Raw genomic sequence first — 57,671 nt, forward strand, 5'->3', positions numbered from 1 at the left:
AAAATTATTTAATACTTTTTGTGTCATTAATAAATATGATGGTACACTCTAATTCATTCATGAATTAATTGAATCTAACGTAATAGAGTTTGATCTTAAGCATTACATAACAAATATAATCATCTTATTTTCTTCTCTCCATTATACGAAAGGACTATTACAATGGCTTGTATTCCTCTTTATCCACCTAAGGGATTAGACACATTAAATGAGCACATCCGGCAAGCGCGTGCTCGTAGAGAAGTACAGGAAATGGCAACGCCCTTAACCTATTTATGGTTTTATCAACGAGTACGAAACAGAGGCCCGTGGGATTACAAACAAAGAAGCAGATCGTGGGCTGACTTTGGTAATTTTCATTACGGTGCTGTGGGTTACGCCGCTTGTATACCCGAAAAAATATTACATATCGCTGGCGGCGCAGCTCAGGAAATAGCCGGCACATCAGATACCGAGCGCTGGGGACATTTCTATTCTAATCATCTCCCGTATGGAGATGACCCAATAGATCAATTCTGGATACAGCAAGGCATAGACTATGTTAAACAGCACCACCTTTAAGGCGCTACACTGGGTCATCAGTATAACCATGGCGGCCATGATTTTTGGTTATTTTTATCTTCAATACGAGCAACGCATAACAGTTCGAGACAAGCTCTACGAGGCTCGTCAGCTCACTCCCAGAACGTGGTTATATATTACCGAATATGCGGGGGCCAATATGACTACGAGTAACGTCTACCGCTATTTCTTATCAGGTAAGTTAAACGGCGACCCCCTGGTCATGCTGGAAAAACAAGGCATAGCCCCGACACTTACGGCCAATACCCCCAACGCAAAAGTGGACGGAATAGGCAATAACGTTTCTTTTACGGTGTATGGCACCATCTACAATTTTACAACATCCGCTTTTTTCTATGATGCCGGTGGAATCGCGGTTGCGCCCTCGGTGGATCTCACCGCACGGGGAGAAGGATGGGATAGGGGGAAATTTAGCCGATAAAAAACCCGCCGAAGCGGGTTTATAGCCTTTGCAGGCCCGGCTAAGCGGCGCGCCGCCGGGCAAAAGGCGCATTACTGCAGCAGCGAAATATCCGCTACGCGCAGGAACAGTTCGCGCAGTTTTTCGAGCATGGTCAGGCGGTTAATACGCAGTTCCTGATCTTCTACGTTCACCATCACTTTCTCGAAGAAAGCGTCAATCGCTTCACGCAGTTCAGACAACTCGACCAGCGCTTCCTGGTAGCGACCTTCGGCGAAGAACGGTTCCAGTTTGTCACGCAGCACCACAACCTGCATCGCCAGAGCGATCTCTTCCGGCTCTTTCAGCGTGGCGGCGTTAACACGCTCGTTCAGCGTCTCGTCGGATTTCGCCAGGATGTTAGAGACTCGCTTGTTGGCCGCAGCCAGCGCAGCCGCCGCGTCCAGCGTACGGAAGTGAGAAACCGCCTTCATGCGCGCATCGAAATCTGCCGGACGGGTTGGACGACGCGCCAGCACCGCCTGAATGGTGTCAACGGTGTAGCCTTCATCCTGATACCAGGCGCGGAAACGCCCCAGCATGAAGTCGATAACGTCATCCACAACCTTCGCGTTTGTCAGCTTGTCACCGTACAGGCGCACCGCTTCTTCGGTCAGGGTCTGCAGATCCAGGTTCAGGTTCTTCTCAACGATGATACGCAGCACGCCAAGTGCGGCACGACGCAGCGCAAACGGGTCTTTATCGCCTTTCGGATGCTGACCGATACCGAAGATGCCCGCCAGGGTATCCATTTTATCGGCGATCGCGACGGCGCAGGCCACCGGATTGGACGGCAGATCGTCACCCGCAAAGCGCGGCTGGTACTGCTCGTTCAGGGCGACAGCCACGTCTTCCGCTTCACCGTCATGGCGCGCGTAGTGCATGCCCATCACGCCCTGGGTGTCGGTGAATTCGAACACCATGTTGGTCATCAGGTCGCACTTGGACAGCAGGCCCGCGCGGGTAGCGTGGTTGACGTCTGCACCGATTTCACGGGCGATCCAACCGGACAGCTCTGCAATACGGTCGGTCTTGTCACGCAGCGTACCCAACTGCTGCTGGAACAGCACGGTCTGCAGGCGCGGCAGGTTGTCTTCCAGACGCTTTTTACGGTCGGTATTGAAGAAGAACTCAGCATCTGCCAGACGCGGACGCACCACTTTCTCGTTACCGGAGATAATCTGGGACGGATCTTTCGATTCGATGTTCGCCACGAAAATGAAGTTTGGCAGCAGTTTGCCGTCGTTGGCGTAAACCGGGAAGTACTTCTGGTCACCCTTCATGGTGTACACCAGCGCTTCAGCCGGAACGGCGAGGAATTTCTCTTCGAACTTCGCGGTCAGCACAACCGGCCATTCGACCAGAGAGGTCACCTCTTCCAGCAGGCTTTCGCTCAGGTCTGCGTTGCCGCCAATCTGGCGTGCCGCTTCTTCGGCATCCGCTTTGATTTTGGCTTTACGCTGCTCGTAGTCGGCAATGACCTTACCGCGCTCCAGCAGGATCTGCGGGTACTGGTCGGCATTGTCGATAGTGAATTCCGGCTCGCCCATAAAGCGGTGGCCACGGATCACGCGATCGGACGCGACGCCGAGAATGGTAGCAGGAATAACGGTATCACCGAGCAGCAGGGTCACGGTGTGAACCGGACGCACGAAGTGCACGTCGGACGCGCCCCAGCGCATCAGTTTTGGAATAGGCAGCTTAGCCAGCGAGGTTGCAATCATGTTTGGCAGCAGCGCTTCTGCGCTTTCGCCTTTGACATGAGCGCGATACAGCAGCCACTCGCCTTTGTCAGTGGTCAGACGCTCGGCCTGATCAACGGTGATACCGCAGCCGCGCGCCCAGCCTTCAGCCGCTTTGCTCGGTTTGCCTTCCGCGTCGAACGCCTGAGCAATCGCCGGGCCACGTTTTTCCACTTCACGATCCGGCTGTGACGCCGCCAGATTTGCCACTTTCAGCGCCAGACGACGCGGTGCAGCAAACCACTCAATTTTACCGTGTGCCAGGCCAGCGTTATCCAGCTCGGCCGTTACGTTCGCAGCGAAAGATTCAGCCAGGCTGCGCAGGGCTTTTGGTGGCAGCTCTTCGGTGCCGATTTCCACCAGGAAAGTTTTCTCAGACATGGCCGCCTCTTATTTGTTTCGGTTGCACATCGGGAAGCCAAGGGCTTCACGGGACGCGTAGTAAGCTTCTGCAACGGCTTTGGTCAGGGTGCGAATACGCAGGATATAGCGCTGACGTTCAGTCACGGAGATGGCTTTGCGGGCGTCCAGCAGGTTGAAGCTGTGGGCGGCCTTCAGAATACGCTCGTAGGCGGGCAGCGGCAGCGGAGTCTCCAGCGCCAGCAACTGCTGCGCCTCTTTCTCGTATTGCTCGAAGCAGGTGAACAGGAAGTCCACGTCCGCGTATTCGAAGTTGTAAGTGGATTGCTCCACTTCGTTCTGATGGAACACGTCGCCGTAGGTTGTTTTCCCCAGCGGGCCGTCGCTCCAGACCAGGTCGTAAACGCTGTCTACGCCCTGAATGTACATCGCCAGACGTTCCAGACCGTAGGTGATTTCACCGGTGATCGGTTTACATTCCAGACCACCCACCTGCTGGAAGTAAGTGAACTGCGTCACTTCCATACCGTTCAGCCACACTTCCCAGCCCAGACCCCAGGCACCCAGCGTTGGGTTTTCCCAGTTATCTTCCACGAAACGAATATCGTGAATGGTCGGATCCATGCCCAGCTCTTTCAGCGACCCAAGGTACAGTTCCTGAATGTTTTCCGGGGATGGCTTAATCACCACCTGGAACTGATAGTAGTGCTGCAGACGGTTCGGGTTTTCGCCGTAACGGCCATCGGTCGGACGACGGGAAGGCTGAACATAGGCAGTAGCCATTGGCTCTGGCCCCAATGCGCGTAAGCTGGTCATTGGGTGTGAAGTGCCGGCGCCGACTTCCATGTCCAAAGGTTGAACAATGGTGCAGCCCTGACGAGCCCAGTAATCCTGTAAGGTCAGGATCAGGCCCTGGAAGGTCTTGGTATCAAACTTTTGCATAGTATTTCGTGCTGGATACGTGTGGTTTCAAAAGGAAGGGATCAGTATACCCGCTGGCTGCAAGATATACAGTACGAAACGGGGTTGTTTAGGGAAAATTGGGAAATAAGCCGCCCCGCTAAAATCCATGAACGGCCTGATTGCTGATTATACGCGCACTCTAGCGCATCGAGAGGTGTAAAAACTGGCCGTCCGCGTCAAATGAACAGACAAAGCCCTCTTTACGCGCGGTATGCCCCCGCATCTCATAGCTTCCCTGAAAATGCTCAAAGCCGGTGACGGCAATATTTTGCGCCTCAGCGTTATAGCGATGGGCCGCCCGATCTTTACAGAGTTGCTCCATGCCCAGCGTGCGTTCCGGGCTAATTTTCCCCTGCTGTGCTTTTTGCACCGGGGCTTCCTGCGACGTACTGCATCCTGCGAGCATCAACAGCAGAAAGAGAGACACTACACGCTTCATCATCATTTTTATTACCGGCCTCGTCTGGGGCTGTTATTTTTAGTATCAACGCTTTTATAGATTATGTGTCAGCATTCTGCGAACCTCTCGTCTCGACGACAAGTTTAATGAATAAAACTCAGATTTTTCCAAGGGAAAGCATTAAGACAATGATGGTCACACTTTCTTTATCCGGACAACAGAGGGCCTGATGCAGTCAAAAATTAACTGGATTGATAACCTGCGGGGCATAGCGTGCCTGATGGTGGTGATGATCCACACGACCACCTGGTATGTCACCAACGCGCACAGTATCAGTCAGGTTAACTGGGATATCGCGAATATTCTTAACTCCGCCTCCCGCGTCAGCGTGCCGTTATTCTTTATGATCTCCGGCTTTCTCTTTTTTGGCGAGCGTAGCGCGCAGCCACGGCACTTTATCCGCATCGCCTCGTGTCTGCTGTTTTACAGCGCCGTCGCGCTGCTCTACATCACGCTGTTTACGTCAATCAACGCCGGGCTGTCGCTGAAAAATCTGCTGCAAAAACCGGTGTTCTATCATCTGTGGTTCTTCTTCGCCATTATCGTTATCTACCTGGTCTCTCCGCTGATCCAGGTAAAACATATTGGCGGCAAAATGCTGCTGGCTTTAATGGTTGTGATTGGCATCGTGGCAAACCCGAATACCGTCTCGCAGAAAGTCGCTGGTTTTGAGTGGCTGCCCGTCGATCTTTATATCAACGGCGACACGTTTTACTACGTGCTGTACGGCATGCTGGGGCGCGCCATCGGCATGATGGATACCGGCAAACGGGGGCTAAACCTGCTTTGCGGGGCGGCGTTTATCCTCAGCGTGGGGATAATTTCACGAGGCACGCTGCACGAACTGCAGTGGCGCGGCAACTTTGCCGATACCTGGTACCTGTACTGTGGCCCGATGGTCTTTATCTGTGCGGTTTCCCTGCTCACGCTTGTGAAAAATACCCTGAACAGCCGCCCGCTTCCGGTGCTGGGCTTTATCTCACGCCACTCGCTGGGGATTTACGGTTTTCATGCGCTGGTGATCCACGCGCTTCGTACGCGCGGCGTTGAGCTGAAAAGCTGGCCACTGCTGGACATTATCTGGATTTTTTCCGCCACGCTGGCAGCGAGCCTGCTGCTGTCCATGCTGTTGCAGAAAATCGATACGCGCAGGTTTGTGAGCTAACCCGATACAGGTGGAGTGTAGGCCGGGTGAGCGTCAGCGCCACCCGGCACCTGTTTAAGACATCAGCGGTAAAAGCTGCTGATAAATTTTGCGGAACACGTCGCGCCGCTCGCCGTAGCGAGCATGGTTTTTCTCATCAGGAAAATGCTGCGCCTCAAGCGGCAACTGTGGCAGAAGTTGCGACAGAGACTTTTCAGGGTTCAGCGCAATCTGCGCCAGACGCGCCGCCCCCAGCGCAGGACCGACATCACCACCGGTACGATAATCCAGCTGGAACCCGCTAATATCAGCAAGCATCTGCCGCCAGTAGCTGCTGCGCGCCCCGCCGCCAATCAGAGTGATGCTCGACGGCGTAAGACCACAGTCATGCACCACGTCCATGCCATCCGCCAGCGCATAACCGACGCCTTCCAGCACCGCGCGTGCCAGCTCGGCCGGGCCGTGCTGATGCGTTAAACCAAAGAACACGCCTTTCGCTTCCGGGTTGTTATGCGGCGTACGCTCCCCGGAGAGATAGGGTAAAAACCACACCGCGCCAGCCTGATCATCCGCCTGCTGCGCGGCGGCAATCAGCGCCGGAACGTCCGCCATGCCGGTCAGTTTTGCGGCCCAGTCCAGACAGGAGGCGGCGCTCAGCATCACCGACATCAGATGCCATTTACCCGGTAGCGCATGGCAAAAGCTGTGAACCGCATTCTCAGGGTTACTGCGATAGCCGTCGCTCACGGCAAAATAGACCCCGGAGGTGCCCAGCGAGAGCATCGCCTGCCCTGCCTCGGTCATTCCCACGCCAACCGCTCCCGCCGCGTTATCACCGCCACCGGCGACGACGGGCACGGCTGGCATTTTCCAGCGTTGCGCCACCGTCGGCGTTAAGGTTCCGGTCACCTCGCTGCCTTCGAAGAGCGCAGGCATATGGTCGCGCGTCAAATGGCAGGCATCGAGCATGGCTGCGCTCCAGTCGCGCTTCGCCACGTCGAGCCACATGGTGCCCGCTGCGTCAGACATGTCGCTGGCAAACTCGCCCGTCATGCGAAAGCGCAGGTAATCTTTTGGCAGTAAAACCTTCGCCACCTGGCGGAAAATCTCCGGTTCATGGCGTTGCACCCACAGCAGTTTGGGTGCCGTAAACCCTGGCATCATCAGGTTGCCGGTTATCTCGCGAGAGGCAGGCACGCGTTCTTCGAGGAGTGCGCACTCCTCTGCACAGCGGCCATCGTTCCAGAGAATGGCGGGCCGCAGCACGCGGTGCTGGCTGTCCAGCAGCGTTGCGCCGTGCATCTGCCCGGCAATTCCCAGCGCTTTCACCTCTTGCAGGCTGTGCTGTTCACTTAACGCCTGAATCGCGCAATCCGTCGCCTGCCACCACTGTTCCGGGTCCTGTTCCGACCACAGCGGATGCGGGCGCGAAACCTGCAATTTCTCGGTTTGCGAGGCCAGCACATCTCCCTGCTCGCTTAACAGGATGGCCTTCACGCCCGACGTACCCAGATCGATCCCAATGTACATATTGTGGGTTCCTTAACTGAACATGCCCGGTAGCGCAGCGCTGACCGGGCCTACAAAAACCGGAGGCCGGGCAAACAACACGCCGCCCGGCGAGACCTGTTATTTATCGAACAGATAGTGATTGACCAGATTTTCCAGCAGCTCCTGATGGCCACTCTGATGCTGCGGCGCCAGCTGATGCTGTTCAGCGTACTTCGCGATTTCGGCAAGCGATAACTGGCCTTTCAAAATTTGCTGACCCAGCTCACTGTTCCAGCCGCTGTAGCGCTTCGCCACACGTTTATCCAGTTCACCGTCTTCAATCATACGGGCGGCAACTTTCAGCGCCAGCGCCATGGTATCCATCGCGCCGATATGGCCGTAGAACAGATCGTATTTGTCGGTGCTTTGACGACGTACTTTGGCATCGAAGTTCAGGCCACCGGTAGTGAAGCCGCCCGCTTTGATGATTTCATACATCACCAGCGCGTTCTCCTCGACGCTGTTCGGGAACTGGTCGGTATCCCAGCCCAGCTGCGGGTCACCGCGGTTGGCATCCACGGAGCCGAAAATGCCGAGCGCGATAGCCGAGGCGATTTCATGGTGGAAGGCGTGGCCCGCCAGGGTTGCGTGGTTAGCCTCGATGTTCACTTTGATCTCTTTTTCCAGACCAAACTGCTTCAGGAAGCCATACACGGTTGCCACGTCGTAATCATACTGGTGCTTGGTGGGCTCCTGCGGCTTCGGCTCAATCAACAGCGTACCGCGGAAGCCGATTTTGTGCTTATGGTCGACCACCATCTGCATAAAGCGGCCAATCTGTTCACGTTCCTGACGCAGGTCGGTATTGAGCAAGGTTTCATAGCCTTCACGTCCGCCCCACAGCACATAGTTTTCGCCGCCTAACGTGTGCGTGGCATTCATCGCCGTCACCACCTGCGTGGCAGCCCAGCTAAACACTTCCGGGTCCGGGTTGGTTGCGGCGCCTGCGCCGTAACGCGGGTTGGTAAAGCAGTTCGCCGTGCCCCACAGCAGTTTTACGCCGCTTTGCTGCTGTTTTTCAGCCAGCACGTCCGTCATCTGCGCAAAGTTGTTCAGGTACTCTTTCAGCGATGCGCCTTCCGGCGACACGTCCACATCATGGAAGCAGTAGTAGGGCACGTTCAGCTTGTGGAAGAATTCAAAGGCAACGTCTGCCTTACGCTTCGCCAGTTCAATGGCTTCACCCGGCTGCTGCCACGGGCGGTCAAACGCGCCCACGCCGAACATGTCGGCACCGTTCCAGCAGAAGGTATGCCAGTAACAGGCGGCAAAGCGCAGATGATCTTCCATGCGCTTACCCAGCACCAGCTCATCCGGGTTGTAGTGACGAAATGCTAAAGGATTGGTCGTTTTCGTGCCTTCGTAACGAACGCGATCGAGTTGGTCGAAATAAGCTTGCATATTCAGCTCCATAATCAGGGTATGCGGCGTAAGAGTGCGACAGGAGTAATAGTGAATAGACATTTAACGTTGCTCAATTACGTTATTTCACACTGCTATTGAGAGAATGCACAACTGTGCGCTGGCTCGCAAAATAATGCGCTGGCAACGCTTTTTCTGCGCTTATTCCAGAATCAAATGTAATTAGTACGTTACGCATTTTAAAATCCGATCGCGGTCATAAATTCGGAAATAAACCAAATATCATAATGAGAAGATAAAAATCTGTAATTGCCAGCGGGCCTCTCCACGTTAAGAATTTGCTGCGTCTCAGCAGTGAATGTTTCTTTTATCTCAGCAACACATACCCCTACAAAAAGGCCTGATAATTATGAAGATAAAGAACCTGACCCTTACTCTCTGCACTACTCTCCTGCTAGCCAGCTTTGCCGGACACGCCAAAGAGGTCAAAATCGGCATGGCGATTGACGACCTGCGCCTGGAGCGCTGGCAAAAAGATCGCGATATTTTTGTTAAAAAAGCGGAATCACTGGGTGCCGAAGTGTTTGTGCAATCCGCTAACGGCAACGAAGAAACCCAGATGTCACAGATTGAAAATATGATTAACCGTGGCGTCGATGTGCTGGTCATTATCCCTTATAACGGCCAGGTACTCAGTAATGTGGTTAAAGAAGCAAAACAGGAAGGCATAAAAGTGCTGGCCTATGACCGCATGATTAATAATGCGGATATTGATTTTTATATTTCGTTTGATAATGAAAAAGTCGGCGAATTACAGGCAAAAAGTCTGGTCGACAAAGTGCCTCAGGGGAATTATTTCCTGATGGGCGGTTCACCGGTCGATAACAACGCCAAGCTGTTCCGTGAAGGGCAAATGAAAGTGCTTAAGCCGTATATCGACGAGGGCAAAATTCACGTCGTCGGCGATCAGTGGGCTGACGGCTGGCTGCCTGAAAACGCGCTGAAAATTATGGAAAATGCCTTAACCGCGAACAATAACAAAATTGATGCCGTTGTGGCGTCGAACGATGCCACCGCAGGCGGGGCGATTCAGGCGCTCAGCGCGCAGGGGCTTGCAGGGAAAGTGGCTATTTCGGGCCAGGATGCCGACCTCGCCGGGGTGAAGCGCATTATCGCAGGCACCCAAACCATGACGGTATACAAACCCATCACCGAACTGGCGAACACGGCGGCAGAAATTGCCGTTGAGCTGGGGAATGGCCAACAGCCTAAAGCCGATACCTCGCTCAACAACGGCCTGAAAGACGTTCCGGCTCGCCTGCTCACCCCTATTGAAGTCAATAAAGACAATATTGATGCCACCGTCATTAAAGACGGTTTCCACAAAAAGAGTGAACTGTAATCCAGCGCGGCCCCTGCTCTGCGGGGGCGCATCGACATGTCCTGTTTCTTTATCGGGTCAGCGGAGCAGTTATGTCTTATTTACTTGAAATGAAAAGCATCACCAAAGCGTTTGGCGTCGTGAAGGCCGTCGACAACGTGAGCCTCAGGCTCAACCCTGGCGAAGTGATGTCGCTGTGCGGCGAGAACGGGTCGGGTAAGTCCACGCTGATGAAAGTCCTGTGCGGGATCTATCCTCACGGCAGCTACGAAGGCGAAATTGTGTTTGCCGGCGAAACGCTCCAGGCCGCGCACATCCGCGATACCGAGCGCAAAGGGATTGCCATTATTCACCAGGAGCTGGCGCTGGTAAAGCATCTTACCGTGCTGGAGAACATCTTTCTCGGGGCTGAAATTTCCCGTCACGGCGTGCTGGATTACGACACCATGACGCTGCGCTGTGAAAAACTGCTGGCGCAGGTCAGCCTCGCCATTTCACCCGACACGCGCGTAGGCGATCTGGGTCTGGGCCAGCAGCAGCTGGTTGAGATCGCCAAGGCGCTGAACAAGCAGGTACGCCTGCTGATCCTTGATGAGCCTACCGCCTCACTCACCGAGCAGGAAACGGCGGTTCTGCTTAACATCATCCGCGACCTGCAAAATCACGGCATTGCCTGCATCTATATTTCGCACAAGCTTAATGAGGTGAAAGCCATCTCGGACACCATCTGCGTGATCCGCGACGGGCAGCACATCGGCACGCGCGACGCCGCCGGGATGAGTGAGGATGACATCATCACCATGATGGTTGGCCGCGAACTGACCGCGCTGTACCCGAACGAGCCACATACCGTGGGCGAGGAGATCCTGCGTGTCGAAAACCTCACCGCGTGGCACCCCGTTAACCGGCATATCAAGCGCGTCAACACCCTCTCCTTTTCGCTGCACCGTGGCGAAATCCTCGGTATTGCAGGGTTAGTGGGCGCAGGACGGACCGAAGCCGTTCAGTGTCTCTTCGGCGTCTGGCCGGGACGCTGGGAGGGCAACATCTTTATCGACGGTCAGCCAGTACACATCACCAACTGCCAGCAGGCGATTGCCCACGGCATCGCGATGGTGCCGGAAGATCGCAAAAAAGACGGCATTGTGCCGGTCATGGCCGTGGGTCAAAACGTTACGCTTGCCGCGCTCGGTCAGTTTTCCGGTGCACTGACGGCCCTGGACGACGCGGCGGAGCAGCAGTGCATTTTGCAGTCGCTCGCCAGGCTGAAGGTGAAAACCTCCTCTCCCGACCTGGCCATCGGGCGTCTCAGCGGCGGCAATCAGCAGAAGGCTATCCTGGCGCGCTGTCTGCTGCTCAACCCCCGGATTCTGATTCTGGACGAGCCGACGCGCGGGATTGATATCGGTGCGAAATATGAAATCTACAAGCTGATCAACCAGCTTGTGCAGCAAGGGATTGCCGTCATTGTCATCTCGTCTGAATTACCTGAAGTGCTGGGCCTGAGCGACCGCGTGCTGGTTATGCACGAAGGGAAACTCAAAGCCAACCTGATCAACCAGAACCTGACGCAGGAGCAGGTGATGGAAGCCGCTTTAAGGAGCGAACGTCATGTCGAAAAGCAATCCGTCTGATATCAAAGTCGCTGTTCCGACGCCCGGCGCGTTTTCCGGGCTTAAGGCGCTCAACCTGCAGGTTTTCGTGATGATCGCGGCGATTATCGCCATCATGCTGTTCTTTACCTGGATGACCGACGGCTCTTACCTGAGCGCGCGCAACGTTTCTAACCTGCTGCGCCAGACGGCCATCACGGGCATTCTGGCCGTGGGGATGGTGTTCGTGATTATCTCCGCAGAAATCGACCTGTCGGTCGGTTCGATGATGGGCCTGCTCGGCGGCGTAGCGGCCATTTTTGACGTCTGGCTCGGGTGGCCGCTGCCACTGACCGTAGCGGTCACGCTGGTGCTGGGCCTGCTGCTCGGGGCATGGAACGGATGGTGGGTCGCCTACCGCAAAGTCCCGTCGTTTATCGTTACCCTCGCGGGCATGCTCGCCTTTCGCGGCATTTTGATTGGCATTACCAACGGCACTACCGTCTCCCCTACCAGCGCCGCCATGTCGCAAATTGGGCAGAGTTACCTCTCCGATGGCATCGGCTTTACGATCGGCGTGGTCGGGCTGATGGCCTTTGTCGCGTGGCAGTGGCGCGGCCGTATGCGCCGTCAGGCGCTCGGGCTGGCAGCACCTGCGTCCACCGCCGTGGTGGGGCGTCAGGCGCTGACGGCGGCGATCGTGCTGGGGGCAATCTGGCTACTGAACGATTATCGCGGCGTGCCGACGCCGGTTTTACTGCTGGCCCTTCTGCTGCTGGGCGGCATGTTTATGGCGACGCGCACGGCGTTTGGCCGGCGTATTTATGCCATTGGCGGCAATCTTGAGGCGGCGCGTCTGTCGGGTATCAACGTAGAACGCACCAAACTCGCAGTCTTTGCCATCAACGGCCTGATGGTCGCGATTGCCGGGCTGATCCTCAGCTCCCGCCTCGGAGCCGGTTCGCCGTCAGCCGGGAACATCGCCGAGCTGGATGCCATCGCCGCCTGTGTGATTGGTGGAACCAGCCTCGCCGGGGGGATCGGTAGCGTCGCGGGTGCGGTGATGGGCGCATTTATTATGGCTTCGCTGGATAATGGAATGAGTATGATGGACGTTCCAACGTTTTGGCAGTATATCGTCAAGGGCGCCATTCTGTTGCTGGCGGTCTGGATGGACTCCGCCACCAAGCGGCGAGCCTGAGAACAGCATCGTTACTTATTTGGGAAAGCAGCCATGTTTGAGAAGCGTCACCGCATTACGTTGTTATTCAATGCCAATAAAGCTTACGACCGTCAGGTGGTCGAAGGGGTTGGTGAATATTTGCAGGCGTCGCAATCCGAATGGGATATTTTTATTGAAGAGGATTTCCGCACCCGGCTCGAGAACATCAAGGACTGGCTGGGCGATGGCGTTATCGCCGACTATGACGACCCGGTGATTGAGCAGTTGCTGACGGACGTCGATGTCCCCATCGTCGGCGTCGGCGGCTCGTATTATTCCCCCGACAGCTACCCGCCGGTGCACTACATCGCCACCGATAACCATGCCCTGGTTGAAGCCGCCTTTCTCCATTTAAAAGAGAAAGGCGTGCACCGTTTTGCCTTTTACGGGTTGCCCGCCTCAAGCGGCAAACGCTGGGCGGTGGAGCGTGAGCACGCATTCTGTCAGCTGGTCGCGCAGGAGAAATATCGCGGCGTAGTGTACCAGGGGCTGGAGACCGCACCGGAAAACTGGCAGCACGCGCAAAACCGCCTGGCAGACTGGCTGCAAACGCTGCCGCCGCAAACCGGGATTATTGCCGTCACGGACGCCCGCGCCCGCCACGTGCTTCAGGTCTGCGAGCATCTGCACATTCCGGTGCCTGAAAAGCTGTGCGTCATTGGTATTGATAACGAAGAGCTGACGCGCTACCTGTCGCGCGTGGCGCTATCCTCGGTCGCTCAGGGAACACGTCAAATGGGCTATCAGGCGGCGAAGCTACTGCACCGGCTGCTGGATAACGAATCGCTGCCGCTGCAACGGTTGCTGGTCCCGCCCGTGCGCGTGGTGGAGCGCCGTTCAACCGATTACCGCTCCTTAAGCGATCCGGCAGTTATTCAGGCGATGCACTACATCCGCAACCACGCCTGCAAGGGCATTAAGGTCGATCAGGTGCTGGATTCCGTCGGCATTTCGCGTTCGAACCTGGAGAAGCGGTTTAAAGAGGAGGTTGGCGAAACCATCCATGCGGTGATCCATGCGGAGAAACTGGAGAAAGCGCGCAGCCTGCTCATCTCAACGTCGCTGTCGATCAACGAAATCTCACAGATGTGCGGCTACCCGTCGCTTCAGTATTTTTACTCGGTGTTCAGGAAAGAGTATGACACCACCCCGAAAGAGTATCGGGAGCGGCACAGCGAGGTGCTTATCTAGAAAACAAAACGCCTTCCGATGGAAGGCGTTTTTTTACATTACATGTGCGAGGCGATTAAGCGCTGGTTATCCTGAAACATGGCGAACAGGTAGTTGTTATAACGCTGTCCCTGAGTCGAATACCCTTTCAGCTTGTGGATCATCGTGCTGGCCGTCACTTCCTGATCCGCTTGACGCAACTGGGCGCGTGACTTACGGAACGACGAGTAGGCCGGATGCGTATTCAGGTTCACCACGTAGGCGTTTACTGAATCTTTAACCGATGCAAACTGCGAATAACCTTTCACTTTGCCCGGCGCGTTAGTACAACGCCCTTTTGCGCATTTCATGCCAAAGAGGTTGTTATTGTTACGCGCCAGCTTCGAGGTTCCCCAGCCGCTTTCGGCTGCGGCCATGGTGGCGACCATGCTGCCTGGAATAATGTCCACACGCTCTAACAGCGAGTTCCACGGCACGCGACGCGTGTTACCGTTCCACTTCACCTTGTAGCGTTTCGCAATGTCTTTAAGACGCGTGCGCTCAGACGGCGACCAGCGGCTCTCGTACTGTTTCGAGATCAGCCAGTTACGATCTGCGGTAATCGCAGCATTTTGACTTTTGATGTAAGGCATTACCGTCCGGAGAAACGCTTTTTTTCGTGGTGTCCCGGAAGGGTATTTTCGCAAATCAGGAAGTGAACTACTCTTTGCACTATTGCGAGAATACTCTTGTTTACTGCTAACCTTACTGCTTGTCGTCTTTATTACGTGGGCTTTCTTACTCGTTGTATCCGTGTGCGTCTTCGCAAGCACCTCACCCGAAAATGCCATGGTGAGTAACATGAGTATCGCGGCCCCATATCGTCGAATGGGAGTCGATATCATTAGGTCTCCTGGTCGGATTTCATCATTCCAACACCTTATTTTTTTCTCGAATTTGAGAGCGGAATCTCAAATCATAGCAAAAATAGACTTCAAGAGCACGTATAGAAATAGTCCAAATCCGAAACCATGTCATCTGAAACGTGTTCACGAAATCATCAATTCTGAAAAAATGTGCGCGATATCGCAGATAACCGCCTAATTTTGCGCGGGATCACTCATCCTTTCGCATCCTCCTGGCAGAACGTGCGCGGGGAGGAGTTGTTCCCGTCTTCCCGATGGCACACTGGTTAAAAAAGCCGCGAAGGAATTTGGAATGAAACGCACCGCACTCGCTTTTCTGCTTTTACCGGCACTGGCGCAGGCAGACTGGTCATCACCGGGCTTTGCCGCGTTTAAGGCTGAAGGCACCGGCGTTTTTACCAGCCAGGCAACGCTGACGAAGGGTACCCGCCCACTGACGCTCAGTTTTGACAACGCGTGCTGGCAGCCGACCGATGCGATAAAACTCAACGAGATGCTGTCGCTCAAACCTTGCGAAGGCACGCCGCCGCAGTGGCGTTTGTTTCGCGACGGCAGCTACCAGATGCGGATTGATACCCGCTCAGGCACGCCGACGCTGATGTTGACGGTACAACGCGAGGCGGAAAAAACCGTCGCGAACGTTATCCGCCAGTGTCCAGCGTGGGACGGCAAACCGCTTACGCTTGACGTCAGCCACACCTTCCCGGAAGGCTCCGTGGTGCGTGATTTTTACAGCAAGCAGACGGCGACGGTGCAAAACGGCAAAATCACCCTCCAGCCCGCGGCGAACAGCAACGGCCTGCTGCTGCTTGAGCGCGCCGAAACCGATAAACCCGCGCCGTTTAGCTGGCAAAACGCCACTGTATATTTCGTGCTAACGGACCGCTTCGTCAATGGCGATCCTACCAATGACAACAGCTATGGCCGCCATAAAGACGGCATGCAGGAAATTGGAACCTTCCACGGAGGCGATCTCAAAGGGCTTGCCGGTAAACTCGACTATCTGCAGCAGCTCGGCGTCAATGCACTGTGGATTAGCTCACCGCTGGAGCAGATCCACGGTTGGGTGGGCGGTGGAACCAAAGGTGACTTCCCCCATTACGCCTATCACGGCTATTACACCCAGGACTGGACCACCCTCGATGCCAGCATGGGCAACGAAGATGATTTGCGCCATCTGATCGATGAAGCGCACAAGCGCGGCATCCGTATTCTGTTCGACATCGTGATGAACCACGCGGGCTACGCCACGCTGGCAGACATGCAGGCGTTTCAGTTTGGCGCGCTATACCTGCAAGGTGATGAGCTGAAGAAAACCCTGGGCGAGCGCTGGACGGACTGGAAACCAGGGGCCGGACAAAGCTGGCACAGCTTTAACGATTACATTAATTTCAGCGATAAAGCCGCGTGGGAAGCATGGTGGGGTAAAAAATGGATCCGCACCGACATCGGCGATTATGACAACCCTGGCTTTGACGATTTAACGATGTCGCTGGCCTTTTTACCGGATCTGAAAACGGAATCGACCGAGGCTTCCGGCCTGCCCAACTTTTATCAGCACAAGCCTGATACGAACGCGAAAGTCATCCCGGGCTTCACCCCGCGTGACTACCTGACGCACTGGCTTAGCCAGTGGGTGCGTGATTACGGCATTGACGGTTTTCGGGTCGATACCGCGAAGCACGTTGAGCTTGACGCGTGGCAACAGCTAAAAGACCAGGCAGGCCAGGCCCTGGCGGCGTGGAAAGCCGCTAACCCGGACAAAAAAGTCGATAACGCCCCGTTCTGGATGACGGGAGAGTCCTGGGGCCACGGCGTTATGCAGAGCGATTACTACCGCCACGGTTTCGATGCGATGATCAACTTTGATTATCAGGAGCAGGCGGCGAAGGCAGTGGACTGCCTGGCCGACATCGACCTGACCTGGCAGCAGATGGCGGAAAAACTGCAGAGCTTTAACGTCCTGAGCTATCTCTCGTCGCATGATACGCGGCTTTTCCGCGAAGGGGGCCAGCGTGCGGCAGAGCTGCTCCTGCTCGCGCCGGGGAGTGTGCAGATCTATTACGGCGATGAATCAGAGCGGCCATTTGGTCCAACCGGCTCCGACCCGCTGCAGGGAACGCGCTCGGACATGAACTGGCAGGACGTCACGGGTAAAAATGCCGCCACCGTCGCTCACTGGCAGATTTTAGGCCAGTTCCGCGCCCGCCATCCGGCAATAGGCGAAGGCGTTCAAAAAACGCTGTCGCTTAAGGAGGGTTACGGCTTTGTGCGCGAGCACAACGGCGATAAAGCGATGGTGGTGTGGGCAGGAAATTAAGCGCTACGTCCCCCTCACCCTAATCCTCGCCCCTTTGGGCAGAGGACCGGGGTGAGGGGAGAAAAAAGCATCAGAACAATACACTGAATAAATCAAAACCCACCATATAAAACATCAACACTGCCCTCTCCTCCCGATTTGCACCTGTCCGATGCTAGCGTTATGGTTACCCACTTTCATAATAAGCCAGACAGAACACCTGCTATGACGTTTTCACTTTTCGGCGACAAATTTACCCGCCATTCAGGCATTACCCGCCTGATGGAAGATCTCAATGACGGACTGCGCACCCCGGGTGCAATCATGCTTGGCGGCGGAAACCCGGCGCAGATCCCGGAGATGAATACCTACTTCCAGACGCTGCTGGCGCAGATGCTGGAAAGCGGCAAAGCTACCGACGCGCTGTGCAATTACGATGGCCCCCAGGGCAAAACCGAACTGCTGAAGCTCCTCGCCAACATGCTGCGTGACGAGCTCGGATGGGATATCGAACCGCAGAATATTGCACTGACAAACGGCAGCCAGAGCGCATTTTTCTACTTGTTTAACCTGTTCGCAGGACGTCGCGCCGACGGCACCACCAAAAAAGTGTTGTTCCCGCTGGCACCGGAGTACATCGGCTACGCCGATTCCGGCCTCGAAGAAGACCTGTTTGTCTCTGCACGCCCGAACATTGAGCTGCTGCCGGAAGGCCAGTTCAAATATCACGTCGATTTCGAGCACCTGCACATCGGTGAAGAGACGGGCATGATCTGCGTTTCGCGGCCAACCAACCCGACCGGCAACGTCATCACCGACGATGAGCTGATGAAGCTGGATGCGCTCGCCAATCAGCACAACATCCCGCTGGTAATCGATAACGCCTACGGCGTGCCGTTCCCGGGCATTATTTTCAGCGAAGCACGCCCGCTGTGGAACCCGAACATTGTTCTGTGCATGAGCCTCTCCAAGCTCGGCCTGCCGGGCAGCCGCTGCGGCATCATTATCGCCAATGAAAAAATCATCACCGCCATTACCAACATGAACGGCATTATCAGCCTCTCTCCCGGCGGTATAGGCCCGGCCATGATGTGCGAGATGATTAAAAATAACGACCTGCTGCGCCTGTCCAATGAGGTGATCAAGCCGTTCTATTACCAGCGCGTTCAGGAGACAATCGCGATCATTCGCCGCTATTTGCCGGAAGAACGCTGCCTGATCCACAAACCTGAAGGCGCCATTTTCCTGTGGCTGTGGTTTAAAGACCTGCCGATCACCACCGAACTGCTCTACCAGCGCCTGAAAAAACGCGGCGTGCTGATGGTGCCGGGCGATTACTTCTTCCCCGGGCTGGATAAGCCGTGGCCGCACACGCATCAATGCATGCGCATGAACTACGTGCCGGATCCGGAAAAAATCGAAGCGGGCGTGAAAATTCTCGCCGAAGAGATTGAGAACGCCTGGCGCGAAGGCGGCCAGTAACATCTTTCGCCAGATTTCGCTGCCGTTCAGTGCGAAATCTGGCGTTTTTGAAGCGGTTCAGCGCTCGGGTACGGTTCCCACCAGCCCGATTCGTCTGTTATGCCTCGCGTACCGTAAACCCAAGCTCTTTTGAGATAGCGTCTGCGGTTTCACGCAACGGGGTAAGCAAGTTCTTTTCGCCCACCTGCTTCATACGCGATGTCGATAGCGAAATGGAGATGGCATACGGCACGCGGCCATGAATATCAAAGACCGGCACGGCGATACAGGATACCCCCAGTTCATTCTCTTCTTTGTCCCGGGCCATGCTGTGCTCACGGATCTCTGCCAGTTCGCCGTACATCGCGTCCAGTTCGGTGATGGTATTACGCGTCAGCGGCTGGATCTGGTCCTGATGGCTTTCCCAGTAGCTTGCAACATAATCTTGGTGGCCAAATGCCATGTAAATCTTGCCCATTGCCGAGCAGTAGAGCGGCATATGCTGGCCGATATAGGCGCGGGTGCGCAGCATTCCGGTTGTCGGCTCAAGCTTATAAATCAGGATCGCATGGTCATCTTCACGGCTGGAGAAGTTCACCGTCTCGCCGGTCGCGATGTTCAGCGCCTCAAGATGCGGTGCCGCCACATGAATGATGTTCAGGGATGACAACGCCTTTTGCCCGACGGCAATAAATTTGGTGGTCAAACGATAGCTGCCCGCCGCAGGAGCTGGCGTGACATACCCGCAGGACTGCAACCCCTGCAGTAGCCGGTGAACCGTACTCTTATTCAGCCCGGCAAGCTCGGAGAGATGGGCAAGAGGACACCCGTTCGGATAGTTGCTGAGGATCTCAATCAGCATCAGGCCGCGAAACAAGCTCTGGCTACCTGCTGGCCTCTCTTTTTCTTGCGTCATTTCGCTCTCTTTCATGCTCATTGATTAGCTCCTTTCTTCTCGCGCTCCGATGGTAGCGCAAAGTGTGGCTCACTTCACGATCTCAACAGAAAAAACACAACCAGTTGATTTTAATCGATTTTGAAAATCATGAATGTCGTTGATCTGACAAAAATTGATCGCTATATTTGAAATCAGATTTCGCATAGTGAAATTTAGCGATAAAAAAGCACTCACACTTGCCCCTTAAAAGCACAGGAGAACAGGGATGAAAGTGACCTTTGATGAGTTGAAAGCGGCGTTCAATCGGGTACTGATCGCGCGCGGCATACAAGCAGACACTGCAGATGCCTGCGCGGAGATGTTCGCCCGCACCACGGAATCCGGCGTCTATTCCCACGGTGTGAACCGTTTCCCGCGTTTTATTCAGCAACTTGATGCTGGCGACATCATTCCTGACGCCCAGCCAAAACGGATCACCACGCTGGGCGCCATTGAACAGTGGGATGCGCAACGCGCCATCGGTAACCTGACGGCAAAGAAAATGATGGATCGTGCTACCGAGCTGGCGTCCGATCACGGGATAGGTCTGGTAGCACTGCGTAACGCAAACCACTGGATGCGCGGCGGCAGCTACGGCTGGCAGGCGGCGGAGAAGGGATATATCGGCATTTGCTGGACCAACTCGATTGCCGTCATGCCCGCCTGGGGATCAAAAGCGTGCTGTATCGGCACAAACCCACTGATCGTGGCGATCCCGTCTAACCCCATCACCATGGTGGACATGTCAATGTCGATGTTCTCTTACGGCATGCTGGAAGTGAATCGCCTGGCGGGGCGCGAGCTGCCGGTGGACGGTGGATTCGACGACGACGGCAACCTGACCCGTGAACCGGGCGTCATTGAGAAAAATCGCCGCATTCTGCCGATGGGTTACTGGAAAGGTTCTGGCCTCTCTATCGTGCTGGATATGATCGCCACCCTGCTTTCCAACGGCTCCTCCGTGGCGGAAGTCACCCAGGACAACAGCGATGAGTACGGCGTATCGCAAATCTTCATTGCCATCGAGGTAGATCGCCTGATCGACGGTCCAACCCGTGACGCCAAACTGCAGCGCATTATGGACTTCATCACCACCGCCGAACGCGCCGATGAAAACGTCGCCGTCCGTCTGCCCGGGCATGAGTTTACGCGTCTGCTGGAGGAGAACCGCCGGGACGGCATCACCATTGACGACAGCGTGTGGGCGAAAATCCAGTCTCTGTAAGGAGGGGCCATGATATTCGGACATATTTCACAGCCAAATCCGTGCCGCCTGCCGCAGGCAATTGAAAAAGCACTTAATTTCCTGCGCACTACCGATTTCGCCACGCTTGAGCCAGGTGTCGTCGAAATTGATGGACGCACTATTTTTGCCCAGGTGCTCGACCTGACGACCCGGGAACCGCATGAAAATCGCCCGGAAGTACATCGTCGTTATCTGGATATTCAATTTCTGGCATCGGGTGAAGAGAAAATAGGTATCGCCATTGATACCGGTAATAACAAAATCAGCGAATCACTGCTCGAACAGCGGGATATTATTTTTTATCACGACAGCGAGCATGAATCGTTTATCGAAATGATACCCGGCAGCTATGCCATATTTTTCCCGCAGGATGTGCACCGTCCTGCCTGTATTAAGAACACAAGTTCTGAAATTCGTAAGATTGTGGTGAAAGTAGAAGTCAGCGAATTACAGTAATTTACTGATAAATACAGGAACGCGAAATGACCAACACCGGTTTTATTATTGGTGCGTACCCCTGCGCACCCTCGTTTCACCAGAAAGGGGAACAACAAGAGCAAGCCTTCTGGCGGGAACTTGCCGACACGCCTTATATACGCGGTCTGGAACAACCGTGCCTTGAAAACCTTCATCCGTTTGGCGATGAATGGTTATTCCGGCACACCCCAGGCGACTGGCGCATGGTGGTGACAGCAGTGATGGAAACCATGCGTCGCCGCGCTACCAACGGCGCATTTGGCCTGGCGTCAGCCGACGAAGACCAGCGTAAAGCCTGCGTTGAATATTACCGCCATCTACATCAGAAAATTACCGCCGTGAACGGCCGTTTTCCGGGAAAAGTAACCGCGCTGGAAATGCAGGCGGCACCGCAGGCGGGCAACGACAATGTAGGGCAAGCCACCGAGGCGTTCTCCCGTTCCATCAAGGAGATCGCGGGCTGGGACTGGCCCTGCGATCTGATACTGGAACACTGCGATTCCATGACCGGCCCCGCGCCACGTAAGGGATTCTTACCTTTAGAGCAGGTGCTTGACGTGGTGAGCACAACGAATATCAGCGTCTGCATCAACTGGGCGCGTTCTGCTATCGAAGGTCGCAACACCACCCTTCCGCTTGAGCATGTCCAGGCGGCAGTCAGGGCAGGAAAACTGGGGGCGCTGATGTTTTCGGGTACGACCACCCGCGGGGAATATGGTGAATGGCAGGATCTGCATGCGCCGTTTTCACCGTTCTGCACCGACAGTTTACTCAGCACCGAACATGCAAAAACACTTTTTACTGCGGCGAACGCCGCATCCCTGAAATTCTCCGGTATTAAATTACTGGAAATAAATGCTAATGCTGATGTCAGCCATCGCATCGCAATATTGCGCGACGGCATTAGCGCTCTCCATAACGCAACACAATAAAAATAAAAACACTTATTCCGGTTACATTCACTGAGATATTAAATATGAATATTTCTAATCATGCTCTACACGCGAACATTCCGCGCCAGCGCTGGCTAAGAATCATTCCCCCTATTCTTATCGCCTGCATCATTTCCTATATGGACCGCGTAAATATTGCGTTTGCTATGCCCGGTGGTATGGACGAAGAACTCGGTATTTCCGCCACGATGGCGGGCCTGGCGGGCGGCATCTTCTTTATTGGCTACCTGTTTCTCCAGGTACCGGGCGGCAAGATTGCCGTTCACGGCAGTGGCAAGAAATTCATCGGCTGGTCGCTCGTGGCGTGGGCGGTTATTTCGGTGCTGACGGGCCTCGTCACGAACCAGTACCAGCTCCTGGTCCTGCGCTTCTTACTCGGCGTGGCGGAAGGCGGAATGCTGCCCGTGGTGCTTACGATGATCAGCAACTGGTTCCCGGATGCCGAGCGCGGTCGCGCGAATGCGATTGTGATTATGTTTGTGCCTATCGCCGGGATCATCACCGCACCGTTATCGGGCTGGATCATCACCGAGCTCGACTGGCGTTGGTTATTCATCATCGAAGGGCTGATGTCCGTAGTGGTGCTGATGCTGTGGGCCTTCACCGTTTACGACCGACCGCAGGAAGCTCGCTGGATCTCTGAAGCGGAGAAGCACTATCTGGTGCAAACGCTGGCCGCAGAGCAGCGCGCGATTGCCGGTAAAGAGGTAAAAAACGCGTCACTGAGCGCTGTGCTTTCCGACAAAACCATGTGGCAGCTGATCGCCCTGAACTTCTTCTATCAGACCGGTATTTACGGTTACACCCTCTGGCTGCCCACCATCCTGAAAGAGCTGACGCATACCAGCATCGGTCAGGTGGGGATGCTCGCCGTTCTGCCTTACGTCGGCGCGATTGCAGGCATGTTCCTGTTCTCATCACTCTCGGACCGCACCGGTAAACGCAAGCTGTTCGTCTCCCTGCCGCTGATTGGTTTTGCGCTCTGCATGTTCCTCTCGGTGACCTTAAAAGAAAACATCTGGCTGGCCTATGCCGCGTTGGTAGGTTGCGGATTCTTCCTGCAATCGGCCGCAGGGGTGTTCTGGACGATTCCGGCGCGTTTGTTCAGCGCCGAGATGGCGGGCGGCGCGCGCGGCGTGATTAACGCCCTGGGCAATCTCGGTGGGTTCTGCGGCCCGTATGCAGTCGGCGTGCTGATCACCCTCTACAGCAAAGATGCCGGCGTTTACTGCCTGGCGGTATCACTGGCACTGGCCGCACTGCTGGCCCTGCTATTACCGGCAAAATGCGATGCCGGAGCAGAGCCTCATCCCTCGGTGAACCCGCATAAGCATGTGGCCTGATGTCCTTCCCCTTCTCCCACCGGGAGAGGGGAAAAACCAAATCGTAGGCCGGGTAAGCGAAGCGCCACCCGGCAAGCAAGGGAAGCAAAGATGAGTGAAAAAGAACCCTTCTGGCTGGGTATCGATTGTGGCGGTACTTATCTGAAAGCCGGTTTGTACAACAGCCAGGGCAGAGAAGTTTATATCGAACGCCGTGCGGTTGCCACGCTCAGCCCACATGCCGGCTACGCCGAGCGGGATATGTACGCGCTTTGGCAGCACTGCCATGCAACCGTCGCCCGGTTGCTGAAAAATTCAGGCGTAGACGGCGAACAGATCAAAGGCGTTGGCATTTCTGCGCAGGGCAAGGGGCTGTTTCTTCTCGATAAACGGGATCAACCGCTCGGCAACGCGATGCTCTCCTCCGACCGCCGGGCCCTGGAGATTGTGCAGCGCTGGCAGCAGGACGGCATTCCCGAAAAACTCTATCCGCATACGCGCCAGACGCTGTGGACGGGGCATCCCGTGTCGCTTCTGCGCTGGGTCAAAGAAAACGAACCGCAGCGGTATCAACAGATTGGCTGCGTGATGATGGCGCATGACTATTTGCGCTGGTGCCTCACGGACGTAAAAGGCTGCGAAGAGAGCAATATCTCCGAATCCAACCTCTACAACATGCAGACAGGCCGGTACGACCCCCAGCTCACGCGCTGGCTGGGTATTGATGAAATCGACGGCGCGCTGCCGCCCATTGTCGGTTCAGCAGAAATTTGCGGGGAAATCACCGCTCAGGCAGCCGCACTGACCGGTCTCGCGGCGGGCACGCCCGTCGTTGGTGGACTGTTTGATGTGGTTTCCACCGCGATCTGCGCCGGGCTGCATGATGAACACACCCTGAATGCCGTAATGGGTACATGGGCCGTCACCAGCGGTATTGCCAACGGCATTCGCGACAACGAGCCATTTCCTTATGTCTATGGCCGCTATGTTCACCCGCAGCATTACATCGTCCACGAGGCCAGCCCGACGTCCTCCGGCAATCTCGAATGGCTGACAGCGCAATGGGGCGATATGTCATTTGATGAGATAAACCGCGCCGTCGCCAGCTTGCCGAAAGCCGGAAGTGAGGTGATCTTCCTGCCTTTTCTTTACGGCAGCAATGCCGGGCTGGAGATGACCAGCGGGTTCTACGGTATGCAGGCGCTGCACACTCGCGCGCACCTTCTCCAGGCCGTTTACGAAGGCGTGGTGTTCAGCCATATGACTCACCTTAACCGGTTGCTGGAGCGCTTTACCCAGGTGCGGGCATTGCGCGTCACGGGCGGCCCTGCTCATTCGGATGTGTGGATGCAAATGCTTGCGGACGTCAGTGGTCTGGCTATCGAACTGCCGCAGGTAGAGGAGACCGGCTGTTCCGGCGCGGCCCTGGCCGCACTCGTGGGAACGGGTGTCTATCCCGATTTTCACACCGCGCAGCGCGCCCTCACCCATGCCTGCAGGGTTATCGAACCCGATATGCACGCGCATGCGGCCTACCAGCGTAAATACCACCGCTACCAGTTACTGATATCAGCACTACAGGGCTATCACGCCCGCGTTAAGGAGTACGACTTATGAGCCGACCATTACTTCAGCTGGCGCTCGACCACACTTCACTGTCAGCTGCACAGCGCGACGTCGCGTTATTAGCGGACTGCGTTGATATCGTCGAAGCGGGCACCATTCTGTGTCTGACCGAAGGGCTGAATGCGGTGCGTGCCCTGCGTCAGCAATGCCCGGACAACATCATCGTCGCGGACTGGAAAGTGGCCGACGCCGGAGGAACGCTGGCGGAACAGGCGTTCGGCGCAGGCGCCAACTGGATGACCATCATCTGCGCCGCACCGCTGGCCACCGTCGAAAAAGGTCATGAGGTGGCTCAACGCTGCGGCGGCGAAATCCAGATGGAACTGTTTGGCAACTGGACGCTGGAAGATGCCCGCGCCTGGCACCGCGCTGGCGTTAAGCAGGCGATTTATCACCGCGGACGTGACGCACAGGCCAGTGGGCAACAGTGGGGCGAAGCGGATCTCGCCAGAATGAAGGCCCTCTCCGATATCGGTTTGCAGCTCTCGATTACCGGCGGCATTACCCCCGCCGACCTGCCGCTGTTTAAGTCAATCAACGTTAAGGCGTTTATCGCCGGGCGCGCCCTGGCAGGCGCAGAACATCCGCCGCAGGTGGCACAGGCATTCCACCAGCAAATCCGCGACATCTGGGGAGAGTAACCATGCGACAGCATCCGTTGGGTATTTACGAAAAAGCGCTGCCGAAAGATCTCTCCTGGCCGGAACGTTTAGTTCTGGCGAAAAGCTGCGGGTTTGATTTTGTTGAGATGTCGGTTGATGAGACGGACGAGAGACTATCGCGTCTGGAATGGAATACTACGCAGCGCGCCTCTCTGGTCGAAGCCATGCTGGAGACAGGCGTGTCGATCCCGTCGATGTGTTTGTCCGCCCATCGTCGCTTTCCATTTGGCAGCCGCGACGAAACCGTGCGTGAACGCGCCCGCGAGATCATGACCAAAGCCATCAGGCTGGCGCGCGATTTGGGCATTCGTACCATTCAACTGGCGGGTTACGACGTTTATTACGAAGAGCATGACGCAGGAACGCAGCAGCGCTTTGCCGAAGGACTGGCGTGGGCCGTTGAGCAGGCGGCGGCTGCGCAGGTGATGCTGGCGGTGGAGATCATGGACACCGCCTTTATGAACTCCATCAGCAAGTGGAAAAAGTGGGACGAGATGCTGGCATCCCCATGGTTCAGCGTCTATCCGGACGTCGGCAACCTGAGCGCGTGGGGCAACGACGTCACCGCCGAACTGACGCTGGGAATTGACCGTATCGCGGCTATCCACCTGAAAGACACCCTGCCCGTTACCGCACAAAGTCCCGGACAGTTCCGCGACGTACCGTTTGGCGAGGGCTGCGTCGATTTCGTGGGCGTATTTTCCACGCTGAAGAAGCTGAACTATCGCGGCGCGTTTCTGGTTGAAATGTGGACCGAAAAAGCAAAAGAACCGGTGCTGGAGATTATCCAGGCACGCCGCTGGATTGAAGCCCGTATGCAGGAAGGAGGCATGACATGTTAGAACAACTCAAAGCCGAAGTGCTGGCGGCCAATCTGGCGCTTCCCGTCCACCGGCTGGTGACATTTACCTGGGGCAACGTCAGCGCCGTTGATCGTGAAAGCGGTCTGATGGCGATTAAGCCTTCCGGCGTGGAATACGACGTGATGACCGCTGAAGATATGGTTATCGTGGATATCGCCACGGGCCAGGTGGTTGAGGGCAGCAAAAAACCCTCATCAGACACGCCAACCCACCTCGCGCTCTATCGCCGTTATCCGGAGATTGGCGGCATTGTCCATACCCACTCACGCCACGCCACAATCTGGTCGCAGGCAGGGTTAGATCTCCCGGCCTGGGGCACCACCCACGCGGACTACTTCTACGGCGCGATACCCTGCACCCGGCTGATGACCACGGCAGAAATTGAGGGTGAATATGAGTACCAGACGGGTGAAGTGATCATTAAAACCTTTGAAGAAAGAGACCTGAGCCCAATGCAGGTTCCGGCGGTGCTGGTGCACTCTCACGGCCCGTTTGCGTGGGGCAAAGATGCTGCCGATGCGGTACATAATGCCGTCGTACTGGAAGAGTGTGCCTACATGGGCCTGTTCTCGCGCCAGCTTGCACCGCAACTACCGGACATGCAGCAGGCGCTGCTCAACAAGCATTATCTGCGCAAGCACGGCGCGAATGCCTATTACGGCCAGTGATTACCCGGAATTAATATGTTCCTTACAGTACCGCCGTTTCCAGACGGCGGGCGTCAGCCCGGTATGTTTAGAGAATATCTGCCGGAAATAGCCAACGTCGTTAAATCCGCAGCGGGTGGCAACCTCGGTTATTGACGCTGCATCGCTTAATAACAGCTTTTCTGCTGCCCTGATGCGCTGGCGGTGAATGGCCTCGGTCAGGGTTAAATGAAAGGTTTTACGAAATACCCTACCGAGATAATCGGCATTACAGTGCAACGCTTTTGCCAGCTGCGAGGTGGAAAGCGGCAAATGAAATTGCGTGCGAATAAGCTGTTTGGCTTTCCACGCAATGGCCGTACTCGCTTCATCGCTTTTATCTTCGTAGCCCCGGGAAAGTGAGACCTGCTGTAAAATCAGCAGCACGATGATTTCCAGCGCCACGCTTCGCTGTAATTTTTCCTGTTCGCTCAGGAATTGTCGAAATAGCGCGGTGACATATTGCGGATCCCTGACAACGCAATATTGCTCTATTCCGAGCGGAACCGCCTGCGGCAGGGATTCATTAACGCGCTCAATATCAAAGTGCAGCCAGTAGAAGCGCAGATCCCCCGGAAAGTCTTCTGTCCCCACGTGTCGACGGCCCGGCCACAGCAGTAAACTCTCGCCCGCTTTTACCTCAAACACCCTGTCGTCTTCCTGAATCGTTAATGTCCCCTTTTCGACAAAGATAATTTCCCACGACGTTAATTTACGCGACGGATGGCGTCCCACGCCCCGGGAAATAAATAACCCTCCGTTTTGTACTTTAATCGGAAGCGCTATGGATAATTCAAGCATAGATATTCACCATTCCGCTTTTATCTCCGCATTAATTGCGTTTATTTATTGAATAATAACAAATAGTGCCAGCGCTGCTCGATCGAACTCACATTTTCATCATCAGGTCGGAATCGTCATCTTTTTATACTTTTCCCTTCCCTTGTTGGCATAGCCGTTCAATGCAGAATAAAAGAGGTACCTTGCAAAAAATAATAAAATTCGATTACCGAGGAGTGACCTGATGACTTCCACACCGATTACAAAGTCTGATGTTGCACAGCGGGCGAGAGATGACCGTTTATCCATTCGCGAAAAAATAGGCTATGGCCTCGGCGATGCGGGCGGAACGGTGATTACCTGCTTAATTATGAATTTTCTTACCTTTTTCTATACCGACGTTTTTGGCCTGACCCCCGCGCTGGTGGGGACACTGTTTATTGCGCTGCGCGTGTTTGACGCCATTTCCGATCCGGTGATGGGGGTTATTGCCGACCGCACGCAGAGCCGCTGGGGGCGTTTTCGTCCCTGGCAACTGTGGGTGGCGGTTCCCATCGGGATTATCGGCGTTCTGACCTTTACCGTTCCGGACGCCAGCATGGGGGTTAAAATCGCCTGGGCGTTCGGAACCTATCTGCTCCTGTCCGTAGGTTATACCGCCATCAACGTGCCCTATTGCGCGCTGATCAACACCATGACTACCCGCCACAACGAAGTGATCGCCTGCCAGTCATGGCGCTTTGTGCTGTGCGGCGTCGCGGGGTTTTTGGTCTCGGTTGGGCTGCCGTGGCTGGTCGCTGAGCTGGGGCAAGGTAACACCGCCCGTGGCTACCAGCTTGGGGTCGGCGTGCTGTGCGCCATCGCCGTGTTCATGTTCCTGTGCTGCTTCTTCTGGGTACGAGAGCGCGTGCCGCTGGCGCTGATGGGCAAATTCACGCTACGCGAGCATCTCGCAGGCCTGCGTAAAAACGATCAGCTACTGCTGATGCTGGTGATGTCATTTCTGCTGATAAACGTCTTTAACATTCGCGGCGGCGGATACATGTACTTCATCACCTACGTTTTGCAGGGAAGTACCGTTTATACCTCACTGTTTTTCACCATGGTGACCTTTGCGGCGATCCTGGGCGCGGTGATCGTCAATCCGCTGTCCCGACGTATTGATACCGTCAAACTCTACTATTACACCAACCTGGTGCTGGCCGCTGTTGCCCTGGGCATGTGGTTCCTGCCGGGCGGGCCGGCCCATCAAACGCTCTGGCTGGTCGTCATTCTCAGCAACGGCGTGATCCTGGGCTTTACCCTGCCACTGCACTTCTCCCTGATGGCCTTCGCCGATGACTACGGCGAGTGGAAAAACGGCGTGCGTTCATCAGGCATGAACTTCGCCTTCAATCTGTTTTTCATCAAGCTGGCGTGGGCGTCCAGCGCCGGGATCATCAGCCTGGTGTTCATCGCAGTCGCCTACCAGCCGGGCGCGGGTAACCAGACGACGGCCTCTTTGCAGGGCATTACCGCCATGGAGACGCTGCTCCCTGCTCTTTTCCACCTGCTGTTGGCGGTCTCTATCCGCTGGTGCAGGCTTAATAACCCGATGATGTCGCGCATTGCCACCGATCTGCGCCAGCGTCACGTCTCGTCCTGAGGAGAATGTCATGACCCTAATGGAAGCCAACCTGCATAACCTGAAAATTAACGATCCGTTTCTCGGCCAGTACCAGCGGCTGGTGCGCGACGTGGTGATCCCGTATCAGTGGAATGCGCTGAACGACCGCGTTGCGGATGCGGAGCCAAGCCACGCCATCACCAACTTCCGCATTGCGGCAGGTCTGGAGGACGGGGAGTTTTACGGTATGGTGTTTCAGGACAGCGACGTGGCGAAATGGCTTGAGGCCGTGGCGTGGTCGCTGTGTCAAAAACCCGATCCCGAACTGGAACAAACCGCAGATGAGGTGATCGAACTTGTCGCAGCGGCGCAGTGCGAGGACGGCTATCTGAACACCTACTTTACGGTCAAAGCCCCCGGCGAGCGCTGGACCAACCTCGCCGAATGCCACGAGCTTTACTGCGCCGGACACATGATTGAAGCGGGCGTGGCCTGGTTTCAGGGTACCGGAAAGCGCCGCCTGCTGGAGGTCGTCTGTAAGCTGGCGGACCATATCGACAGCGTCTTTGGGCCAGGGGAAAACCAGCTGCATGGTTATCCTGGCCATCCGGAAATTGAGCTGGCGCTGATGCGGCTCTATGACGTCACGCAAGAGCCGCGCTACATGGCGCTGGTGAATTACTTTATTGAGGCGCGCGGCACGACACCCCATTTCTATGATATCGAATACGAGAAACGCGGCAGAACCTCGCACTGGCATAACTACGGCCCGGCCTGGATGGTCAAAGACAAAGCCTACAGCCAGGCCCACCAGCCGCTTTCAGAACAGCAAACGGCTATCGGCCATGCGGTGCGTTTTGTGTACCTGATGGCGGGCATGGCGCATCTGGCTCGCCTGAGCAACGACGACGGTAAACGCCAGGATTGCCTGCGGCTGTGGAGAAATATGGCCCAGCGCCAGCTGTACATCACGGGCGGGATCGGCTCGCAAAGCAGCGGCGAGGCCTTCAGCAGCGATTACGATCTACCTAACGATACGGTGTATGCAGAAAGCTGCGCCTCTATCGGCCTGATGATGTTTGCCCGCCGGATGCTGGAGATGGAGGCAGACAGCCAGTATGCCGACGTGATGGAGCGGGCGTTATACAACACGGTGCTGGGCGGAATGGCGCTCGACGGTAAGCATTTTTTCTACGTGAACCCGCTTGAAGTGCATCCCAAAACGCTGGCGTTTAACCATATTTATGACCATGTCAAACCTGTCCGCCAGCGCTGGTTTGGCTGTGCCTGCTGCCCGCCGAACATCGCGCGCGTGCTGACGTCGCTGGGTCATTACATCTATACCCTTCATCCGGAAACGTTATTCATCAATCTGTATGTCGGGAACGACATCGCCGTCCCGGTTGGCGACCAGCAGCTGCGGCTGCGTATCAGCGGAAATTACCCGTGGCATGAGCAGGTTAACATTGAGATCGCCTCGCCCGTTCCGGTCACCCACACGCTGGCGCTCCGGCTGCCGGACTGGTGCGAAAACCCCGAAGTATTGCTGAACGGCGCAGCGGTGACGGGTGAGGTATCGCGTGGCTACCTCTACCTGCGCCGCAGCTGGCAGGAGGGCGATGTGTTAACGCTGACGCTGCCGATGCCGGTTCGTCGGGTGTACGGTAATCCCCAGGTTCGCCAGCAGGCGGGTAAAGTCGCGTTGCAGCGCGGTCCGCTGGTCTATTGTCTGGAGGAAGCAGACAACGGCGCCGGGCTGCACAACCTGTCCCTGCCCGCTGACAGCGAATTCCGTGTTTTTGAAGGAAAAGGCATGTTTGCCCATAAAATGGTGATTCAGGCAGAGGGCGTCGCGCGGTGCGCCGCGCAGGCCAATTCAGACGCGCTCTGGCAGTACGATCGCGCCCCGGTACATCGTGAGCCACGCACGCTGACCTTTATTCCGTGGTTTAGCTGGGCTAACCGGGGAGAAGGGGAAATGCGGATTTGGGTCGATGAAGGCTAAATCGCGCTAGCCTGTTGCCCTCTCCCACAAGAGAGGGCGTAAACCGTCACCCGGCTTTCGACATCAAAAACGCCAGGCCACGCCGGTCATCAGCGCGACGCTGTCGTCGCGGTCGATCATCGGGCTGTTCTTCACGTCGTCCGGTAAAACCGTGTATACCGCGCTGGCCGTGAGGAACAGGCTTTTTGTCAGCTGATATTTCGCCGCCAGGCCAACGTATGGCGTCCAGCTGTCATCCGCGGTGTAATCATCCAGCCCTGAGCGGCGAGACTCGCTGCCGGATACGCCATAGTAATAGTCGTTATAGCTTTTATCGCTGTAGAACACGCCGACGGAGGGGGTCAGGATCAGGCGTTCCATGCGAATCGGGTGGAAATACGAGATTTCAGCGATCGTGCCGCCGCTTTCATCCATCACGTCGCCGGAGAGCGCCAGTTTCAGGCTGCCCCAGCGCTCATGACGATAATATGCGCCGCCCATGAAAGCGGATGCCTTGCGCTCGTCCAGGCGTTTCATCTGGTGGTCGTCATTGTCGTCCGGATCAAAATGCAGGGGCATCCAGGAGGCTGTGAGGCTGAGTTCGTTTTTGTCGTCCTTCCACATAATCCACCCACCGGTGGTTTGACGCACATAGAAACGATCGCCTTCATAGCTGATTAACGGCACGGCGGTCGTATTTTGGTTATACCCTTTGTAAGGCGACTCATTAAATACCGCCCCCGCCCCGAGAGAAAAACCGCCAGCCATTGCGGAGAATGACGAAAATAACGCGGCAGCAATCAGTAAATTATATTTAACAGTCATTCCATGTAATCCATTTATACGCAGGTAAACGAGGCGCATAATAATGGTTACAAATTTACCAAAGCAACGCAGCTGATTATATAATAGTATATCGGCAATGATATAAATGGATACGCAAGATGCTTAACCTGCAGTTAAAGCCGCGAGATTTAAAAATAATTTCTATTATCGCCGCAACGCGCAGCATTGGGGATGCCGCCGCTCTGCTGGGGATGGCGCAGGCCAACGTCAGCAAATATCTCTCTGATTTTGAAAACCGCATTGGTTTAAAGGTGTTTGAGCGCACCACGCGCCAACTCGCGCTCACGCCGTTCGGCGAGGCGCTGTTGCCCTACATCAATGCGTCACTGGATAAGAACAACCAACTCGTTAATTTTATTGCTGATTATAAACATGAGAAGCGAGGAAAAGTGACGATATACGCCCCGACGGGCATTGTGACCTACCTGGCGCGCAACGTTATCCACCTTATTGAAGACATTGGCGACATCCGCCTCTCGTTGAAAACCTATAATCTTGAGCGCAGTGAATTCTCCGAGGGCGTCTCTTTTCCCGACGACTGCGATATTTTAATTACCTACGCCCCGCCAAAAGATGAAAGTTTAGTGGCAACGGTGTTGAGAAAGTATTCCGTTACGGCGTTTGCAACGGTCGATTACTTAAAAAAACATCCTATTAGCAGCCCGCAGGATTTAAAAGATCACTCCTGCATTCTCATCGATTCGATGATGGTTAATGACGCCAATATCTGGCCTTTCCGCGTCCCTGGCAGTAACGACGTCTGTGATTATAAAGTCACCGGCAATTATATTTGCGATAATACCCAAACCGCGCTGGAGCTGGCCCGTAATAATCTGGGCATTGTTTTTGCCCCGAAAGTGAGCCTGAAAAGCGAGTTAACGCAAGGGACGCTCGTCCCCTGCTTTCCACACCAGGACGAGTGGTGGCTCGATCTCACCGCCATCTTCAAAAAGCGCGAGTACCAGCCCTGGCGCGTCCAGTACGTCCTGGACGCCATTCTTGACTGCCTGCGCCAGCAGCTGGTTCAGGCCACCCCCGGGCGGCCTGAACAGGATGATTAGAACAGCCCTAACGGTTTATCGGAATAACTGACCAGCAGGCATTTCGTCTGCTGATAGTGTTCCAGCATCATCTTGTGGGTTTCCCGCCCAATGCCTGACTGCTTATAGCCCCCAAAGGCCGCATGCGCCGGATAGGCATGATAGCAGTTGGTCCACACGCGTCCCGCCTGAATGCCGCGCCCCATCTTATAGGCCAGATTACCGTTACGGCTCCATACGCCAGCCCCTAAGCCGTACTGGGTGTCGTTGGCGATTTCAAGCGCCTCCTCCATGGTTTTGAAGGTGGTCACGGCCAGCACCGGGCCGAAAATCTCCTCCTGGAAGACGCGCATGCTGTTCTTGCCAGACAGGATCGTTGGCTCAAGATAGTAGCCCTCCTGCAGATCGCCGCCCAGAAGCTTACGACGGCCACCGGTCAGCACATCGGCGCCCTCTTTTTTACCGATATCGATGTAGTTAAGGATGGTTTCCAGCTGCCCGTGGGAGACCTGCGCGCCCATCTGCGTCACGCTATCCAGCGGATTGCCGCTGCGAATCGACTCTACGCGCCGGATCGCCCGCTCCATAAAGCGCTCATAAATCGATTCCTGAACCAGCGCCCGGCTGGGGCAGGTACACACTTCGCCCTGGTTGAAGGCGAACAGCGCAAACCCTTCCAGCGCCTTATCGAAGAAGGCATCCTCTTCATCCATCACGTCGGCAAAGAAGATATTCGGCGACTTCCCGCCCAGCTCCAGCGTAACCGGGATGATGTTCTGGGTCGCATACTGCATGATCTGCTGGCCCACTTCCGTCGACCCGGTAAAGGCCACCTTGGCGATGCGTTTTGAGGTCGCCAGGTATTCGCCAATTTCGCCCCCTGCGCCGTTGACCACGTTGATGACGCCCGGTGGCAACAGATCGCCAATCACCTCCATCAGCAATAGCACGGAGAGCGGCGTTAAGCGTGCAGGTTTGAGCACCACGCAGTTGCCCGCCGCCAGCGCGGGGGCCATTTTCCAGCTCGCCATCAGCAGCGGGAAGTTCCACGGAATGATCTGCCCCACCACCCCTAGCGGCTCGTGGAAGTGATACGCCACGGTGTCGCTGTCGACCTCGCTGATGCCGCCCTCCTGGGCGCGGATGCAGGAGGCAAAATAGCGGAAGTGGTCGATCGCCAGCGGAATGTCTGCCGCCATGGTTTCGCGGATCGGCTTACCGTTATCCCAGGTTTCCGCTGTCGCCAGCAGCTCCAGGTTTTGCTCCATCCGGTCGGCGATTTTAAACAGGATGGCAGCCCGATCCTGCACAGAGGTCTGCCCCCACTTATCCTTGATTTTATGCGCCGCATCCAGCGCCAGATCGATATCACGCTTGCCGGAGCTGGCAATTTCACACAGCGGCTGCCCGGTGACGGGCGTCAGGTTGGAATAGTATTCGCCGTCGACGGGGGCCACCCAGTCGCCGCCGATAAAGTTGTCATAACGGGGTTTTAGCTTAAGAGGAAAACCATACTCGCCAGGCTGAATGCGCGATGAGGGAGGATTATTTGTCATGACCGTCTCCTTGCTGTTGGTGTACATCAAGGGTAGTTCCGGCTGGCTATTTTCTCGCCAGCCGGTGACGGGTTTACGAGCCGTATCACGGATTACCGTACTTTACGTTTCGTTTCTGCCGCTGAGCCATAATTAATAGCTTAAAGGCTCATGAGGAACGATGCGATGCAGCTATTTATTGGCTTTGACGTGGGCGGAACCCACATCAAACACGGCGTGATTGATGAAAACGGCAAGGAACTGACGTCTGAGGAGTACGACACCCCGGAGGATGAAGCATCCTTTAAACAGAAATGGAAAGCGGTGGTGGAAGCGTACCAGCAGGAGCATGACGTTGTCGGCATCGGGGTGAGCTTTCCAGGCCATATCAATCACCATACCGGCGAAGCGGCGAAAGCAGGCGCGCTTGAGTATCTTGACGGCAAAAACCTGTGTGCGCTTTTTGCAGAGCTGACCGACCTGCCCGTGACCATCGAAAACGACGCCAACTGCGCGGCGCTGGGCGAACGCTGGCAAGGGGCGGGGAAAGATTATGAGCATTTCGTCTGCATTACCATCGGCACGGGTATCGGCGGCGGGATCGTGATGGAAGGCGACCTTTATCGCGGCTCGCACTATCGGGCGGGTGAATTTGGCGTGCTTCCCGTCGGCAATAACGGCGAATGCATGCACGAGGTGGCATCTGCCAGCGGCCTGATGAAGGCCTGCAGCCGCGCGTTACGGCTCAGCGAAGACGAAATGCCCCACGGTGAAGAGCTGTTTAAACGTATGGACAGCGACGTTCATCTGCGTGAGGCCATTGAAGAGTGGGCGCATTTTTTGTCCCGCGGCGTCTACAGCGTGATCTCCATGTTTGATCCGCAGGCGGTGCTGATTGGCGGCGGCATCAGCGAGCAGGAGAAAGTCTATCTCCTGCTCGATAAGTATTTACAGCGTTTTGAGGAGTGGGAGGCGCTCAAGGTGCCGATCCTGCCGTGTAAACTGGGCAATCAGGCGGGCCGCCTGGGTGCCGTCTGGCTGGCAAAGCAGAACCGCGCTTAACGCGCCTCACCTTGTTCAGGGAACAGCTGCGCGTCGCGAAGCAGATGATCGTTGCCCCGACGACGCGTAAAGCCTGTCCGGTTGAAATATTCGAGGATCTGAATCGCCAGCTTGCGCCCCACGTTCAACTGGTCGCGGAAGTCCGCCGCACAGGTTGACCCCTGCACCCGATCGCGATCGCGGATCAGGTTTGCAAACGCCAGAATGCGATCGTTGCGGTAATAACGATCTTTCACGATCGCCACAATCAGCCCCTGCTGCGCCGCATGCCGTAAGACCTGACGCATGGTCTGCTCGTCGGTGTGGGTTTCTCGCGCAAGATCGCGCACCCACCACGGCTCATCGCCGAACAACGACGCCGCTTTTTGCCATATCGCCTCTTGCTCGGCGGTGAAGCCGGCTTTGTGTTCCGGCAGGTGCAGCCAGCCGTGGTGGCTTTTGATCGCGCCGCTTTCGCGCATTTTTTCAATCAGCAGCAGCACCAGCGCTTCATCTTCCATCGGCAGCGCCATGCGACGCAGGCGCTCGCGCCCCGGACCGGGTTCATCCTGATGCTGCTGGTGGTAGGTGGCGAGCGTGTTCAACACTTTACGCTGCCAGCGTGCTGCGACCGGGGCATTGAGCAGGCTGTTTCCGGCCTGGATAAAGCCCTCTTCCTGCGTCAGTTCCCCCAGGCCTTCACCGCTCAGCTGGCGCGCCCAGGCGAAATCACTCAGGTTTACCGCGCCGCGTTCGAGATGCGTCAGCAGCGCGGCTTTATCATCGTCGGCTTGCTCCAGCGCCGCCAGCCATTGCAGGTATTCCGGCTTACGCTTCCCGCGACGGGGCGGATCCAGCGTCACCACCCGCGCCCCGGCCAGCGTTTCCCGCGCCGAGATATCGCGCAGCACCAGGCGGTCGTTATCCGCGAGCCACAGCGGGGAATCAAGCACCAGCTCGGCGAGGTTGTTTTCCAGCAGCGACACCCGCCCGGTAATATGGCTGGCGGCGTGATGGATGTGCAACGGCTGCCACTGCGTCAGCGGCGTGAAGCTGTGCAGAGAGACAATGACCCGCTCAGACGGCTCCGGTGGCTCAGCGGATAGCAGCCAGTCGCCACGGTTAAGGCGGTCTTTTTCAGCATCGCCCGCAATGTTCAGCGCGATGCGCTGCCCGGCATGGGCGTGTTCCACCGGTTGATTCTGGGCATGCAGACCACGCACGCGCATCGGCTTATTCACGCCCGTCAGCCAGAGCGTATCGCCGACGTTCACTTCGCCGCTCAGCGCGGTGCCTGTGACCACCAGACCCGCCCCTTTGACGGTAAACGCCCGGTCGATGGCCAGGCGAAAGCGGTGATGGCTCGCGCGCTGGCGCGACGGCAGCTGCTGCAAATGGTCGCGCAGGGCATCAATCCCGCGCCCCTCGGTCGCCACGGTGACAAAAAGCGGCGCATCGGCAAAACCGTATTCGCGCAGCACGCCCTGCACCTGCTCCTTGACCTCGTCCCTGCGTGCGTCATCCACGCGGTCGGCTTTGGTGAGGGCAACGGTGAGCTGCGGATTGCCCGTGAGCTGTAGGATCGCCAGATGTTCGCGGGTTTGCGCCATCACGCCGTCATCGCAGGCCACCACCAGCAGCGCATGATCGATGCCGCCGACCCCGGCCAGCATGTTCGACAAAAACTTTTCGTGCCCCGGCACATCAATAAAGCCCAGCACGCGACCATCCGGCTGCGGCCAGTAGGCATAGCCCAGATCGATGGTCATGCCGCGTTTTTTCTCTTCCGGCAGGCGGTCAGCATTCACGCCGGTAATAGCCTGCAGCAGGGTGGTTTTTCCGTGGTCAACGTGACCGGCGGTGGCAATAATCATTTCAACAGTATCTCCAGAAACTGCTCTTCATCTTCAAGACAGCGTAGGTCTAACCACATGCGTCCGTCGTATATGCGCCCGATAACCGGCGCAGGCAGCGCACGCCAGCGGGCCGATAACGCCTCAAGCTGGCTGCCGCGTCCGTCGCGTGGTGTAAACGTCAGCGCGGCGCTCGGCAGTCTGTCTACCGGCAGCGAGCCGCTGCCAATCTGCGACTGGCAAGATTCAACGCGCACGTCAAACCCGGCATAGTACGGGGCAACCTGCGGCAGCAGTAGCTCGCCCTGCGCACGAATCGAGGCGGCATCCCGCGCCAGCAGACGCAGCGTTGGCAGCCGTTCGGCCAGCTTCTCCGGGTAGAGGTAGAGCCGCAGCGTCGCTTCAAGCGCCGCGAGGGTCATTTTGTCGGCACGCAGCGCGCGCTTGAGCGGATGCTGTTGCAGCTTCGCAATCAACTCACGTTTGCCGACGACGATCCCGGCCTGCGGCCCGCCCAGCAGCTTATCGCCGGAGAAGCTCACCAGACTTACGCCTGCCGCAATCGTCTCTTGCACCATCGGCTCTTTCGGCAGCCCGTACTGGCTTAAATCCACCAGCGAACCGCTGCCGAGATCGGCAATAACCGGCACGTTCAGTTCACGCCCGATAGCGGCCAGCTCGGCCTCATCGACCGTTTTAGTGAAACCTTCAATATGGTAATTGCTGGTGTGGACCTTCATCAGCAGCGCGGTATTTTCGTTGACCGCCGCGCGATAATCTTTTGCATGGGTGCGATTGGTGGTGCCCACTTCGTGCAGCGCACAGCCCGCCTGACGCATGACATCCGGGATGCGGAACGCACCGCCAATCTCCACCAGTTCGCCGCGCGAGACCACCACCTCTTTGCCGCTGGCCGTCGCTGCCAGCATCAGCAGCACAGCCGCCGCGTTGTTATTCACGATGCAGGCGTCTTCAGCACCGGTGAGCTGGCAGAGCAAATCCGCCAGCGCCCGATCGCGATGGCCCCGGCCAGCGCCATCCAGATCATACTCCAGCGTGACCGGCGAACGCATGGCCTGAGCAACCGCCGCGACCGCCTCTTCGGCCTGCTGCGCACGACCCAGGTTGGTATGCAGCACCGTTCCCGTCAGGTTAAAGACCGGACGCAGAGCACCCTGCGCGTTAGCCGTCAGCCGCCGTTCCGCCTCCTGCCCCCAGTCCGCGCACCAGTCCGGTAAGGCATTCTCTGCCTGAATATGTTCCCGCACCTCTTCCTGAAGCAGACGCAGCATATCGACCGTCGCGGTATGGCCGAAACGGTCGACGACGGTTAAGAAGTGGGGATCACGCAGAAGCCGATCGGTAGCAGGAATGTGGCTGTAGAGAGAACGATGAGTAGTCATGGATGCGCCCGGCGAATGGATATCATCCCCCCTCCCGACGGGAGAGGGAGTTAACATGGGAGGGATTGTAACGCCTCTGGCCGCTAAGTGTTATAACCCGCATCAAGCCTTTGGCGGTTCGGTACGGGCAAAGCTTTCGCGCTGGAAAAGGGTCTCAGCGAGCTTCACCAGCAGCGGACGGTCTACGCACCAGCCAGGCGAAACCCGGCGGAAGTTGAGGTAGCCAATGGCGCAGGCAATGGCAATGGTTCCCAGGTTGAGATCGTCATTCTGAATTTTCCCGTCCCGGATCAGCTGTTCACAATGGTCCAGGCTGCGGCTGATTTTTTCCCGCTGACGCAGCAGCTCCGTTTCCGACTGCTGGGCTGCCGGCCTTGCCTGCTCGCGCACGGAGGCAAGGGCCGCGTCCATAATGCCGTCCGCCAGGGCTTCTGTTTGCTTCATCGCCAGCGCCGCTTTCGGATCGGCTGGCAGCATCGCGGGCGCGATCCCCAGCAGTTCGATGTATTCCGCAATAATCGGGGAATCAAACCAGCATTCGCCCTCATCCGTCACCAGCGCCGGGACTTTTCCCAGCGGATTGTACTGCGCCACGCCGTTTTCGGCGTTGTAAGGCTGTTCATTTACGAATTCAAACGCAATCCCTTTCTCCAGCAGGAGAATTGAAATTTTACGCACGAAGGGACTGGTATAGCTGCCGACGAGTTTCATTGCCTGATCCTTGATGCCGCGAAAAACGTCAGTATGGAACAATCGATGGAAAAAGGCAGGTATGCGTATCGCATTCCTTCCTCCTTGCACAGCGTTACCCCGAATGACATCAGGACAAATCTGCATGCAAATATTTTGTGAATTCAATCACAATACCGAAACAAACACGCGGTGAGAAAATGTGATGCGAATCACAAAACGTCGGGTATTTTGCTTACTTTATGCCCGTTGTATTTTTTTTATGCACGCGTTATGTGATCGCGATCACTTCATTAAATGGCATACCCCCTACATTTACGTGATTGAGATCACACAAATTTTCGGTGTCTGGACAGTTGAACGATTCAATGCCAGATTTCACAGCATCAGAACAGGGCCCGGCTACCTCTGCCGCCGCACATTAACGATAAACCTCGGGCCGTAAGCCTAAGCGTAAACATAAGAAGGGGTGTTTTATGTCATCCGATTTCAAGATCAAAGTTCAAAGCTTTGGTCGTTTTCTCAGCAACATGGTGATGCCAAATATCGGCGCGTTTATCGCGTGGGGTATTATCACCGCATTGTTTATTCCGACAGGGTGGTTGCCTAACGAAACGCTGGCGAAACTTGTTGGCCCAATGATTACCTATCTGCTGCCGCTGCTCATCGGTTATACCGGTGGTCGTCTGGTCGGCGGAGATCGCGGTGGCGTAGTGGGTGCCATTACGACCATGGGCGTGATCGTCGGCGCGGATATGCCGATGTTCCTCGGCGCGATGATTGCCGGTCCTCTGGGCGGCTGGGCGATTAAGAAATTCGACGTCTGGGTGGATGGTAAGATCAAATCCGGCTTCGAAATGCTGGTGAACAACTTCTCTGCGGGCATCATCGGGATGATCCTCGCGATTCTGGCGTTCCTCGGCATTGGCCCTGCGGTTGAAGTTCTGTCTAAAATTCTGGCGGCAGGCGTTAACTTCATGGTGGCGCACGACATGCTGCCGCTGGCGTCTATCTTTGTTGAACCGGCGAAAATCCTGTTCCTCAACAACGCCATTAACCACGGTATCTTCTCCCCGCTGGGTATCCAGCAGTCGCATGACCTTGGCAAGTCCATCTTCTTCCTGATTGAAGCGAACCCGGGTCCGGGTATGGGCGTTCTGCTGGCGTACATGTTCTTTGGTCGCGGCAGTGCAAAACAGTCTGCGGGCGGCGCGGCAATCATCCACTTCCTGGGCGGTATCCACGAAATTTACTTCCCGTACGTGCTGATGAACCCACGTCTGATCCTGGCCGTTATCCTCGGCGGTATGACTGGCGTGTTCACGCTGAGCGTGCTGGGTGGTGGTCTGGTTTCTCCAGCCTCTCCAGGCTCTATCCTGGCGGTACTGGCGATGACCCCGAAAGGCGCTTACTTCGCTAACATCGCGGCTATCTGTGCGGCGATGGCGGTCTCCTTCGTGGTCTCGGCTATCCTGCTGAAAACCAGCAAGGTGAAAGAAGAAGACGATATCGAAGCGGCAACCCGTCGTATGCATGACATGAAAGCAGAATCCAAAGGCGCAACACCGCTGGCGGCTGGCGATGTCTCTAACGACCTGAGCCACGTACGTAAAATCATCGTTGCCTGCGACGCCGGTATGGGTTCCAGCGCAATGGGTGCAGGCGTACTGCGCAAGAAAGTGCAGGATGCGGGCCTGACCAATATCTCCGTCACCAACAGCGCGATCAACAGCCTGCCGCCGGACGTTGACCTGGTGATTACGCACCGCGATCTGACCGAGCGTGCGATGCGCCAGGTGCCTCAGGCACAGCACATTTCGCTGACCAACTTCCTCGACAGCGGCCTGTACGCCAGCCTGACCGAACGTCTGGTTGCTGCGCAGCGTCACGAAGATAATGAAGTGAAAGTGCGTACCAGCCTTCAGGACAGCTTTGACGAGAGCAATGCGCACCTGTTCAGACTGGGCGCGGAAAACATCTTCCTTGGCCGTACCGCTGCCACGAAAGAAGACGCCATTCGCTTCGCGGGTGAGCAGCTGGTTGCTGGCGGGTACGTTCAGCCAGAATACGTTGAAGCGATGCTGGAACGTGAAAAACTGACGCCAACCTACCTCGGCGAATCCATTGCGGTTCCACACGGTACGGTTGAAGCGAAAGACCGCGTGCTGAAAACCGGCGTCGTGTTCTGCCAGTATCCGCAGGGCGTACGCTTCGGTGAAGAAGAAGATGACATCGCCCGTCTGGTGATTGGTATCGCCGCTCGCAACAACGAGCACATCCAGGTGATTACCAGCCTGACCAACGCCCTGGATGACGACACCGTCATCGAGCGTCTGGCCAACACCACCAGCGTAGAAGAAGTGCTGGCGCTGTTGAACAAGTAAGTCCGTTCTCTTCCCTCTCCCCGTTGGGGAGAGGGCTAGGGTGAGGGGAAAAGTTCCTCACCCCAGCCCTCTCGGGTAAAAACATTAATGAAGGTTAACACTATGAAAGCATTACATTTTGGCGCAGGTAATATCGGTCGTGGTTTTATCGGCAAACTGCTGGCAGACGCAGGCATTACGCTGACATTCGCCGATGTGAACCAGGTGGTGCTCGACGCCCTGAATGCCCGTCATAGCTACCAGGTCCACGTTGTCGGCGAAAACGAACAGGTTGAGACGGTGTCTGGCGTGGATGCGGTGAGCAGCATTGGCGACGAGGTTATCGACCTTATCGCCCACGTTGACCTGGTCACCACCGCCGTCGGCCCGGTTGTGCTGGAGCGCATTGCCCCTGCCGTGGCGAAAGGCCTGGCTAAACGTAAAGCACAGGGCATTGAAACGCCGCTGAACATTATCGCCTGTGAGAACATGGTGCGCGGCACCACGCAGTTGAAGGCCCACGTTATGGCCGCCGTGGCGGACGAAGACAAGGCCTGGGTTGAGGCGCACGTCGGTTTTGTTGACTCCGCCGTGGACCGCATCGTTCCGCCGTCAGAATCGGCCACCCACGATCCGCTGGAAGTCACCGTTGAAACCTTCAGCGAGTGGATCGTTGATAAAACCCAGTTTAAAGGCGCGCTGCCGACCATTCCGGGAATGGAATTAACCGACAACCTGATGGCATTTGTCGAACGTAAACTCTTCACGCTTAACACCGGGCATGCTATAACCGCGTACCTCGGCAAATTGGCCGGTCATCAGACCATCCGTGATGCAATCCTTGATGAGAACATCCGTGCGGTGGTGAAAGGCGCAATGGAAGAGAGCGGCGCGGTGCTGATTAAACGCTACGGTTTTGATGCCGATAAGCATGCAGCCTACATTCAGAAAATCCTCGGACGTTTTGAGAATCCGTACCTGAAAGATGACGTCGAGCGCGTGGGACGTCAGCCTCTGCGCAAACTGAGCGCGGGCGACCGTCTGATTAAACCGCTGCTGGGCACGCTGGAATACGGTCTGCCGCATGCCAACCTGGTGAAAGGGATTGCCGCCGCAATGCACTATCGCAGCGAGCAGGACCCGCAGGCACAGGAACTGGCGCAACTGATTGGCGATGAAGGCCCTCAGGCTGCGCTGGCGCAGATCTCTGGTCTGGACGCCAACAGCAACGTGGTTGTGGAGGCGGTTAACGCTTATAACGCAACCAAATGATGCAGAATGCGGCGCAGGTTAGCCTGCGCCCAAATTACAGATTGTCAGATATGCAGGCAATAATGGAACAAACCCAGGCCTTTGAAAATCGTGTGCTTGAGCGTCTGAATGCTGGCAAAACCGTACGAAGCTTCCTGATTGCTGCCGTCGAGTTACTGACCGAGGCAGTGAACATTCTGGTGCTTCAGGTGTTCCGCAAAGACGACTACGCGGTAAAATATGCTGTAGAACCGTTACTGGACGGCGACGGACCGCTGGGCGATTTATCGGTGCGCCTGAAGCTGATCTACGGTCTTGGCGTGCTGAGCAGGCCCGAGTATGAAGATGCCGAGCTGCTGATGGCGTTGCGCGAAGAGTTAAATCATGACGGTAATGAATACGCCTTTACCGATGATGAGATCCTCGGGCCGTTCGGCGAGCTGCACTGCGTGACCGCCCTGCCCCCGGCACCCCACTTCGATAACAGCGATCCTGAGCTGTATGCGATGCAAAAGCTGCGTTATCAGCAAGTTGTTCGCTCTACCATGGTCCTTTCCCTGACTGAGCTGATTTCACGAATCAGCTTAAAAAAAGCGTTTCAGAAGTAAGCCTGCGCACTTTGTTGTATCCTTCCCGGTAAATCCCCCGAATTTAGAGTATGTGTTATGAAAGAAGTCGAAAAGAACGAGATTAAACGCCTGAGCGACCGTCTGGATCTGATCCGTCACCAGATGGCGGGCCTCTCGCTGGTTGATTCCGCCGAGAAGTACGCCGAACTGGAAAAAGAGGTCACTAAGCTGGAAGCAGAAATCGAGCGCCTGCGCGAAGTTAAAGGCCAGAAGCTGAGCAAAGAAGCGCAGAAGCTGATGGATATGCCGCACCGCCGCGCGATCACCAAAAAAGAGCAGGCCGACATGGGCAAGCTGAAGAAAAGCGTCCGTGGCCTGGTGGTGGTTCACCCGATGACTGAACTTGGCCGTGAAATGGGCCTGAAAGAGATGACGGGCTTTTGTAAGACGGCATTCTGAATAGTTTCCCCTCACCCTCCCCCTCCCCAAAGGGACGAGGGATCTGAACGGTTTTCTCCCTCTCCCTGTGGGAGAGGGCCGGGGTGAGGGCATCAGGCCATACCCCGCCCAAAATTGGCCCAACCAATCCCCCTTTTGACTGTCCACTGGTTCACACTTCTGCCATTACCGCTCACAAAACCATTGCTCATGCATAACATTTGATTAACCATTTGTTGTCATTAACCCTACATCACCTTATTGGCAGGACCACTTTTACACTGACCGTGACGCAGAGATGAGCACAGACTCACCGCCGAACCGATCGTGTGGTCCTCAGGAGACCTGCATGAGCCTCTGGCAACAAAACTACGATCCGGCCGGGAATATCTGGCTGTCTAGCCTGATCGCATCGCTTCCGATCCTGTTCTTTTTCTTCGCGCTGATTAAGCTCAAGCTGAAGGGCTACCTTGCCGCAACCTGGACCGTGGCCATCGCCCTGCTGGTGGCGTTGCTCTTCTACAAAATGCCGGTCGATCGCGCGCTGGCGTCGGTCGTGTATGGCTTTTTCTACGGCCTGTGGCCGATAGCCTGGATCATCATCGCGGCGGTGTTTGTCTATAAAATCTCGGTGAAAACCGGGCAGTTCGACATTATCCGCTCGTCGATTCTTTCCATCACGCCTGACCAGCGCCTGCAGATGCTGATTGTCGGTTTCTCGTTCGGGGCGTTCCTCGAAGGGGCGGCAGGCTTCGGTGCGCCGGTGGCGATTACCGCCGCGCTGCTGGTCGGTCTGGGCTTTAACCCGCTGTATGCCGCTGGCCTGTGCCTGATTGTGAACACCGCGCCGGTAGCGTTTGGCGCGATGGGGATTCCGATTCTGGTCGCCGGGCAGGTCACCGGGCTGGACAGCTTCGAGATTGGCCAGATGGTTGGCCGCCAGCTGCCGTTCCTCACCATCATCGTGCTGTTCTGGATCATGGCGATTATGGACGGCTGGCGCGGCGTGAAGGAGACCTGGCCTGCGGTGATGGTCGCGGGCGGCTCTTTTGCTATCGCCCAGTATCTTAGCTCTAACTTCCTCGGCCCCGAGCTGCCGGACATTATCTCTTCGCTGGTGTCGCTGGTGTGCCTGACGCTGTTCCTCAGACGCTGGCAGCCGGTGCGTATTTTCCGCTTTGCCGATATGGGCGCGTCCCAGGTCGATCAAACCCTGGCGCGTACGGGGTATACCCCAGGGCAGATTGTTCGCGCGTGGTCGCCGTTCCTGTTCCTGACCGCTACCGTAACGCTGTGGAGCATTCCGCCGTTTAAAGCCCTCTTCGCCCCGGGCGGCGCGCTGTACGACATGGTGATTAACATCTCTGTACCGTTCCTCGACAAGATGGTCGCCCGCATGCCGCCGGTGGTTCACGATGCCACGCCGTATGCGGCGGTCTACAAGTTCGACTGGTTCTCCGCTACCGGTACGGCCATCCTGTTTGCCGCTATCCTTTCCATTGTGTGGCTGCGCATGAAGCCTGCCGCCGCAGTGCAGACGTTTGCCAGCACGCTGAAAGAGCTGGCGCTGCCGATTTACTCCATCGGGATGGTGCTGGCGTTCGCGTTTATCTCGAACTACTCCGGACTGTCGTCGACGCTGGCTCTGGCTCTGGCACATACCGGGCACGCCTTTACCTTCTTCTCGCCGTTCCTCGGCTGGCTGGGGGTGTTCCTGACCGGGTCGGATACCTCGTCCAACGCCCTGTTTGCGGCCCTGCAGGCGACGGCGGCACAGCAGATTGGCGTCTCCGACGTCCTGCTTGTCGCGGCTAATACCACCGGTGGTGTGACCGGGAAGATGATTTCGCCGCAGTCCATCGCCATTGCCTGTGCCGCGGTGGGACTGGTGGGGAAAGAATCGGATCTGTTCCGCTTTACCGTAAAACACAGCCTGATATTTACCTGCATGGTGGGGGTGATCACCACGCTGCAGGCCTATGTCTTAACCTGGATGATTCCATGATAGTGATGCCCAGACGCCTGTCCGACGAGATTGCCTCTCGCGTGCGGGCGCTGATTGAAGAACAGCAGCTGGAGGCGGGCATGAAATTGCCCGCCGAGCGCCAGCTTGCCGCCCAGCTTGGTGTGTCGCGCAATTCACTGCGCGAGGCGCTGGCGACGCTGATCAGCGAAGGGGTGCTGCTGAGCCGTCGCGGCGGCGGTACCTTTGTGCGCTGGCAGCATGACGACTGGTCCGAGCAAAATATCGTTCAGCCGCTGAAAACGCTGATGGAGAACGACCCGGACTACAGCTTCGATATCCTTGAAGCCCGCCACGCCATCGAAGCCAGCACCGCCTGGCATGCCGCGATGCGCGCAACTGAGGCCGATAAAGAGAAGCTCAAAATCTGCTTTGAGGCGACACAAAGCCGTGACCCGGATATCGCTTCCCAGGCGGACGTGCGTTTTCACCTGGCGATTGCCGAAGCCTCGCACAACGTGGTTCTTCTGCAAACCATGCGCGGCTTCTTTGACCTGCTGCAATCCTCCGTTAAACAGAGCCGCCAGCGGATGTATCTGGTCCCGCCCGTTTTTGCTCAGTTAACCGAACAGCACGACGCCGTGCTTAACGCCATTCTGGCCGGCGACGCCGAGGCCGCACGCAAAGCGATGATGGCGCATCTCAGCTTCGTACATACCACCATTAAACGCTTCGATGAAGATCAGGCCCGACAGGCGCGTATTACCCGTCTGCCTGGCGACAATGATATTTCCAGGGAGAACAAAGCATGATTATTTCAGCAGCCAGTGACTATCGCGCCGCGGCGCAGCGCATTTTGCCGCCGTTCCTGTTCCACTATATCGACGGCGGGGCGTATGCCGAATACACCCTGCGCCGCAACGTGGAAGATCTGTCTGAAGTGGCTCTGCGCCAGCGCGTGCTGAAGAATATGTCCGATCTGAGCCTTGAGACGAAGCTGTTTAACGAAACGCTCTCCATGCCCGTCGCGCTTGCCCCGGTTGGCCTGTGCGGCATGTATGCCCGCCGCGGTGAAGTCCAGGCGGCAGCGGCGGCGGATGCCAAAGGCATTCCGTTTACGCTTTCCACCGTTTCCGTTTGTCCGATTGAAGAAGTCGCCCCTACTATCAAACGCCCAATGTGGTTCCAGCTGTACGTTCTGCGCGATCGCGGCTTTATGCGCAACGCGCTGGAGCGCGCCAAAGCGGCGGGCTGCTCCACGCTGGTCTTTACCGTCGATATGCCCACGCCGGGCGCGCGCTACCGCGACGCCCACTCCGGCATGAGCGGCCCGAATGCTGCGATGCGCCGTTACTGGCAGGCGGTGACCCATCCGCAGTGGGCGTGGGATGTGGGGGTCAATGGCCGCCCGCACGATCTGGGGAACATCTCAGCGTATCTGGGCAAACCGACCGGGCTGGAGGATTACATCGGCTGGCTGGCGAATAACTTCGATCCGTCGATCTCCTGGAAAGACCTGGAGTGGATCCGCGAATTCTGGGACGGCCCGATGGTGATCAAGGGGATCCTCGATCCGGAAGATGCCCGTGACGCGGTGCGCTTTGGCGCAGACGGGATTGTGGTCTCAAACCACGGCGGGCGTCAGCTCGACGGAGTGCTCTCTTCCGCGCGCGCCCTGCCCGCCATTGCCGATGCGGTAAAAGGCGATATCGCTATTCTGGCCGACAGCGGCATTCGCAACGGGCTGGACGTGGTGCGCATGATCGCTCTCGGCGCTGACAGCGTGCTGCTTGGTCGGGCTTATCTGTATGCCCTGGCCACCAGCGGCCAGGCGGGCGTGGCGAACCTGCTGGACCTGATCGAGAAAGAGATGAAAGTCGCCATGACGCTGACCGGCGCGAAATCGATTAGCGAAATCAGCAAAGATTCGCTGGTACAGGAGCTGAGTAAATTACCCGCCGCGCTGGCTCCGCTGTCGCAAGGAAACGCGGCCTGATCTGTTTCGCGCTTTCCACTTCACGCGTTCAGTCGGTATCCGGCTGAACGCTTTTTTTGTGCAAAATAACACCTGCATAACATTTTGGATAAGTTAATTTGACATCTCTGCGCCGAACGCAGTTGTATAGACAAGCAAATACAACAGCATAAAAAAACATCACATCGGAGAGTCGCGTATGACGTATTCAGGCAAGGTGGATATCCAGCAGGTGATTGATGACAGCCCCTTTTCCCGGCTCCACTGGGTGCTGATTGTTCTGGGGTTTCTGGTCCTGGCAATAGACGGCTTTGATACCGCCGCGATGGGCTATATCGCCCCGACGCTCTCGACGGAGTGGGGGATCGCCAAACAGGATCTTGGCCCCGTGCTGAGTGCCGCCCTGCTGGGTTTGTCGCTGGGGGCACTCATTGCCGGGCCGGTTTCCGATCGCATTGGCCGCAAGCGCGTGCTGGTCTTCTCCTGCCTCTTTTTCGGCCTCTCGAGCCTGGCAACGGCCTACGCCCAGAGCCTTAACTCGCTGACGATCTGGCGGTTTTTCACCGGCCTTGGCCTGGGCGCGGCGATGCCGAACGCCATTACGCTGATTTCGGAGTTTGCGCCGCAGCGCTGCCGTTCCCGGGCCATTAATACCATGTACTGTGGGTTTCCTCTGGGCGCGGCAGGCGGCGGAGCCATTTCGTCCTGGCTAATCCCGAACCACGGCTGGCAAAGCGTACTGTTGGCCGGGGCGATTGCCCCCCTGGTGCTCACCGTGCTGCTGGCGCTGCTGTTGCCGGAATCGGTGAAGTATCTGGTGCAACGTGGTAAAGACGTTATGCAGATCAAGCGCATTGCCGCTCGCTTCGCCGCCGCGCCGCTCGACGCGGTAACGGGTTTTTATCTGGCGGAGGAGCGCGCCGCGCGCAAAAAAGGCAGCGTCGCGCAACTCTTCTCAATGCCCTGGCTTCCCGGCACGCTGATGCTCTGGGTCACCTATTTCATGGGCCTGGTAATTTATTACGTGCTGCTGAGCTGGATGCCGACGCTGATGCTCGGCATGGGCTACCCGCTGGCGGAATCCGCCTGGCTCACCTCGCTCTTTACCTTCGGCGGCACCGCCGGGATCCTGCTGGCAGGCTGGATGATGGATCGCTGGGAAGCGCACAAGGTGGTGGCGGGCGGGTTCTTCATCACCATGGTGTTAATTCTTACGCTGGGGCTGGAGCACAACCACATCGTGCTGTTTGGCGGGCTTATTTTCCTGATGGGGATCACCATGAACGGCGCGCAATCCGGGATGCAGACGCTGGCCGCCACGTTTTATCCCACCGATTGCCGTGCAACCGGCATCGCATGGATGCAGGGGATAGGCCGGTTCGGCGGCGTGGCGGGCACGATGACCAGCGCGCAGCTGCTTTCGTTGCAGTGGCACGCGGACAGCATCCTGATGTTCCTGAGCCTTCCCGCGCTGCTGGCCGCCGCGGCTACGGTCTTTAAAATGCTGCGCTGCCGGTCGCAGGATCCCGGCATCGCGTAAGACCGCTGCTTTCTGCTATTCTGCCCCCGCAATTAAGGGGGCAGCATGCTTAACATCGTTTTATTCGAACCAGAAATTCCACCAAATACCGGTAATATCATTCGCCTGTGTGCCAACACGGGCTTTCGTCTGCATATCATTGAGCCGATGGGCTTTGCGTGGGATGACAAACGCCTGCGTCGCGCGGGGCTGGATTACCATGAATTTACCGCCGTGGTTCGCCATCCTGATTACGCTGCCTTTCTGGACGCGGAAAAACCACAGCGCATGTTCGCCCTGACGACCAAAGGCACGCCCGCGCACAGCGCCGTGAGCTATCAGGACGGTGACTATCTGATGTTTGGCCCGGAAACACGCGGCCTGCCGGCGACAATTCTGGACGCCCTGCCTGCCGAGCAAAAAATTCGTATTCCGATGATGCCGGACAGCCGCAGCATGAACCTGTCAAATGCGGTGTCGGTAGTGGTGTATGAAGCGTGGCGCCAGCTTGGGTATCCCGGCGCGATATTAAGGCAGGCCCGGTAAGCGCAGCGCCACCGGGCAGAGACTCAGATGCCGTCACCATACTCGAAGGTGTGGTGAATGCCGTTGAAGTGCTGATCCATGTCCATTGACGGTTTTTCGCTGTCTGGCTTACCGACGATGCGCGCCGGTACGCCAGCGGCGGTGGTGTGCGGTGGAACGGGCTGCAGCACCACGGAACCCGCGCCGATTTTCGCGCCGCGCCCCACTTCAATGTTGCCGAGGATCTTGGCACCCGCGCCAATCATCACCCCTTCACGGATCTTCGGATGGCGATCGCCGCTGGTTTTTCCGGTACCGCCCAGGGTCACCGATTGCAGAATCGAGACGTCATCTTCGATCACCGCCGTTTCACCCACCACGATGCCGGTGGCATGATCGAGCATGATCCCACGGCCAATTTTCGCCGCCGGGTGAATATCTACCTGGAAGGTCACGGAAACCTGGTTTTGCAGAAAGATAGCCAGCGCGCGGCGGCCCTCGTTCCACAACCAGTGGCCGATGCGGTAGGCCTGAAGCGCGTGGAAGCCCTTAAGGTACAGCAGCGGCGTAGAATATTTGTCGACAGCCGGATCGCGCGTGCGCACGGCCTGAATATCGCAGGCGGCAGAGGCGATCATCTCCGGGTCGGCGGCATACGCCTCTTCCACCACTTCGCGGATGGCAATAGCCGGCATGATTGAGGAGGCCAGCTTGTTGGCGAGCATGTAGCTCAGGGCGCTACCGAGGTTTTCGTGCTTGAGCAGCGTCGCGTGGTAGAAACTGGCCAGCATGGGCTCGCAGTCAGCTAAAGCTCGCGCTTCGGCTTTAATATTGTTCCAGACGATATCCAGTTCTTCACACGGCATTGCTTGCTCCAGACGTAATAGTACGATCGGCCAGTCTCTGCTGGCCGTATCGTTGGGTGACAACGGTTCCCTGCGGCTAGTTGCTGCTGCGCTCGTCCTTGCGCGAACGACCTAACAGGGTCAATGCTGCCTCGCGCGCATTTTTTCCGCAATACAATACCTGATAAATTTCCTCGGTTATTGGCATTTCGACACCAAAACGGTGTGCCAACTCGCGGACTTCTTTCGTATTGCGGTAACCTTCCACTACCTGACCAATCTTCTCCTGCGCGCCTTGTACATCCATGCCTTGCCCAAGCATCATGCCAAAGCGGCGGTTACGCGACTGGTTGTCGGTACAGGTCAGCACCAGATCGCCCAGACCGGCCATCCCCATAAAGGTGGACGGGTCGGCACCCAGCGCCGCGCCAAGACGCGACATCTCGGTCAGGCCACGGGTGATCAGCGCCGTACGGGCGTTTGCGCCAAACCCAATGCCGTCTGACATTCCGGCACCGATCGCAATCACGTTTTTTACCGCGCCGCCCAGTTGAACGCCGATGAAATCCGGGTTGCTGTACACGCGGAAGCTCTTGCCGCAGTGCAGCAGTTGCTGGAGATCGTCTGAGAACGCCTGGTCGGTTGAGGCCAGCGAGATGGCCGTCGGCAGGCCAGCGGCCAGCTCTTTGGCAAACGTCGGCCCGGAAATCACCGCCAGCGGAATGGCATCGCCCAGCGCTTCGCGGGCAACGTCCTGCAGCAGGCGTCCGGTTTCTGCTTCGAGCCCTTTCGTCGCCCACACCACGCGCGCATCGGGGCGCATCAGCGGCTTAACCTGACGCAGCACCTGGCCAAAGACATGGCTTGGCACCACAATCAGAATGTTGCGGCTGGCGGCCAGCGCGGTCGCGAGGTCGCTTTCGAGGTGCAGGGAGTCAGGGAACGGAACGTCCGGAAGAAACGCCACATTGCAGCGGTCGTGTTGCAACGTCGCGATATGTTTGGGATCGTGGCCCCACAGGACCACGTCGTGACCATTTCTTGCCAGGGTGATAGCAAGAGCGGTGCCGTATGAGCCGGCACCGATCACAGTCATTGAAGCATTAACAGTGCTCATCAGGCATCCTGATGTTGTTCGGCACCTTCGCCAGACTGCTGCTGCAGATAGTTCATAAACAGCGCATCAAAGTTAACTGGCGCAAGGTTCAGTTGCGGGAACGTACCGCGAGAGACCAGGCTGGTGATGCATTCACGGGCATACGGGAACAGGATGTTCGGGCAGTATGCACCCAGGCAATGCGCCATCTGGTTGCCTTCGATACCGCCGATGGAGAAGATGCCGCCCTGCTGTACTTCGCACAGGAATGCAGTTTCTTCGCCCAGTGAAGCGGTCACAGTCACGCGCAGCACGACTTCATACACGTCATCCGCCAGCTGGGTGGATGCGGTATCAAGATCAAGTTTAACCTCTGGCTGCCAATCTTTCTGGAAAACGTGCGGCGCATTTGGCGCTTCGAAAGAGACATCTTTGGTATAGATACGCTGGATCTGGAAACTCATTTCGGTGTTGTTTTGTTCTGACATGGAAAAACCCTTTTTAATTGTCCTAAAGTCTCTTAGCGCAGAAGAGGATCGAGTCCGCCGCTGGCGTCGAGCGCATACAAGTCATCACAGCCGCCAATGTGCTGCGCATCAATAAAAATCTGCGGAACCGTCGTGCGACCACTACGTTGAATCATCTCTTCGCGTTTGATCGCGTCACCATCAATCGGCAGTTCCTGGAAGGTTACGCCTTTGCTGTTCAGCAGCGCTTTTGCACGGTGGCAGAATGGACACGTTGCTTTGGTGTAGATCTCGATATTGGCCATCACTTAACTCCTTATTTACCGCGAACCAAAGGAAGGTTTTCCCCGCTCCAGCCGGAAATACCTTCTTTCAGCACAGAGACGTTTTCGAAGCCCGCTTTATGCAGCAGGCTGGCAGATTCCTGCGCCTGCATGCCGGTCGCGTCAACAACGATAATCGGCTGGGCTTTATGCTTATCAAGCTCACCGACGTTGTTGGCTTTGATTTCAGCGGGCAGCAGGTTGATCGCACCGGCGATGTGGCCCTTGCGGAAATCATCACGCTGACGCAGATCGACCACCACGGCATCTTCTTTGTTAATCAGACGCGTGGCTTCACCCCGGGTGATCACCTTAATTTTAGACGTTAGCCCCTTAAAGGTCGTGAACAATACGGCGGCCAGCAGGCCAATCCACGCGATGCTCAGAACCGGGTGGCGGCTAACAAATTGCATAATTTCTTGCATGGGGGGTAACAACTCCCGACTAAGTGATAAAAAAACCAGGACAGGAGTATACCTGTGCGTTGTGGCAAATACAGCCAGCGACAATAAGCTAATCGATTTTCTGCGGCATGCCACGAAAAAAAAGCCTCAAAATGACCCGAGAAGCGCCTTGCCCCTCTCCTTTCTTTGATCTTCTGCGGCTATTTGATCGATTCAGCTGTAGTAAAATTACGCATATTTTTCGTCTCTTGAGCATGAGGTTGTCGCAATGTCGGTTTCTAAAAAACCTATGGTACTGGTAATTCTGGATGGCTATGGCTATCGCGAGGAGAGCCAGGATAACGCCATTTTCAACGCCAAAACCCCGGTCATGGATGCGCTGTGGGCAAAACGTCCCCATACCCTGATTGATGCATCAGGCCTGGAAGTGGGTCTGCCGGATCGCCAGATGGGTAACTCCGAAGTTGGACACGTCAACCTGGGCGCTGGCCGTATCGTTTACCAGGACCTGACCCGCCTGGATGTTGAAATCAAAGAACGCACCTTCTTTGCCAACCCAACGCTGACGGGTGCCGTGGATAAAGCCGTCGCGTCAGGCAAAGCCGTTCACATCATGGGTCTGCTCTCTGCGGGCGGCGTTCACAGCCACGAAGACCACATCATGGCGATGGTTGAACTGGCAGCCGAGCGCGGCGCGGAAAAAATCTATCTGCACGCTTTCCTCGACGGCCGCGACACCCCGCCTCGCAGCGCGAAAGGCTCGCTGGAAGCGTTTGAAGCGAAATTCGCTGCGCTGGGTAAAGGCCGCGTAGCTTCCCTTATTGGCCGTTACTACGCCATGGACCGCGACAACCGCTGGGATCGCGTTGAGCAAGCCTATGACCTGATGACCTTGGCGAAAGGTGAATTCCAGTTCGCTACCGCGGTTGAAGGCCTGGAAGCGGCTTATGCGCGTGATGAAAACGACGAGTTTGTGAAAGCAACCGTGATCCGCGCTGAAGGCCAGGCCGATGCGGCCATGGAAGACGGCGATGCGCTGATCTTCATGAACTTCCGTGCTGACCGCGCGCGCGAAATCACCCGTGCGTTCGTGAATAGCGATTTCGACGGTTTCGCCCGTAAGAAAGTGGTGACTCTCGATTTCATCCAGTTGACCGAATACGCTGCCGACATCAAGGCTCCTTGCGCCTATCCACCGGCATCGCTGGCGAACACCTTCGGTGAATGGATGGCGAAAAACGACAAGACGCAGCTGCGTATCTCCGAAACCGAGAAATATGCTCACGTCACCTTCTTCTTTAACGGCGGTGTCGAAGAGCCGTTTAAAGGCGAAGAGCGCATTCTGATTAACTCACCAAAAGTCGCGACCTACGATCTGCAGCCAGAAATGAGCTCTGCCGAGCTGACTGAAAAGCTGGTAGCGGCCATCGAAAGCGGCAAGTACGACACCATCATCTGTAACTACCCGAATGGCGATATGGTAGGTCACACCGGCGTGATGGACGCGGCGGTTAAAGCGGTTGAAGCGCTGGACCACTGCGTTGAGCAGGTGGCGAAAGCCGTTGAATCCGTTGGCGGCCAGCTGCTGATCACCGCCGACCACGGTAACGCAGAGCAGATGCGCGATCCGGCGACCGGCCAGGCGCACACTGCCCACACCAACCTGCCGGTTCCATTGATTTATGTTGGTGATAAATCAGTGAAAGCAGTGGAAGGCGGTAAGCTTTCCGACATCGCGCCAACCATGTTGACGCTGATGGGCATGCCGATCCCTGAAGAGATGACTGGTAAGCCGCTGTTCATCGTGGAATAATCGCTCCCCATGAGGGGAAAGGCGATTTTTTCAATCACATGGGTCGTGAAGCCGCTTCGGCTATCAGTCAGACCTCTGCTTTACGCCAGCGCGCTCAGCGCTGGCGTATTGCTGTGCGCCACGTCCGCCCACGCGGATGACCGCGACCAGCTCAAATCTATTCAGGCCGATATCGCCGCCAAAGAGCGCGCGGTACGCCAGCAGCAACAGCAACGCGCCGCTTTACTTGCCCAGCTTAAGAAACAGGAAGAGGCTATCTCCGCCGCCGCGCGTAAGCTACGTGAAACCCAGAACACGCTCGCCCAGTTGAATAAGCAGATCGACGAAATGAACGCGTCGATTGCGCGACTGGAGCGCCAGCGCGACGCGCAGGAGCGCACGCTTGCGGCTCAGCTTGATGCGGCCTTCCGTCAGGGTGAACACACCGGCCTTCAGCTGATCCTCAGCGGTGAAGAGAGCCAGCGCGGCCAGCGTTTACAGGCTTACTTCGGCTATTTAAACCAGGCCCGTCAGGAGACCATCGCCCAGCTTAAGCAGACGCGCGAAGAGGTCACCAGCCAGAAAGCCGAGCTGGAAGAGAAGCAAAGCCAGCAGCAGACGCTGCTTTACGAACAGCAGGCCCAGCAGGCGAAGCTGGAGCAAGCGCGCAACGAGCGTAAGAAAACCCTGTCCGGGCTTGAGTCCTCCATTCAGCAGGGCCAAAGCCAGCTGAGCGAAATGCGTGCCAACGAATCCAAACTGCGCAACAGCATCGCCCGCGCCGAAGCGGCCGCCAAAGCGCGCGCCGAGAAAGAGGCGCGTGAAGCCCAGGTCGTGCGCAACAAACAGCAAGAAGCCTCGCGTAAAGGCACTACCTACAAACCCACTGAAAACGAACGCTCCCTGATGTCTCGCACCGGTGGGCTTGGCTCCCCGCGCGGGCAGGCCTACTGGCCGGTACGCGGGACTCTCCTCCATCGTTATGGCGAACAGCTGCAGGGTGAGCTACGTTGGAAAGGGATCGTTATCGGTGCGTCTGAGGGTAGCGAAGTGAAAGCCATCGCCGATGGCCGCGTGATCCTGGCCGACTGGCTGCAGGGTTACGGGCTGGTGGTCGTGGTGGAGCACGGTAAAGGCGACATGAGCCTGTACGGCTACAACCAGAGCGCGCTGGTCAGCGTCGGCACTCAGGTGCGCGCCGGTCAACCCATCGCCCTTGTGGGCAGCAGTGGCGGTCAGGGCCGCCCGTCACTCTATTTCGAAATTCGTCGCCAGGGTCAGGCGGTCAATCCACAGCCGTGGTTGGGAAGATAAGTTTTGCTTCAATTTCGTCGATTGATTCTCTCCGTCGCCAGCGCACTGGCGCTGGCTGCACCGGTATATGCAGGCAAACTCGCCATCGTGATTGATGACTTCGGTTATCGTCCACACTACGAAAACCAGGTGCTGGCGATGCCGTCGGCCATCTCTGTTGCCGTCCTCCCCAATGCGCCCCATGCGCGGGAGATGGCAACCAAAGCCCACAATAGCGGCCATCAGGTGTTGATCCACCTGCCTATGGCCCCGCTCAGCAAGCAGCCGCTGGAAAAAGACACCTTACGCCCCGAGATGAGCAGCGATGAGATCGATCGCATCATCCGCGACGCCTACAACAAAGTGCCGTATGCGGTGGGGCTGAACAACCATATGGGCAGCGCGATGACCTCCAGCCTGTACGGTATGCTGAAGGTTATGCAGTCGCTTGAGCGCTACAATCTCTATTTTCTCGACAGCATGACCATTGGCAACAGTCAGGCCATGCGCGCCGCGCAGGGAACGGGCGTGAAGGTAATTAAGCGCAAGGTGTTCCTGGACGATACCCAGAACGAAGCGGACATCCGCGTACAGTTTAACCGGGCGGTGCAACTGGCCCGCCGGAATGGCTCGGCGATCGCCATTGGCCACCCGCATCCGTCCAC

51 protein-coding genes (1 of these 51 cut by a window edge) are annotated in these 57,671 nt (G+C 56.6%); 33 read left to right on the forward strand and 18 right to left on the reverse strand.

Annotated features, from left to right (window positions below; translation table 11 throughout):
* The first annotated feature begins 162 nt into the window (after positions 1–162).
* Positions 163–561 carry a polymorphic toxin type 44 domain-containing protein gene (locus ACWKX3_RS13855; RefSeq protein ID WP_282484656.1) on the forward strand — a complete coding sequence of 133 codons (399 nt, stop codon included), beginning with the start codon at positions 163–165 and terminating at the stop codon, positions 559–561.
* On the forward strand, positions 539–1,003 hold the full coding sequence (locus ACWKX3_RS13860) for a hypothetical protein (RefSeq protein WP_442780078.1): 465 nt from the start codon (positions 539–541) through the stop codon (positions 1,001–1,003). Before ACWKX3_RS13855 ends, ACWKX3_RS13860 begins: the two co-directional genes overlap by 23 nt.
* A gap of 71 nt (positions 1,004–1,074) precedes the next feature.
* Here the strand turns inward: ACWKX3_RS13860 and glyS are convergent, their stop codons facing one another.
* From glyS to ACWKX3_RS13875, 3 genes are all read right to left on the reverse strand, one after another.
* On the reverse strand, positions 1,075–3,144 hold the full coding sequence (glyS, locus tag ACWKX3_RS13865; protein ID WP_088209036.1) for a glycine--tRNA ligase subunit beta: 2,070 nt from the start codon (positions 3,142–3,144) through the stop codon (positions 1,075–1,077).
* A 9-nt stretch (positions 3,145–3,153) separates the two neighbouring features.
* Positions 3,154–4,065: a glycine--tRNA ligase subunit alpha gene (gene glyQ, locus ACWKX3_RS13870; RefSeq protein ID WP_006177784.1), complete on the reverse strand. Its 912-nt coding sequence runs from the start codon at positions 4,063–4,065 to the stop codon at positions 3,154–3,156.
* Positions 4,066–4,225: 160 nt separating this feature from the next.
* Positions 4,226–4,531 carry a YsaB family lipoprotein gene (locus tag ACWKX3_RS13875; protein WP_006177783.1) on the reverse strand — a complete coding sequence of 102 codons (306 nt, stop codon included), beginning with the start codon at positions 4,529–4,531 and terminating at the stop codon, positions 4,226–4,228.
* 184 nt (positions 4,532–4,715) lie between these two features.
* Here ACWKX3_RS13875 and ACWKX3_RS13880 point away from each other — a divergent pair, with 184 nt between their 5' ends.
* Positions 4,716–5,711: an acyltransferase gene (locus ACWKX3_RS13880; protein ID WP_006177782.1), complete on the forward strand. Its 996-nt coding sequence runs from the start codon at positions 4,716–4,718 to the stop codon at positions 5,709–5,711.
* 54 nt (positions 5,712–5,765) lie between these two features.
* Here ACWKX3_RS13880 and xylB read toward each other — a convergent pair whose 3' ends face one another.
* Both xylB and xylA read right to left on the reverse strand, forming a co-directional pair.
* Positions 5,766–7,220, reverse strand: coding sequence for a xylulokinase (xylB, locus tag ACWKX3_RS13885; protein ID WP_454541964.1), 1,455 nt, complete (start codon positions 7,218–7,220; stop codon positions 5,766–5,768).
* A 99-nt stretch (positions 7,221–7,319) separates the two neighbouring features.
* A complete protein-coding gene (gene xylA, locus ACWKX3_RS13890; RefSeq protein WP_137903457.1) occupies positions 7,320–8,642 on the reverse strand; it encodes a xylose isomerase in 1,323 nt (440 codons plus the stop codon).
* A gap of 370 nt (positions 8,643–9,012) precedes the next feature.
* Here xylA and xylF point away from each other — a divergent pair, with 370 nt between their 5' ends.
* The 4 genes from xylF to xylR all read left to right on the forward strand — a co-directional run bounded on the left by xylF (position 9,013) and on the right by xylR (position 13,989).
* Complete coding sequence (gene xylF, locus ACWKX3_RS13895; RefSeq protein ID WP_058610518.1) at positions 9,013–10,005, forward strand: D-xylose ABC transporter substrate-binding protein; 993 nt, start codon at positions 9,013–9,015, stop codon at positions 10,003–10,005.
* A 71-nt stretch (positions 10,006–10,076) separates the two neighbouring features.
* Positions 10,077–11,618: a xylose ABC transporter ATP-binding protein gene (locus ACWKX3_RS13900; RefSeq protein WP_101736801.1), complete on the forward strand. Its 1,542-nt coding sequence runs from the start codon at positions 10,077–10,079 to the stop codon at positions 11,616–11,618.
* Entirely contained in the window at positions 11,596–12,777 is a 1,182-nt protein-coding gene (xylH, locus tag ACWKX3_RS13905) for a xylose ABC transporter permease XylH (protein WP_454541965.1), read from the forward strand. Before ACWKX3_RS13900 ends, xylH begins: the two co-directional genes overlap by 23 nt.
* 33 nt (positions 12,778–12,810) lie before the next feature.
* Complete coding sequence (gene xylR, locus ACWKX3_RS13910) at positions 12,811–13,989, forward strand: D-xylose utilization transcriptional activator XylR (RefSeq protein WP_006177776.1); 1,179 nt, start codon at positions 12,811–12,813, stop codon at positions 13,987–13,989.
* Positions 13,990–14,027: 38 nt separating this feature from the next.
* Here xylR and ACWKX3_RS13915 read toward each other — a convergent pair whose 3' ends face one another.
* Positions 14,028–14,852, reverse strand: a complete 825-nt coding sequence (locus tag ACWKX3_RS13915; RefSeq protein ID WP_220710813.1) for a protein bax — start codon at positions 14,850–14,852, stop codon at positions 14,028–14,030.
* A gap of 313 nt (positions 14,853–15,165) precedes the next feature.
* Here ACWKX3_RS13915 and ACWKX3_RS13920 point away from each other — a divergent pair, with 313 nt between their 5' ends.
* Both ACWKX3_RS13920 and avtA read left to right on the forward strand, forming a co-directional pair.
* On the forward strand, positions 15,166–17,193 hold the full coding sequence (locus ACWKX3_RS13920; RefSeq protein WP_454541966.1) for an alpha-amylase: 2,028 nt from the start codon (positions 15,166–15,168) through the stop codon (positions 17,191–17,193).
* Between the two features lie 204 nt (positions 17,194–17,397).
* Entirely contained in the window at positions 17,398–18,654 is a 1,257-nt protein-coding gene (gene avtA, locus ACWKX3_RS13925) for a valine--pyruvate transaminase (RefSeq protein WP_058610514.1), read from the forward strand.
* A gap of 97 nt (positions 18,655–18,751) precedes the next feature.
* Here the strand turns inward: avtA and yiaJ are convergent, their stop codons facing one another.
* Entirely contained in the window at positions 18,752–19,570 is an 819-nt protein-coding gene (yiaJ, locus tag ACWKX3_RS13930; RefSeq protein WP_101736798.1) for an IclR family transcriptional regulator YiaJ, read from the reverse strand.
* Between the two features lie 226 nt (positions 19,571–19,796).
* Between yiaJ and yiaK the strand changes: the two genes are divergently transcribed.
* The 8 genes from yiaK to araD all read left to right on the forward strand — a co-directional run bounded on the left by yiaK (position 19,797) and on the right by araD (position 27,387).
* Positions 19,797–20,795 (forward strand): 3-dehydro-L-gulonate 2-dehydrogenase, encoded by a 999-nt coding sequence (yiaK, locus tag ACWKX3_RS13935; protein WP_088209028.1) that lies wholly within the window; start codon positions 19,797–19,799, stop codon positions 20,793–20,795.
* 9 nt (positions 20,796–20,804) lie between these two features.
* Positions 20,805–21,272 carry a YhcH/YjgK/YiaL family protein gene (locus ACWKX3_RS13940; RefSeq protein WP_454541967.1) on the forward strand — a complete coding sequence of 156 codons (468 nt, stop codon included), beginning with the start codon at positions 20,805–20,807 and terminating at the stop codon, positions 21,270–21,272.
* Between the two features lie 26 nt (positions 21,273–21,298).
* Positions 21,299–22,225, forward strand: coding sequence for a DUF4862 family protein (locus tag ACWKX3_RS13945; RefSeq protein ID WP_454541968.1), 927 nt, complete (start codon positions 21,299–21,301; stop codon positions 22,223–22,225).
* A 44-nt stretch (positions 22,226–22,269) separates the two neighbouring features.
* Complete coding sequence (locus tag ACWKX3_RS13950) at positions 22,270–23,589, forward strand: MFS transporter (protein ID WP_454541969.1); 1,320 nt, start codon at positions 22,270–22,272, stop codon at positions 23,587–23,589.
* A 90-nt stretch (positions 23,590–23,679) separates the two neighbouring features.
* Entirely contained in the window at positions 23,680–25,185 is a 1,506-nt protein-coding gene (locus ACWKX3_RS13955) for an FGGY-family carbohydrate kinase (RefSeq protein WP_454541970.1), read from the forward strand.
* Positions 25,182–25,835 carry a 3-keto-L-gulonate-6-phosphate decarboxylase UlaD gene (gene ulaD, locus ACWKX3_RS13960; RefSeq protein WP_102891737.1) on the forward strand — a complete coding sequence of 218 codons (654 nt, stop codon included), beginning with the start codon at positions 25,182–25,184 and terminating at the stop codon, positions 25,833–25,835. Before ACWKX3_RS13955 ends, ulaD begins: the two co-directional genes overlap by 4 nt.
* A 2-nt stretch (positions 25,836–25,837) precedes the next feature.
* Positions 25,838–26,698: an L-ribulose-5-phosphate 3-epimerase gene (locus ACWKX3_RS13965; RefSeq protein WP_102891738.1), complete on the forward strand. Its 861-nt coding sequence runs from the start codon at positions 25,838–25,840 to the stop codon at positions 26,696–26,698.
* Positions 26,692–27,387, forward strand: coding sequence for an L-ribulose-5-phosphate 4-epimerase (araD, locus tag ACWKX3_RS13970; protein WP_102891740.1), 696 nt, complete (start codon positions 26,692–26,694; stop codon positions 27,385–27,387). Before ACWKX3_RS13965 ends, araD begins: the two co-directional genes overlap by 7 nt.
* Here the strand turns inward: araD and ACWKX3_RS13975 are convergent, their stop codons facing one another.
* On the reverse strand, positions 27,388–28,206 hold the full coding sequence (locus tag ACWKX3_RS13975; RefSeq protein WP_220710815.1) for a helix-turn-helix domain-containing protein: 819 nt from the start codon (positions 28,204–28,206) through the stop codon (positions 27,388–27,390).
* Positions 28,207–28,429: 223 nt separating this feature from the next.
* Between ACWKX3_RS13975 and ACWKX3_RS13980 the strand changes: the two genes are divergently transcribed.
* Positions 28,430–29,830, forward strand: coding sequence for an MFS transporter (locus ACWKX3_RS13980; RefSeq protein ID WP_058610512.1), 1,401 nt, complete (start codon positions 28,430–28,432; stop codon positions 29,828–29,830).
* A 10-nt stretch (positions 29,831–29,840) separates the two neighbouring features.
* Entirely contained in the window at positions 29,841–31,796 is a 1,956-nt protein-coding gene (locus ACWKX3_RS13985; protein WP_454541971.1) for a glycoside hydrolase family 127 protein, read from the forward strand.
* A gap of 63 nt (positions 31,797–31,859) precedes the next feature.
* Here the strand turns inward: ACWKX3_RS13985 and ACWKX3_RS13990 are convergent, their stop codons facing one another.
* Positions 31,860–32,600: a MipA/OmpV family protein gene (locus ACWKX3_RS13990; RefSeq protein ID WP_236348185.1), complete on the reverse strand. Its 741-nt coding sequence runs from the start codon at positions 32,598–32,600 to the stop codon at positions 31,860–31,862.
* Between the two features lie 119 nt (positions 32,601–32,719).
* On the opposite strand from ACWKX3_RS13990, the gene ACWKX3_RS13995 reads away from it, so the two are divergent.
* A complete protein-coding gene (locus ACWKX3_RS13995) occupies positions 32,720–33,682 on the forward strand; it encodes a LysR family transcriptional regulator (RefSeq protein WP_454541972.1) in 963 nt (320 codons plus the stop codon).
* Here ACWKX3_RS13995 and aldB read toward each other — a convergent pair.
* A complete protein-coding gene (gene aldB / locus ACWKX3_RS14000) occupies positions 33,679–35,217 on the reverse strand; it encodes an aldehyde dehydrogenase AldB (RefSeq protein ID WP_454541973.1) in 1,539 nt (512 codons plus the stop codon). The genes ACWKX3_RS13995 and aldB overlap by 4 nt on opposite strands.
* A gap of 165 nt (positions 35,218–35,382) precedes the next feature.
* Between aldB and ACWKX3_RS14005 the strand changes: the two genes are divergently transcribed.
* Positions 35,383–36,258: an ROK family protein gene (locus ACWKX3_RS14005; protein ID WP_042321363.1), complete on the forward strand. Its 876-nt coding sequence runs from the start codon at positions 35,383–35,385 to the stop codon at positions 36,256–36,258.
* Here the strand turns inward: ACWKX3_RS14005 and selB are convergent.
* From selB to ACWKX3_RS14020, 3 genes are all read right to left on the reverse strand, one after another.
* The gene (selB, locus tag ACWKX3_RS14010) at positions 36,255–38,111 is read right to left on the reverse strand and encodes a selenocysteine-specific translation elongation factor (RefSeq protein WP_454541974.1); all 1,857 of its coding nucleotides are present in this window, start codon (positions 38,109–38,111) and stop codon (positions 36,255–36,257) included. The two genes, ACWKX3_RS14005 and selB, sit on opposite strands and share 4 nt — an antisense overlap.
* Positions 38,108–39,493 carry an L-seryl-tRNA(Sec) selenium transferase gene (selA, locus tag ACWKX3_RS14015; protein WP_454541975.1) on the reverse strand — a complete coding sequence of 462 codons (1,386 nt, stop codon included), beginning with the start codon at positions 39,491–39,493 and terminating at the stop codon, positions 38,108–38,110. The genes selB and selA overlap by 4 nt, the downstream gene beginning before the upstream one ends.
* 102 nt (positions 39,494–39,595) lie before the next feature.
* Positions 39,596–40,204 carry a glutathione S-transferase gene (locus ACWKX3_RS14020; RefSeq protein ID WP_088209012.1) on the reverse strand — a complete coding sequence of 203 codons (609 nt, stop codon included), beginning with the start codon at positions 40,202–40,204 and terminating at the stop codon, positions 39,596–39,598.
* A gap of 455 nt (positions 40,205–40,659) precedes the next feature.
* Between ACWKX3_RS14020 and ACWKX3_RS14025 the strand changes: the two genes are divergently transcribed.
* From ACWKX3_RS14025 to trmL, 9 genes are all read left to right on the forward strand, one after another.
* Positions 40,660–42,567 (forward strand): PTS mannitol transporter subunit IICBA, encoded by a 1,908-nt coding sequence (locus tag ACWKX3_RS14025; protein WP_006177761.1) that lies wholly within the window; start codon positions 40,660–40,662, stop codon positions 42,565–42,567.
* A 102-nt stretch (positions 42,568–42,669) separates the two neighbouring features.
* Complete coding sequence (gene mtlD / locus ACWKX3_RS14030) at positions 42,670–43,818, forward strand: mannitol-1-phosphate 5-dehydrogenase (protein ID WP_042321357.1); 1,149 nt, start codon at positions 42,670–42,672, stop codon at positions 43,816–43,818.
* Positions 43,815–44,405, forward strand: a complete 591-nt coding sequence (gene mtlR, locus ACWKX3_RS14035) for a mannitol operon repressor MtlR (RefSeq protein WP_006177759.1) — start codon at positions 43,815–43,817, stop codon at positions 44,403–44,405. Before mtlD ends, mtlR begins: the two co-directional genes overlap by 4 nt.
* Positions 44,406–44,462: 57 nt before the next feature.
* Complete coding sequence (locus ACWKX3_RS14040) at positions 44,463–44,825, forward strand: YibL family ribosome-associated protein (RefSeq protein WP_006177758.1); 363 nt, start codon at positions 44,463–44,465, stop codon at positions 44,823–44,825.
* A 328-nt stretch (positions 44,826–45,153) separates the two neighbouring features.
* A complete protein-coding gene (gene lldP, locus ACWKX3_RS14045) occupies positions 45,154–46,809 on the forward strand; it encodes an L-lactate permease (RefSeq protein WP_058610503.1) in 1,656 nt (551 codons plus the stop codon).
* Entirely contained in the window at positions 46,806–47,579 is a 774-nt protein-coding gene (gene lldR / locus ACWKX3_RS14050) for a transcriptional regulator LldR (protein WP_006177754.1), read from the forward strand. The genes lldP and lldR overlap by 4 nt, the downstream gene beginning before the upstream one ends.
* Complete coding sequence (lldD, locus tag ACWKX3_RS14055) at positions 47,576–48,763, forward strand: FMN-dependent L-lactate dehydrogenase LldD (protein WP_006177753.1); 1,188 nt, start codon at positions 47,576–47,578, stop codon at positions 48,761–48,763. Before lldR ends, lldD begins: the two co-directional genes overlap by 4 nt.
* Before the next feature lie 178 nt (positions 48,764–48,941).
* Positions 48,942–50,282: an MFS transporter gene (locus tag ACWKX3_RS14060; protein ID WP_006177751.1), complete on the forward strand. Its 1,341-nt coding sequence runs from the start codon at positions 48,942–48,944 to the stop codon at positions 50,280–50,282.
* A gap of 45 nt (positions 50,283–50,327) precedes the next feature.
* Positions 50,328–50,807 carry a tRNA (uridine(34)/cytosine(34)/5-carboxymethylaminomethyluridine(34)-2'-O)-methyltransferase TrmL gene (gene trmL, locus ACWKX3_RS14065; RefSeq protein WP_006177750.1) on the forward strand — a complete coding sequence of 160 codons (480 nt, stop codon included), beginning with the start codon at positions 50,328–50,330 and terminating at the stop codon, positions 50,805–50,807.
* 23 nt (positions 50,808–50,830) lie between these two features.
* Here trmL and cysE read toward each other — a convergent pair whose 3' ends face one another.
* The 5 genes from cysE to ACWKX3_RS14090 all read right to left on the reverse strand — a co-directional run bounded on the left by cysE (position 50,831) and on the right by ACWKX3_RS14090 (position 53,942).
* Positions 50,831–51,652 (reverse strand): serine O-acetyltransferase, encoded by an 822-nt coding sequence (cysE, locus tag ACWKX3_RS14070; RefSeq protein ID WP_006177749.1) that lies wholly within the window; start codon positions 51,650–51,652, stop codon positions 50,831–50,833.
* 76 nt (positions 51,653–51,728) lie between these two features.
* The gene (gene gpsA, locus ACWKX3_RS14075; protein WP_006177748.1) at positions 51,729–52,748 is read right to left on the reverse strand and encodes an NAD(P)H-dependent glycerol-3-phosphate dehydrogenase; all 1,020 of its coding nucleotides are present in this window, start codon (positions 52,746–52,748) and stop codon (positions 51,729–51,731) included.
* Positions 52,748–53,215: a protein-export chaperone SecB gene (secB, locus tag ACWKX3_RS14080; protein ID WP_006177747.1), complete on the reverse strand. Its 468-nt coding sequence runs from the start codon at positions 53,213–53,215 to the stop codon at positions 52,748–52,750. Before secB ends, gpsA begins: the two co-directional genes overlap by 1 nt.
* A 32-nt stretch (positions 53,216–53,247) precedes the next feature.
* Positions 53,248–53,499, reverse strand: coding sequence for a glutaredoxin 3 (grxC, locus tag ACWKX3_RS14085; RefSeq protein ID WP_058610502.1), 252 nt, complete (start codon positions 53,497–53,499; stop codon positions 53,248–53,250).
* Between the two features lie 11 nt (positions 53,500–53,510).
* Positions 53,511–53,942, reverse strand: coding sequence for a rhodanese-like domain-containing protein (locus ACWKX3_RS14090; RefSeq protein ID WP_006177745.1), 432 nt, complete (start codon positions 53,940–53,942; stop codon positions 53,511–53,513).
* A gap of 247 nt (positions 53,943–54,189) precedes the next feature.
* Between ACWKX3_RS14090 and gpmM the strand changes: the two genes are divergently transcribed.
* The 3 genes in view from gpmM to ACWKX3_RS14105 are tightly spaced (at most 33 nt apart) and all read left to right on the forward strand, a layout consistent with a single transcriptional unit that may run on beyond the window.
* Positions 54,190–55,734 carry a 2,3-bisphosphoglycerate-independent phosphoglycerate mutase gene (gene gpmM, locus ACWKX3_RS14095; RefSeq protein ID WP_088209007.1) on the forward strand — a complete coding sequence of 515 codons (1,545 nt, stop codon included), beginning with the start codon at positions 54,190–54,192 and terminating at the stop codon, positions 55,732–55,734.
* Between the two features lie 33 nt (positions 55,735–55,767).
* Entirely contained in the window at positions 55,768–57,027 is a 1,260-nt protein-coding gene (gene envC, locus ACWKX3_RS14100) for a murein hydrolase activator EnvC (protein WP_233500347.1), read from the forward strand.
* 3 nt (positions 57,028–57,030) lie between these two features.
* On the forward strand, positions 57,031–57,671 hold the 5' portion of the coding sequence (locus ACWKX3_RS14105) for a divergent polysaccharide deacetylase family protein (RefSeq protein WP_088209006.1). The gene runs 307 nt beyond the window's last position; 641 of the gene's 948 nt are visible here — the first part of the coding sequence; it begins with the start codon at positions 57,031–57,033; the stop codon falls past the right edge of the window.

Source organism: Enterobacter sp. UPMP2052 (assembly GCF_053709675.1).

Coding starts and splice junctions, on each gene's coding strand:
- ACWKX3_RS13855 (WP_282484656.1), top strand. CDS start 163: ATGGCTTGTATTCCTCTTTATCCACCTAAGGGATTAGACACATTAAAT.
- ACWKX3_RS13860 (WP_442780078.1), top strand. CDS start 539: ATGTTAAACAGCACCACCTTTAAGGCGCTACACTGGGTCATCAGTATA.
- glyS (WP_088209036.1), bottom strand. CDS start 3,144: ATGTCTGAGAAAACTTTCCTGGTGGAAATCGGCACCGAAGAGCTGCCA.
- glyQ (WP_006177784.1), bottom strand. CDS start 4,065: ATGCAAAAGTTTGATACCAAGACCTTCCAGGGCCTGATCCTGACCTTA.
- ACWKX3_RS13875 (WP_006177783.1), bottom strand. CDS start 4,531: ATGATGATGAAGCGTGTAGTGTCTCTCTTTCTGCTGTTGATGCTCGCA.
- ACWKX3_RS13880 (WP_006177782.1), top strand. CDS start 4,716: ATGCAGTCAAAAATTAACTGGATTGATAACCTGCGGGGCATAGCGTGC.
- xylB (WP_454541964.1), bottom strand. CDS start 7,220: ATGTACATTGGGATCGATCTGGGTACGTCGGGCGTGAAGGCCATCCTG.
- xylA (WP_137903457.1), bottom strand. CDS start 8,642: ATGCAAGCTTATTTCGACCAACTCGATCGCGTTCGTTACGAAGGCACG.
- xylF (WP_058610518.1), top strand. CDS start 9,013: ATGAAGATAAAGAACCTGACCCTTACTCTCTGCACTACTCTCCTGCTA.
- ACWKX3_RS13900 (WP_101736801.1), top strand. CDS start 10,077: ATGTCTTATTTACTTGAAATGAAAAGCATCACCAAAGCGTTTGGCGTC.
- xylH (WP_454541965.1), top strand. CDS start 11,596: ATGTCGAAAAGCAATCCGTCTGATATCAAAGTCGCTGTTCCGACGCCC.
- xylR (WP_006177776.1), top strand. CDS start 12,811: ATGTTTGAGAAGCGTCACCGCATTACGTTGTTATTCAATGCCAATAAA.
- ACWKX3_RS13915 (WP_220710813.1), bottom strand. CDS start 14,852: ATGATATCGACTCCCATTCGACGATATGGGGCCGCGATACTCATGTTA.
- ACWKX3_RS13920 (WP_454541966.1), top strand. CDS start 15,166: ATGAAACGCACCGCACTCGCTTTTCTGCTTTTACCGGCACTGGCGCAG.
- avtA (WP_058610514.1), top strand. CDS start 17,398: ATGACGTTTTCACTTTTCGGCGACAAATTTACCCGCCATTCAGGCATT.
- yiaJ (WP_101736798.1), bottom strand. CDS start 19,570: ATGAGCATGAAAGAGAGCGAAATGACGCAAGAAAAAGAGAGGCCAGCA.
- yiaK (WP_088209028.1), top strand. CDS start 19,797: ATGAAAGTGACCTTTGATGAGTTGAAAGCGGCGTTCAATCGGGTACTG.
- ACWKX3_RS13940 (WP_454541967.1), top strand. CDS start 20,805: ATGATATTCGGACATATTTCACAGCCAAATCCGTGCCGCCTGCCGCAG.
- ACWKX3_RS13945 (WP_454541968.1), top strand. CDS start 21,299: ATGACCAACACCGGTTTTATTATTGGTGCGTACCCCTGCGCACCCTCG.
- ACWKX3_RS13950 (WP_454541969.1), top strand. CDS start 22,270: ATGAATATTTCTAATCATGCTCTACACGCGAACATTCCGCGCCAGCGC.
- ACWKX3_RS13955 (WP_454541970.1), top strand. CDS start 23,680: ATGAGTGAAAAAGAACCCTTCTGGCTGGGTATCGATTGTGGCGGTACT.
- ulaD (WP_102891737.1), top strand. CDS start 25,182: ATGAGCCGACCATTACTTCAGCTGGCGCTCGACCACACTTCACTGTCA.
- ACWKX3_RS13965 (WP_102891738.1), top strand. CDS start 25,838: ATGCGACAGCATCCGTTGGGTATTTACGAAAAAGCGCTGCCGAAAGAT.
- araD (WP_102891740.1), top strand. CDS start 26,692: ATGTTAGAACAACTCAAAGCCGAAGTGCTGGCGGCCAATCTGGCGCTT.
- ACWKX3_RS13975 (WP_220710815.1), bottom strand. CDS start 28,206: ATGCTTGAATTATCCATAGCGCTTCCGATTAAAGTACAAAACGGAGGG.
- ACWKX3_RS13980 (WP_058610512.1), top strand. CDS start 28,430: ATGACTTCCACACCGATTACAAAGTCTGATGTTGCACAGCGGGCGAGA.
- ACWKX3_RS13985 (WP_454541971.1), top strand. CDS start 29,841: ATGACCCTAATGGAAGCCAACCTGCATAACCTGAAAATTAACGATCCG.
- ACWKX3_RS13990 (WP_236348185.1), bottom strand. CDS start 32,600: ATGACTGTTAAATATAATTTACTGATTGCTGCCGCGTTATTTTCGTCA.
- ACWKX3_RS13995 (WP_454541972.1), top strand. CDS start 32,720: ATGCTTAACCTGCAGTTAAAGCCGCGAGATTTAAAAATAATTTCTATT.
- aldB (WP_454541973.1), bottom strand. CDS start 35,217: ATGACAAATAATCCTCCCTCATCGCGCATTCAGCCTGGCGAGTATGGT.
- ACWKX3_RS14005 (WP_042321363.1), top strand. CDS start 35,383: ATGCAGCTATTTATTGGCTTTGACGTGGGCGGAACCCACATCAAACAC.
- selB (WP_454541974.1), bottom strand. CDS start 38,111: ATGATTATTGCCACCGCCGGTCACGTTGACCACGGAAAAACCACCCTG.
- selA (WP_454541975.1), bottom strand. CDS start 39,493: ATGACTACTCATCGTTCTCTCTACAGCCACATTCCTGCTACCGATCGG.
- ACWKX3_RS14020 (WP_088209012.1), bottom strand. CDS start 40,204: ATGAAACTCGTCGGCAGCTATACCAGTCCCTTCGTGCGTAAAATTTCA.
- ACWKX3_RS14025 (WP_006177761.1), top strand. CDS start 40,660: ATGTCATCCGATTTCAAGATCAAAGTTCAAAGCTTTGGTCGTTTTCTC.
- mtlD (WP_042321357.1), top strand. CDS start 42,670: ATGAAAGCATTACATTTTGGCGCAGGTAATATCGGTCGTGGTTTTATC.
- mtlR (WP_006177759.1), top strand. CDS start 43,815: ATGATGCAGAATGCGGCGCAGGTTAGCCTGCGCCCAAATTACAGATTG.
- ACWKX3_RS14040 (WP_006177758.1), top strand. CDS start 44,463: ATGAAAGAAGTCGAAAAGAACGAGATTAAACGCCTGAGCGACCGTCTG.
- lldP (WP_058610503.1), top strand. CDS start 45,154: ATGAGCCTCTGGCAACAAAACTACGATCCGGCCGGGAATATCTGGCTG.
- lldR (WP_006177754.1), top strand. CDS start 46,806: ATGATAGTGATGCCCAGACGCCTGTCCGACGAGATTGCCTCTCGCGTG.
- lldD (WP_006177753.1), top strand. CDS start 47,576: ATGATTATTTCAGCAGCCAGTGACTATCGCGCCGCGGCGCAGCGCATT.
- ACWKX3_RS14060 (WP_006177751.1), top strand. CDS start 48,942: ATGACGTATTCAGGCAAGGTGGATATCCAGCAGGTGATTGATGACAGC.
- trmL (WP_006177750.1), top strand. CDS start 50,328: ATGCTTAACATCGTTTTATTCGAACCAGAAATTCCACCAAATACCGGT.
- cysE (WP_006177749.1), bottom strand. CDS start 51,652: ATGCCGTGTGAAGAACTGGATATCGTCTGGAACAATATTAAAGCCGAA.
- gpsA (WP_006177748.1), bottom strand. CDS start 52,748: ATGAGCACTGTTAATGCTTCAATGACTGTGATCGGTGCCGGCTCATAC.
- secB (WP_006177747.1), bottom strand. CDS start 53,215: ATGTCAGAACAAAACAACACCGAAATGAGTTTCCAGATCCAGCGTATC.
- grxC (WP_058610502.1), bottom strand. CDS start 53,499: ATGGCCAATATCGAGATCTACACCAAAGCAACGTGTCCATTCTGCCAC.
- ACWKX3_RS14090 (WP_006177745.1), bottom strand. CDS start 53,942: ATGCAAGAAATTATGCAATTTGTTAGCCGCCACCCGGTTCTGAGCATC.
- gpmM (WP_088209007.1), top strand. CDS start 54,190: ATGTCGGTTTCTAAAAAACCTATGGTACTGGTAATTCTGGATGGCTAT.